The organism is Amycolatopsis albispora, from assembly GCF_003312875.1.
GTDB lineage: Bacteria > Actinomycetota > Actinomycetes > Mycobacteriales > Pseudonocardiaceae > Amycolatopsis > Amycolatopsis albispora.
Genome location: NZ_CP015163.1, coordinates 5,977,465 through 6,034,141, shown reverse-complemented (window position 1 = coordinate 6,034,141; position 56,677 = coordinate 5,977,465). Strand labels below are relative to the sequence as shown.

Annotated in this window: 54 protein-coding genes, 1 tRNA gene and 1 pseudogene (2 of these 56 running past the window's edge); 35 read left to right on the top strand and 21 right to left on the bottom strand. The window is 70.3% G+C overall.

The genetic code is table 11. The features are described 5' to 3' along the window. Positions 1-1,057, bottom strand: the 5' portion of a protein-coding gene (locus A4R43_RS28530; RefSeq protein ID WP_236808339.1) for a DUF6541 family protein. It extends 884 nt beyond the left edge of the window; the window shows 1,057 of its 1,941 coding nt (coding positions 1-1,057); its start codon is at positions 1,055-1,057; its stop codon lies beyond the left edge, outside the window. A 220-nt stretch (positions 1,058-1,277) separates the two neighbouring features. On the opposite strand from A4R43_RS28530, the gene A4R43_RS28525 reads away from it, so the two are divergent. Beyond that, positions 1,278-2,933, top strand: coding sequence for a glycosyltransferase family protein (locus A4R43_RS28525; protein WP_113695112.1), 1,656 nt, complete (start codon positions 1,278-1,280; stop codon positions 2,931-2,933). A gap of 43 nt (positions 2,934-2,976) precedes the next feature. After that, entirely contained in the window at positions 2,977-3,711 is a 735-nt protein-coding gene (locus tag A4R43_RS28520) for a lysophospholipid acyltransferase family protein (protein WP_113695111.1), read from the top strand. 69 nt (positions 3,712-3,780) lie between these two features. Here the strand turns inward: A4R43_RS28520 and A4R43_RS28515 are convergent, their stop codons facing one another. Next, complete coding sequence (locus tag A4R43_RS28515) at positions 3,781-4,596, bottom strand: HAD family hydrolase (protein WP_113695110.1); 816 nt, start codon at positions 4,594-4,596, stop codon at positions 3,781-3,783. 79 nt (positions 4,597-4,675) lie between these two features. Between A4R43_RS28515 and A4R43_RS28510 the strand changes: the two genes are divergently transcribed. Continuing rightward, on the top strand, positions 4,676-5,563 hold the full coding sequence (locus tag A4R43_RS28510) for an LLM class flavin-dependent oxidoreductase (RefSeq protein WP_113695109.1): 888 nt from the start codon (positions 4,676-4,678) through the stop codon (positions 5,561-5,563). Between the two features lie 218 nt (positions 5,564-5,781). On the opposite strand, the gene A4R43_RS28505 is transcribed toward A4R43_RS28510, so the two are convergent. Next, a complete protein-coding gene (locus tag A4R43_RS28505) occupies positions 5,782-7,746 on the bottom strand; it encodes a DUF6541 family protein (RefSeq protein ID WP_113695108.1) in 1,965 nt (654 codons plus the stop codon). A gap of 79 nt (positions 7,747-7,825) precedes the next feature. On the opposite strand from A4R43_RS28505, the gene glf reads away from it, so the two are divergent. The 5 genes from glf (at position 7,826) to A4R43_RS28480 (ending at position 13,821) form a co-directional block, all read left to right on the top strand. Next, a complete protein-coding gene (glf, locus tag A4R43_RS28500; RefSeq protein ID WP_113695107.1) occupies positions 7,826-9,052 on the top strand; it encodes a UDP-galactopyranose mutase in 1,227 nt (408 codons plus the stop codon). Further along, complete coding sequence (locus A4R43_RS28495; protein WP_113695106.1) at positions 9,045-9,560, top strand: phosphatase PAP2 family protein; 516 nt, start codon at positions 9,045-9,047, stop codon at positions 9,558-9,560. The genes glf and A4R43_RS28495 overlap by 8 nt, the downstream gene beginning before the upstream one ends. Beyond that, a complete protein-coding gene (locus A4R43_RS28490; protein WP_113695105.1) occupies positions 9,557-10,558 on the top strand; it encodes a decaprenyl-phosphate phosphoribosyltransferase in 1,002 nt (333 codons plus the stop codon). The genes A4R43_RS28495 and A4R43_RS28490 overlap by 4 nt, the downstream gene beginning before the upstream one ends. 71 nt (positions 10,559-10,629) lie before the next feature. Continuing rightward, positions 10,630-12,150 (top strand): hypothetical protein, encoded by a 1,521-nt coding sequence (locus A4R43_RS28485; RefSeq protein ID WP_236808337.1) that lies wholly within the window; start codon positions 10,630-10,632, stop codon positions 12,148-12,150. 108 nt (positions 12,151-12,258) lie between these two features. Beyond that, complete coding sequence (locus A4R43_RS28480; protein WP_236808335.1) at positions 12,259-13,821, top strand: hypothetical protein; 1,563 nt, start codon at positions 12,259-12,261, stop codon at positions 13,819-13,821. A 9-nt stretch (positions 13,822-13,830) separates the two neighbouring features. Here the strand turns inward: A4R43_RS28480 and A4R43_RS28475 are convergent, their stop codons facing one another. Beyond that, positions 13,831-14,355 (bottom strand): YceI family protein, encoded by a 525-nt coding sequence (locus tag A4R43_RS28475; protein WP_162788631.1) that lies wholly within the window; start codon positions 14,353-14,355, stop codon positions 13,831-13,833. 166 nt (positions 14,356-14,521) lie between these two features. Here A4R43_RS28475 and A4R43_RS28470 point away from each other — a divergent pair, with 166 nt between their 5' ends. Next, on the top strand, positions 14,522-15,436 hold the full coding sequence (locus A4R43_RS28470) for a WXG100 family type VII secretion target (RefSeq protein WP_113695103.1): 915 nt from the start codon (positions 14,522-14,524) through the stop codon (positions 15,434-15,436). A gap of 73 nt (positions 15,437-15,509) precedes the next feature. On the opposite strand, the gene A4R43_RS28465 is transcribed toward A4R43_RS28470, so the two are convergent. Both A4R43_RS28465 and A4R43_RS28460 read right to left on the bottom strand, forming a co-directional pair. Next, on the bottom strand, positions 15,510-16,268 hold the full coding sequence (locus A4R43_RS28465) for a decaprenylphospho-beta-D-erythro-pentofuranosid-2-ulose 2-reductase (protein ID WP_113695102.1): 759 nt from the start codon (positions 16,266-16,268) through the stop codon (positions 15,510-15,512). Then, the gene (locus A4R43_RS28460) at positions 16,265-17,647 is read right to left on the bottom strand and encodes an FAD-binding oxidoreductase (protein WP_236808334.1); all 1,383 of its coding nucleotides are present in this window, start codon (positions 17,645-17,647) and stop codon (positions 16,265-16,267) included. The genes A4R43_RS28465 and A4R43_RS28460 overlap by 4 nt, the downstream gene beginning before the upstream one ends. Positions 17,648-17,750: 103 nt before the next feature. Here A4R43_RS28460 and A4R43_RS28455 point away from each other — a divergent pair, with 103 nt between their 5' ends. From A4R43_RS28455 to A4R43_RS28445, 3 genes are all read left to right on the top strand, one after another. After that, entirely contained in the window at positions 17,751-18,188 is a 438-nt protein-coding gene (locus A4R43_RS28455) for a GtrA family protein (RefSeq protein WP_113695101.1), read from the top strand. A 137-nt stretch (positions 18,189-18,325) separates the two neighbouring features. Then, positions 18,326-20,233, top strand: a complete 1,908-nt coding sequence (locus A4R43_RS28450; RefSeq protein ID WP_113697951.1) for a glycosyltransferase — start codon at positions 18,326-18,328, stop codon at positions 20,231-20,233. A 41-nt stretch (positions 20,234-20,274) separates the two neighbouring features. Further along, positions 20,275-21,285: an acyl-CoA dehydrogenase family protein gene (locus A4R43_RS28445; protein ID WP_113695100.1), complete on the top strand. Its 1,011-nt coding sequence runs from the start codon at positions 20,275-20,277 to the stop codon at positions 21,283-21,285. Here the strand turns inward: A4R43_RS28445 and A4R43_RS28440 are convergent. After that, a complete protein-coding gene (locus A4R43_RS28440) occupies positions 21,282-21,527 on the bottom strand; it encodes a hypothetical protein (protein ID WP_113695099.1) in 246 nt (81 codons plus the stop codon). The two genes, A4R43_RS28445 and A4R43_RS28440, sit on opposite strands and share 4 nt — an antisense overlap. A 119-nt stretch (positions 21,528-21,646) precedes the next feature. On the opposite strand from A4R43_RS28440, the gene A4R43_RS28435 reads away from it, so the two are divergent. The 5 genes from A4R43_RS28435 (at position 21,647) to A4R43_RS28415 (ending at position 25,145) form a co-directional block, all read left to right on the top strand. Then, positions 21,647-22,429 (top strand): ESX secretion-associated protein EspG, encoded by a 783-nt coding sequence (locus A4R43_RS28435; RefSeq protein WP_113695098.1) that lies wholly within the window; start codon positions 21,647-21,649, stop codon positions 22,427-22,429. Between the two features lie 110 nt (positions 22,430-22,539). After that, the gene (locus A4R43_RS28430; protein WP_113695097.1) at positions 22,540-22,974 is read left to right on the top strand and encodes a hypothetical protein; all 435 of its coding nucleotides are present in this window, start codon (positions 22,540-22,542) and stop codon (positions 22,972-22,974) included. An 11-nt stretch (positions 22,975-22,985) separates the two neighbouring features. After that, complete coding sequence (locus A4R43_RS28425; RefSeq protein WP_113695096.1) at positions 22,986-24,452, top strand: hypothetical protein; 1,467 nt, start codon at positions 22,986-22,988, stop codon at positions 24,450-24,452. Positions 24,453-24,504: 52 nt separating this feature from the next. Next, a complete protein-coding gene (locus A4R43_RS28420) occupies positions 24,505-24,792 on the top strand; it encodes a hypothetical protein (RefSeq protein WP_162788630.1) in 288 nt (95 codons plus the stop codon). A 65-nt stretch (positions 24,793-24,857) separates the two neighbouring features. After that, positions 24,858-25,145, top strand: coding sequence for a hypothetical protein (locus tag A4R43_RS28415; RefSeq protein WP_162788629.1), 288 nt, complete (start codon positions 24,858-24,860; stop codon positions 25,143-25,145). A gap of 7 nt (positions 25,146-25,152) precedes the next feature. Here A4R43_RS28415 and glfT1 read toward each other — a convergent pair whose 3' ends face one another. From glfT1 to A4R43_RS28385, 6 genes are all read right to left on the bottom strand, one after another. Continuing rightward, the gene (glfT1, locus tag A4R43_RS28410) at positions 25,153-26,052 is read right to left on the bottom strand and encodes a galactofuranosyltransferase GlfT1 (RefSeq protein ID WP_113695093.1); all 900 of its coding nucleotides are present in this window, start codon (positions 26,050-26,052) and stop codon (positions 25,153-25,155) included. Between the two features lie 2 nt (positions 26,053-26,054). Then, a complete protein-coding gene (gene wzt, locus A4R43_RS28405; protein ID WP_113695092.1) occupies positions 26,055-26,870 on the bottom strand; it encodes a galactan export ABC transporter ATP-binding subunit Wzt/RfbE in 816 nt (271 codons plus the stop codon). A gap of 10 nt (positions 26,871-26,880) precedes the next feature. Further along, positions 26,881-27,831, bottom strand: coding sequence for a galactan export ABC transporter permease subunit Wzm/RfbD (gene wzm, locus A4R43_RS28400; protein WP_113695091.1), 951 nt, complete (start codon positions 27,829-27,831; stop codon positions 26,881-26,883). 45 nt (positions 27,832-27,876) lie between these two features. Beyond that, a complete protein-coding gene (locus A4R43_RS28395; RefSeq protein ID WP_113697950.1) occupies positions 27,877-28,644 on the bottom strand; it encodes a class I SAM-dependent methyltransferase in 768 nt (255 codons plus the stop codon). Between the two features lie 229 nt (positions 28,645-28,873). Continuing rightward, on the bottom strand, positions 28,874-29,437 hold the full coding sequence (locus A4R43_RS28390) for a bacterial proteasome activator family protein (protein ID WP_113695090.1): 564 nt from the start codon (positions 29,435-29,437) through the stop codon (positions 28,874-28,876). A 34-nt stretch (positions 29,438-29,471) separates the two neighbouring features. Further along, positions 29,472-30,365, bottom strand: coding sequence for an IS982 family transposase (locus A4R43_RS28385; protein WP_113692748.1), 894 nt, complete (start codon positions 30,363-30,365; stop codon positions 29,472-29,474). 143 nt (positions 30,366-30,508) lie between these two features. Between A4R43_RS28385 and A4R43_RS28380 the strand changes: the two genes are divergently transcribed. Then, positions 30,509-31,708 (top strand): cysteine desulfurase-like protein, encoded by a 1,200-nt coding sequence (locus tag A4R43_RS28380; RefSeq protein WP_113695089.1) that lies wholly within the window; start codon positions 30,509-30,511, stop codon positions 31,706-31,708. Here A4R43_RS28380 and A4R43_RS28375 read toward each other — a convergent pair. Beyond that, positions 31,705-32,682: an NAD(P)H-quinone oxidoreductase gene (locus tag A4R43_RS28375; protein WP_113695088.1), complete on the bottom strand. Its 978-nt coding sequence runs from the start codon at positions 32,680-32,682 to the stop codon at positions 31,705-31,707. The two genes, A4R43_RS28380 and A4R43_RS28375, sit on opposite strands and share 4 nt — an antisense overlap. 202 nt (positions 32,683-32,884) lie before the next feature. Here A4R43_RS28375 and A4R43_RS28370 point away from each other — a divergent pair. Beyond that, positions 32,885-34,419: pseudogene (locus tag A4R43_RS28370) on the top strand (M28 family metallopeptidase). 71 nt (positions 34,420-34,490) lie between these two features. Here the strand turns inward: A4R43_RS28370 and ypfJ are convergent. Further along, on the bottom strand, positions 34,491-35,396 hold the full coding sequence (gene ypfJ / locus A4R43_RS28365; protein ID WP_113697949.1) for a KPN_02809 family neutral zinc metallopeptidase: 906 nt from the start codon (positions 35,394-35,396) through the stop codon (positions 34,491-34,493). 529 nt (positions 35,397-35,925) lie between these two features. Between ypfJ and A4R43_RS28360 the strand changes: the two genes are divergently transcribed. Further along, complete coding sequence (locus A4R43_RS28360; protein WP_113695087.1) at positions 35,926-36,393, top strand: MarR family winged helix-turn-helix transcriptional regulator; 468 nt, start codon at positions 35,926-35,928, stop codon at positions 36,391-36,393. A 26-nt stretch (positions 36,394-36,419) separates the two neighbouring features. After that, positions 36,420-36,507 (top strand) — tRNA-Ser (locus A4R43_RS28355). On the opposite strand, the gene A4R43_RS28350 is transcribed toward A4R43_RS28355, so the two are convergent. Continuing rightward, positions 36,486-36,734: a hypothetical protein gene (locus tag A4R43_RS28350; protein ID WP_113695086.1), complete on the bottom strand. Its 249-nt coding sequence runs from the start codon at positions 36,732-36,734 to the stop codon at positions 36,486-36,488. The two genes, A4R43_RS28355 and A4R43_RS28350, sit on opposite strands and share 22 nt — an antisense overlap. A 140-nt stretch (positions 36,735-36,874) precedes the next feature. On the opposite strand from A4R43_RS28350, the gene A4R43_RS28345 reads away from it, so the two are divergent. Continuing rightward, positions 36,875-38,104 carry a helix-turn-helix domain-containing protein gene (locus A4R43_RS28345; RefSeq protein ID WP_113695085.1) on the top strand — a complete coding sequence of 410 codons (1,230 nt, stop codon included), beginning with the start codon at positions 36,875-36,877 and terminating at the stop codon, positions 38,102-38,104. 10 nt (positions 38,105-38,114) lie between these two features. Continuing rightward, positions 38,115-38,612: a GNAT family N-acetyltransferase gene (locus tag A4R43_RS28340; protein WP_113695084.1), complete on the top strand. Its 498-nt coding sequence runs from the start codon at positions 38,115-38,117 to the stop codon at positions 38,610-38,612. 9 nt (positions 38,613-38,621) lie between these two features. On the opposite strand, the gene A4R43_RS28335 is transcribed toward A4R43_RS28340, so the two are convergent. Continuing rightward, complete coding sequence (locus tag A4R43_RS28335) at positions 38,622-38,915, bottom strand: DUF2277 domain-containing protein (RefSeq protein WP_113695083.1); 294 nt, start codon at positions 38,913-38,915, stop codon at positions 38,622-38,624. 120 nt (positions 38,916-39,035) lie between these two features. On the opposite strand from A4R43_RS28335, the gene A4R43_RS28330 reads away from it, so the two are divergent. From A4R43_RS28330 to A4R43_RS28315, 5 genes are all read left to right on the top strand, one after another. Further along, positions 39,036-39,224 (top strand): DUF1918 domain-containing protein, encoded by a 189-nt coding sequence (locus A4R43_RS28330; RefSeq protein WP_113695082.1) that lies wholly within the window; start codon positions 39,036-39,038, stop codon positions 39,222-39,224. 55 nt (positions 39,225-39,279) lie between these two features. Continuing rightward, positions 39,280-39,993 (top strand): Crp/Fnr family transcriptional regulator, encoded by a 714-nt coding sequence (locus A4R43_RS28325; RefSeq protein WP_236808333.1) that lies wholly within the window; start codon positions 39,280-39,282, stop codon positions 39,991-39,993. Between the two features lie 96 nt (positions 39,994-40,089). Beyond that, entirely contained in the window at positions 40,090-40,266 is a 177-nt protein-coding gene (locus A4R43_RS42935; RefSeq protein WP_162788628.1) for a hypothetical protein, read from the top strand. Positions 40,267-40,447: 181 nt separating this feature from the next. Next, entirely contained in the window at positions 40,448-41,239 is a 792-nt protein-coding gene (locus A4R43_RS28320) for a hypothetical protein (RefSeq protein ID WP_113695081.1), read from the top strand. Positions 41,240-41,455: 216 nt separating this feature from the next. Continuing rightward, positions 41,456-42,028 (top strand): hypothetical protein, encoded by a 573-nt coding sequence (locus A4R43_RS28315; protein WP_113695080.1) that lies wholly within the window; start codon positions 41,456-41,458, stop codon positions 42,026-42,028. 65 nt (positions 42,029-42,093) lie between these two features. On the opposite strand, the gene A4R43_RS28310 is transcribed toward A4R43_RS28315, so the two are convergent. Both A4R43_RS28310 and A4R43_RS28305 read right to left on the bottom strand, forming a co-directional pair. Beyond that, complete coding sequence (locus A4R43_RS28310) at positions 42,094-43,275, bottom strand: S8 family peptidase (RefSeq protein WP_113695079.1); 1,182 nt, start codon at positions 43,273-43,275, stop codon at positions 42,094-42,096. An 86-nt stretch (positions 43,276-43,361) separates the two neighbouring features. Further along, positions 43,362-46,265, bottom strand: coding sequence for an ATP-binding protein (locus A4R43_RS28305; protein ID WP_113697947.1), 2,904 nt, complete (start codon positions 46,263-46,265; stop codon positions 43,362-43,364). A gap of 391 nt (positions 46,266-46,656) precedes the next feature. Between A4R43_RS28305 and A4R43_RS28300 the strand changes: the two genes are divergently transcribed. The 7 genes from A4R43_RS28300 to A4R43_RS28270 all read left to right on the top strand — a co-directional run bounded on the left by A4R43_RS28300 (position 46,657) and on the right by A4R43_RS28270 (position 54,758). Continuing rightward, a complete protein-coding gene (locus A4R43_RS28300; RefSeq protein WP_113697946.1) occupies positions 46,657-47,460 on the top strand; it encodes an alpha/beta hydrolase in 804 nt (267 codons plus the stop codon). 100 nt (positions 47,461-47,560) lie between these two features. Further along, complete coding sequence (locus tag A4R43_RS28295) at positions 47,561-48,727, top strand: acyl-CoA dehydrogenase family protein (RefSeq protein WP_113695078.1); 1,167 nt, start codon at positions 47,561-47,563, stop codon at positions 48,725-48,727. After that, the gene (locus A4R43_RS28290; protein ID WP_113695077.1) at positions 48,724-50,754 is read left to right on the top strand and encodes an acetate--CoA ligase family protein; all 2,031 of its coding nucleotides are present in this window, start codon (positions 48,724-48,726) and stop codon (positions 50,752-50,754) included. Before A4R43_RS28295 ends, A4R43_RS28290 begins: the two co-directional genes overlap by 4 nt. Continuing rightward, complete coding sequence (locus tag A4R43_RS28285) at positions 50,751-52,325, top strand: thiamine pyrophosphate-binding protein (protein WP_113695076.1); 1,575 nt, start codon at positions 50,751-50,753, stop codon at positions 52,323-52,325. Before A4R43_RS28290 ends, A4R43_RS28285 begins: the two co-directional genes overlap by 4 nt. Positions 52,326-52,343: 18 nt before the next feature. Then, entirely contained in the window at positions 52,344-53,438 is a 1,095-nt protein-coding gene (locus A4R43_RS28280) for a winged helix DNA-binding domain-containing protein (protein ID WP_113695075.1), read from the top strand. 9 nt (positions 53,439-53,447) lie between these two features. Further along, positions 53,448-54,047 (top strand): TetR/AcrR family transcriptional regulator, encoded by a 600-nt coding sequence (locus tag A4R43_RS28275; RefSeq protein WP_113695074.1) that lies wholly within the window; start codon positions 53,448-53,450, stop codon positions 54,045-54,047. An 81-nt stretch (positions 54,048-54,128) separates the two neighbouring features. After that, on the top strand, positions 54,129-54,758 hold the full coding sequence (locus A4R43_RS28270) for an NAD(P)-dependent oxidoreductase (protein WP_113695073.1): 630 nt from the start codon (positions 54,129-54,131) through the stop codon (positions 54,756-54,758). Here the strand turns inward: A4R43_RS28270 and A4R43_RS28265 are convergent. Continuing rightward, the gene (locus tag A4R43_RS28265) at positions 54,748-55,113 is read right to left on the bottom strand and encodes a hypothetical protein (RefSeq protein ID WP_236808332.1); all 366 of its coding nucleotides are present in this window, start codon (positions 55,111-55,113) and stop codon (positions 54,748-54,750) included. The genes A4R43_RS28270 and A4R43_RS28265 overlap by 11 nt on opposite strands. Positions 55,114-55,678: 565 nt before the next feature. Next, positions 55,679-56,677: the 3' portion of a nitrilase-related carbon-nitrogen hydrolase gene (locus A4R43_RS44205; RefSeq protein ID WP_236808331.1), read on the bottom strand. It continues 468 nt past the right edge of the window; the window shows 999 of its 1,467 coding nt (coding positions 469-1,467); the start codon falls outside the window, past its right edge; it ends in the stop codon at positions 55,679-55,681.

The window sequence follows — 56,677 nt, the reverse complement described above, 5'->3', positions numbered from 1 at the left end:
CCTGCGACGGCGTGGTGTTGGCGACCCAGCCGGTGTAGGTGAAGCTGCTCGCCAGCTGCAGCGCGCCGAGCAGGTGGGGCAGCGCGAGCACCGCACCACCGAGCAGGACCGGCAGCAGCACCACCAGGTCACGCGCCCGCCGTCGCCACACCAGCAGCGGCACCACGAACAGCAGGCCGCCGAACAACGCGCTGGAATGCACGGCGAGCAGCGCGACCGCGCCCGCGGCCAGCACCAGCCCGGTGTCGGCCGCCGGGCGTTGCAGGTACCGGTGCCCGGCGACGACGATCAACGGCGTCAGCGCGACCGCCAGCGTGTACGGCAGCAGCGGGCTGCTCCACGCGCCGTAGGTGACCATCGTGGCGCCGACGGTGGTGAGCGCGCACGCGCCCGCCAGCACCGCGCGCCCGCCGAAGTGCCGGACCATGGTCACCGTGGACAGCGCCAGCAGGCCACCGGAAAGCATGGTGTGCGCGTTCAGCACGGCGGGCACGGTGGCGCCGGTGAGCTGGAAGACCAGCGCGGCGGGCAGGTGGTAACCGTTGGGGTAGAAGAGGCCGTCGTCGTACCAGTGCAGCGAGCCCAGCCCGAACAGCCCGCTGTCCCCGCTTTCCGCGATGTACCGGATGCCGTTGGCGTGGAACGGCGCGTCGAAACCCTGCGAAATCGCGTCGATGCCGCCGAGCCCGCTGTACACCGCGTACGCGCCGATTCCGGCGGCGAGCAGTACGCAGGCGACGACCCCGGCGTGTGCCCGCGGCGCCCACACCCGATCGTGGACCACGCCCGCCTGGCGGAAACGCCGCGTGGCCGCGGCCAGCGCGGTGAGCAGCAAGGTGCCCGCGACGAACGAGTATCCGTTGAACGGAAGGCCGACCAGTGGCAACAACGGGCCGAAAATGCCACCGACGGCGTACCCGAGCAGCGGGGCCAGCCCGGCCAGGCGCCACCCGCGCAGCCCGGCGGCGGCGCCGACGAGCACCCCCGGCGCGCCCAGCACCAGCAGGAAAGCGCCGACCGGCCACAACGCGGACCAGCCGGAAGTCGAAATGGGCACAACGCACCCGCACGTGGTGAGGCCGCCGGCGGCGCCGGCGGGAAACGGAATTCGAGTGTCGCCGAAACTCCCCGGTTTCCCCGGCGATACGTCGAGTTCACGCCCTGCCGGGTGGCACGGTTGCCTCGAAAGGGTGGAATGAAACGTTCCAGGGCGAATTTCGATACCTTCACGTGACCACCGGACTGGGGGCGGTGCGGCGGCGGAGGGTGAGGGTCAGGTGGTTTTTGCCGTGCTGGGCGCGTGGCTCGCGCTCACCGTCGGGGTGCTCGCGGCCTGGCGGCAGATCAACTCGGTGCGGGCGTGGCGAGTGGCCGCGTTGTTGCTCACGCTCGCGCTGTCGTTGATTCACCAACTGTTGTTCGCCACCGTCGCCGAAGACGCGTTCATCAGTTTCCGCTATTCGCAGAACATCGCCGAAGGCCACGGCGCGGTGTTCAACGCGGGGGAACGCGTCGAGGGATATTCGAACTTCCTCTGGGTGGTACTGGTGGCCATCCCGAAGACGTTGTTCGGTTTCGACATCGTGCGCACGGCGTCGGTGCTCGGGGTGCTCTGCGCGCTGGCCTGCGTGCTCGCCGCGTATTTCACGGTGAACCGCGTCGTCACCGAAACGCCCGGCCTCGGCGTCGCCGCCGCGATCCTGACCGCGGGCGCGACCGGGCTGGCCGCCTACGGCCCGTCCGGCCTGGAGACCCCGCTTTTTGTGCTGCTCGCGCTGCTCATGTGCCACGCGCTCGCGGCGGGCCGCGCGGTGGTGGCCGGGGTGGTGGTCGCGCTGGCCACGATGACCAGGCCCGACGGGGTGGTGCTGGCGGTGGTCGCCGGGCTGTGGCTGGTCAACGCGGCCGCGCGCGGGCGGGTCACCTGGTGGTGGCCGGGCGGGTTCACGCTGGGCGCGCTGGTGCTGGTGGTGCCGTGGACGGCCTGGCGGGTCACCTACTACGGGCACCTGGTGCCGAACGCCGTCGCGGCGAAGCTCGGCGGTTCGCTGGGCTGGCAACTGGAGCAGGGCTGGACGTACCTGTCGTCGTTCGCGTTGGTGCACCAGGGTTATCTGCTGATCGCCGTCGCCGGGGTGACCGCGCTGCTGCGACGGCGGCGTGAGCTGACCGCCGAAGAGAAGCGCGGCCGGTCCGCGGGGTGGCTGGTCTTCGCGCTCGGGTTCGCCTACCTGCTGTTCATGACCTACGCGGGCGGCGACTGGATGCCGGCGTGGCGGCTGCTGGCGCCGGTGCCGGTGTTGTTCGCGGTGGGCGCGGTGGCCGCGTACGGCGTGGTGACCGGGGCGGTGCCGTCGCCGCGGCCGCGCACGCAGCCGGTCGGCGGGAAACTGGTGCCCGCGGTGGCGCTGGGCCTGTGCCTGCTGTCGTTCCTGGTGTCGGCGATGAGCCCGTCGGCGCTGCCGCTGATGCACGAATGGCGCGGCAAGATCGCGCAGATGGAAGAGGTCGGCTCGTGGCTCGGTGAGCGGCTGCCGCCGGGCACGGTGATCAGCACCTACGCCAACGGCGCGCTGTCCTACCGCGCGGGCACGCAGCTCGTGGTGGTCGACGTGCTGGGGCTGACCGACGAGCACATCGCCCGCGAAGGCCACCGCGACGAGACGCTCGGCCCGGTCGGGCACATCGCCAACGACTACGACTACGTGGTCAACGGCAGGCGGCCCGCGCTCGCGGTGACCACCGGCAGCGGGTATTCCGACCGTCAGCGCTGCGGCGCGGACCCGGTGTACGCGGCGCTGTACTCGGTGGCCACCTTCCGCCGCGAGGGCACCGACCACTGGATCGCGGTCTATCCGCGGGCCGAGCACGCGCCCCGGCTGATCGAGCGGCTGGACGCCGATCCGCGGTTCACCTACGTGCCCTGCCCGTAACGGCGAACTGGACAGTAACCTACGGTCGCGTAACCTGGCGGGTATGGCTGAACTGGTGTACCCGCCCGTCGTGCTGGCGGCCAAGTTGATGTTCCGCGTGCTCGACAACAAGCTTCGGGTGGACGGGGCGGAGCACATCCCGGCCACCGGTGGGGCGGTGATCGCCTGCAACCACGTGAGCTACCTGGACTTCATCTTCTGCGGGCTGGGCGCGCAGCCGGCCAAGCGGCTGGTCCGGTTCATGGCGAAGCAGGAGATCTTCACGAACAAGGTCGCCGGGCCGCTGATGCGTGGCATGCACCACATCCCGGTGGACCGCTCGGCCGGTGCCGCCTCCTACCGGGAGGCGGTGGCGCGCCTGCGGGCGGGCGAGGTGGTCGGCGTGTTCCCGGAGGCGACGATCAGCCGGTCGTTCACCGTGAAGGAGATCAAGTCGGGCGCGGTGCGGATGGCGGCGGAGGCCGGGGTGCCGGTGGTGCCGATGGCGCTGTGGGGCACGCACCGCCTGTGGACGAAGGGCCGCCCGCGCACGCTGACGAAGCGGCACGTGCCGATCCTGATCCGGGCCGGCGAGCCGTTCCAGCCGAAGCCGGAGGAGGACGCGGAGGTGCTCACCAAGGACCTGCGGGCGCGGATGAGCGCGCTGCTGGAACGGGTGCAGGCCGACTACCCCGAACAACCGGCCGCGGAGGACGACCGCTGGTGGCTGCCCGCCCACCTCGGCGGCACCGCCCCCACCCCGGAAGCCGCCGCCGCCATGGACGCCCGCCGCGAATAGGCCATGTCACGAATGTGGCTTTCGAGACATCTGGCGTCTCGAAAGCCACATTCGTGACATCGGCGCGGCTCAAAACCAGCGTTCCAGGACCTGGGCGACTCCGTCCTCCGAGTTCGGTGCGGTGGTTTCGTCGGCGACGTCGAGCAGGGCGGGGTGCGCGTTCGCCATGGCCACGCCGTGCCCCGCCCACTTCAGCATGTCGATGTCGTTCGGCATGTCCCCGAAGGCGACCACCCGCTCGGCGGGCACGTTCAGCCGCTCGGTCACCCAGCCCAGCCCGCTGCCTTTCGTCATGCCCGGCGCGGCCAGCTCGATCAGCCCCGAGTTCGACGAGTACGTGATGTCCACCGCCTCCCCGAGCACGGTACGCGCGGCTTCGGCCATCTCGTCCGAGGTCATGTCCTGCTGCCGCACCAGCAGCTTCACCGCCGGGTGCCCGAGCGTCTCGGCACGCGGCACCGAGAAGCCCTCACCGTCGCCCCACGGGTTCCGGTAGCCGGTCTCGTAGACGTAGTTGTGGATCTCCGGGTCGACCGCGCGCCTGCCGACGCGTTCCGCGGCGAACCGGCAGTCCGGGATGGCGCGTTCGAGTTCCTTCGCGTAGTCGATCAGCTGGACCGGCTCGAGCCGCCCGCGGACCTCGACCACCTCGTCCTTGCCGATGTCGTAGATGACCGCGCCGTTCGAGCACACAGCGTAACCGGTTAACCCGGCTGGGCGAGCGACAGGCGGGATCCAGCGGGGCGGGCGGCCGCTCGCCAGCACCACCGGCACGCCGTCCGCGGCCGCCCGCCGGAGCGCGGCGAGCGTGCGCGCGGTCAGCTCGGCCAGCGGTGAGAGCAGGGTGCCATCGATGTCGGACGCGATCAGCAGGGGTTTCTCCACCCCGCCAGTTTTCCAGAGCGCACCTGATCCGGGCTCGACCCGGCATGGTCACCCACCGCTTCGCCCCTACGCTGAGCTGGTGCGAGTAGGCATTGTGATCCTTCCCGAAGATCGTTGGTGGGCGGCCGAGCCGAAGTGGCGGGCGGCCGAGGAGTATGGCTTCGACCACGCCTGGACCTATGACCACCTCGGCTGGCGCGACCTCGTCGACGGCCCGTGGTTCAGCGCCATCCCGACGCTCACCGCCGCCGCCACGGTCACCGAGCGGATCCGGCTGGGCACGCTGGTCGCCTCCCCGGTGGCCCGGCACCCGGTGCCGTTCATGCGGGAGCTGATCACGCTCGACGACATCTCCGACGGCCGCGCCCTGCTCGGCGTGGGTGCCGGGGTCTCCAGCGCACACTACGACGCGGTAGCCATCGGCGAGCCGGAGCTGACCGACCGCCAGCGAGCCGACCGGTTCACCGAGTTCGTCGAGGCGCTGGACGGCCTGCTGTCCCAGGACAAGTTCGACTACCCCGGCGAGTACTACACCGCACGCGGGGTGCGGAACCTGCCGGGTTGCGTGCAGCGGCCGCGGCTGCCGTTCCTGGTCGCCGCGAACGGGCCCCGGACCATGCGGCTGGCCGCCCGGTTCGGCTCCGGCTGGGTGACCACCGGCCGCAAGACCGACGACCTCGAGCAGTGGTGGCAGGGCGTCGGCGAGGCGGTCGCCAGGTTCGACGAGATCCTCGCCGCGGCGGGCCGTGAGCACGACGGCATCGACCGCTACCTGAGCCTGGACGCGGCGCCGGTTTTCTCGCTGAGCAGCGTGGGCGCCTTCACCGACGCCGCCGGGCGCGCGCGGGAGCTGGGCTTCACCGACGTGGTTTCGCACTGGCCGCGGTCGAGCAGCTGGTACGAGGGCCGCGAGGCGGTGCTCGAAGAGGTGGCGGCGGATGTACTCCCCGCGCTGCAAGCCAGCTGAGATTCACCCTATCGAGTGACACTTGGTCGAGATGGAAACCGATTACTGGTCTCGGGAGTCATCGTTCTAGTAGCGCGAACCAGACTGAGCCGGGTGACGCCCGGACTCGAAGGATCACCCCGGGGGTGATTGGGGGCGAGACGGCCTCCGCGTGGCCACACACGGGCAGGGGCGGCCCGGCCACGCGGAGGTCTCTCCGTTTTCGCGGCGGAGAATCCTCAGCGCAGGATGCGGTAGATCATCGCGTCCGGGTTCGCGTAGATCTTCTCCAGGAACGGCAGCCCGTCCAGGTCGCGCAGCCCCGGCGCCCGGAGCACGTCCGGCTTGATCGAGCCCGAACCCAGCAGCACGTGGTGCACGTTCAGCCGCTCCACGGCCGCGCGCACCTCCGGGTTCGTGTCGTACTCGCGGAAGTGGTTCGACAGGTAGGTGGCGTCCGGCGGGGCCACGCCGGGGTCGTAGTGCCCGGCCACCGGCCGCACGCCGGAGATGGCGAACAACCACGCCGTGCCGTCCAGCCGGTCGTTGAGCACCTTCTCACCCGGCACGGCGAACTTGCCCATCTCCCGCATGGCGTCGACTTCGAAGTCGGTCACCGGCACCGGACGGCCCACCGATTCCGGGCCGTTGTGGTAGGCGTAGGCCACCGCCGTCGCGTTCGCCGTGGTGTAGAAGCCGTTGGTGCCCACGGCCAGCACGCTGACCAGCAGCACCGCGCTGGCCACGCCGATCCGGGCTGGCAGGCGCGGGCGTGCCTTGACCCAGTCCCAGCCCGCGGCCACCTTGGCCAGCAGCCGTTGCAGTTCGGCGAGGCCGTGCGCGGCGAGCAGGCAGAGCGGGATGGCGGCCAGCGACATCAGCCGGTATCGGTCGTTCCACCACGGCCGGGAGAACGAGATCACCCACGGCAGCGCGCCGTAGCAGGCGACCAGCACGAAGATGCCGGACAGCAGCAGCGCGGAGAAGGCCACCCAGCGCATCGAGCCGAGCGCCCGCGCGGTCAGGATGCCCGCGACCAGCAGCACGCACAGCACCATCTGCGGTTCCTGCAGCACCTGCCGGAAGGTCAGCAGCTGGGCCAGCGCCGAGGAGACCGGGATGTCCGACGCCCACGGGATGTAGGGGTAGGAGCTGGAGGTGAAGGCGATCGCGCCGAGGATCTGCGGTGCCGCCAGCACCAGGGCGGCGACCCCGGCCGGGACCATGCGCAGCAGGTCCCGCCACCACACCCCCTCGCGTCTGAACCAGCGCTGGAGCAGCAGCGGCACGGTGAACAGGATGGCGCCGAACAACGCGCTCGAATGCGCCAGCAGCAGGCCGACGATGGTCAGCGTGAACACCATGCCGGACTCCACGTCCGGCCGGGTGAGGAAGCGCTGCAGGGCGACCGCGGCCAGCGGGGTCAGCACGATGCCCAGCGCGAACGGCAGCAGCCCGCTCGACACCGATTCGTAGGCGCCGGTGGTGGCCGCCCCGGCCACGATGGCGGCGCTGCCCGCGAAGGCCGCGCGGCCGCCGAACTGGCGGATGGCGGCGACCAGTGACAGCGCGAAGATGCCGGCGATCGGCACCGTGATGCCGTTCAGCGCGGCCGGGATGCTGGCCCCGGAGATCGAGTACACCAGCGCGCCGACCAGGTGGTAGGCGTTCGGGTAGAAGGAGCCGTCCGGGTACCAGTTGATGGTCGACATGCCGACCAGCGAGCCGTCGCCGGTCTCGGCGATGTAGCGGATGCCGTTCGCGTGGTAGACGGTGTCCCAGCGCTGGAAGACCGAGCTGGCGCCGTCGGCGGCCGAGAGCACCACGATCATCGACAGCGCGGTGGCCAGCAGCACGCAGCCGATCACCGCCGCGTGTGCCCGCCTGCTCCAGGTGGGGCCCTTCGGCTCGGGCACCTTCGACACCCAGCCACGCGAGCGCGCCAGCATCCGCACGCCGAAGGCCAGCCCGGCGATCAGCAGCGAGAAGGCGGCGGCGGTGGCCGTGTTGTACGGCAGGCCGGCCATGGACAGCCACGGCCCGGCCGAACCCAGTGAAAAGTAGGTGAACAGCGGGGCGAGCCCGGCGAGGGCCCAGCCCCGCAGGCCGGCGCCGATCCCGATCAATCCGCCCGGCACCGCCAGCACGACCAGGTAGACACTGATCGTGCTCAGGGAGGTCCAGAACGTATCCGGTGTTGGCACGGCTTCCTACGGTGTATTCCAGGGGTTGGCAATGGGCGGCGCGCAGTCCGTCCGGGGTACGTGAGTACCCTGGGCGCCCGTGAGCGCGCAGACGAACCCCGTCAAGATTACTGAACACGAATTCGCCGGGTACGACCTGATCGTGGTTGGGTCGGGTTTCTTCGGCCTGACCGTCGCCGAGCGGGCCGCCACCCAGCTGAACAAGCGGGTGCTGGTGCTCGAGCGCCGCAGCCACATCGGCGGGAACGCCTACTCGGAGGCCGAGCCCGAAACCGGGATCGAGGTGCACAAGTACGGCGCGCACCTGTTCCACACCTCCAACAAGCGGGTGTGGGAGTACGTGAACCAGTTCACCGAGTTCACCAACTACCAGCACCGGGTGTTCGGCAAGTACCAGGGGCAGGTCTACCCGCTGCCGATGAACCTCGCGCTGATCAACCAGTTCTTCGGCAAGTCGCACACGCCGGACGAGGCGCGCGAACTGATCGCCAAGCAGGCGTCGGAGTTCAACACCGAGGACGCGAAGAACCTCGAGGAAAAGGCCATTTCGCTGATCGGACGCCCGCTCTACGAGGCGTTCATCCGCGGTTACACGGCCAAGCAGTGGGAGAACGACCCGAAGAACCTCGGCGCCAACATCATCACCCGGCTGCCGGTGCGCTACACCTTCGACAACCGCTACTTCAACGACACCTACGAGGGCCTGCCGGTCAACGGCTACACCGCGTGGCTGGAGAAGATGGCCGAGCACGAGAACATCGAGGTGCGGCTGAACGTCGACTACTTCGACGTGCGCGACCAGATCCCCGCGGGCACCCCGACGGTGTACACCGGGCCGCTGGACCGCTACTTCGACTACTCCGCCGGCCGGTTCACCTGGCGCACGGTCGACTTCGAGTCCGAGGTCGTCGAAACGGGTGACTTCCAGGGCACCTCGGTGGTCAACTACAACGACGAGGACGTGCCCTACACCCGGATCATCGAGTTCCGGCACTTCCACCCGGAGCGCAAGCACTACCCGAACGACAAGACGGTGGTGTTCCGCGAGTTCTCCCGGTTCGCCGACGAGAAGGACGAGCCGTACTACCCGATCAACACCCCGGAGAACCGCGACAAGCTGGAGAAGTACCGGGAGCTGGCCAAGGTCGAGGCCAAGGAGCGCAACGTGCTCTTCGGCGGCCGTCTCGGCACCTACAAGTACCTCGACATGCACATGGCGATCGGCTCCGCGCTGACCGCCTTCGACAACAAGATCGCCCCGCACCTGACCGACGGTGCCCCGCTCGACGGGTCGCTCGATGCTTGAGAAGAACGAGCCCGCGCCCGAAGTGAAGGTGCTCGCCAAGGTCCAGGGCGCGATCAAGCGCCCGGCCACAGTGAAGGCCGCGCGTGGCCTGAGCCACTTCGGTGAGCACAGTGCGGGCTGGTTCGCGCTGGGGCTCCTCGGCGCCGCCGTGGACCAGAAGCGGCGCAAGGACTGGCTGGTCGCGGCGGCCGGGGTGGTCGGCGCGCACGCCGCGTCGATCGCGGTCAAGCGGGTGGTCCGCCGCCCCCGGCCGGAGCACCCGAGCGTCGAGGTGCTGGTCGGCACCCCGAGCAAGCTGAGCTTCCCGTCTTCGCACGCCACGTCCACCACGGCGGCGGCGGTGCTCTACTCCGGGCTGACCGGGCGTAACCTCGTGCCTGCACTCGTGCCGCCGATGCTGGCCTCACGCCTCGTGCTCGGCGTGCACTACCCGACGGACGTGCTCGCCGGAGCGGCACTGGGCGGGGTCGTCGGCGGTCTCATCCGACGGAAGCTGAAGCAAAGATGAGTGAAGCAACCGAGCGAACCGACGAGAAGGACAAGACCGAGCAGGAGCCGGTCCTGTCCGACGAACTGGAGACGGCGGAAGACGCGCCGGAACCGGAGCCGGTCGCGCCCGCGAAGGGCAAGGGCCCGTTCGGAACCGCGATGGGGGTGCTGAAGACCGCGCGCCCGCGTCAGTGGGTGAAGAACGTGCTGGTCTTCGCCGCCCCCTTCACCGCGGCGCAGTTCGGCAACGGTGGCGTGCTGCTGGACGCCGCCATCGCCTTCGTGGCGTTTTCGCTGGTGGCGTCCTCGATCTACCTGATCAACGACGCGATCGACGTGGAAGCCGACCGGGCGCACCCGACCAAGCGGAACCGGCCGATCGCGGCGGGCATCGTGCCCGTCCCGGTGGCCTACGCCGCGGCCGTGGTGTTCTTCGGCGTCGGGCTGGGCATCTCGTTCCTGGCCAGCCCGCAGTTGTCGATCGTGCTGGTGGTCTACGAGGCCGTGCAGCTCGGTTACTGCTTCGGGCTCAAGCACCAGCCGGTGATCGACCTGGCGATCGTCGGCTCGGGCTTCCTGATGCGCTCGATCGCCGGTGGCGTGGCGGCCGGTATCGCGCTTTCGCAGTGGTTCCTGCTGGTCACCGCGTTCGGCTCGCTGTTCATGGTGGCCGGCAAGCGGTACGCCGAGGTGATGCTGTTCGAGCGCACCGGGGCGAAGATCCGCAGCTCGCTGAAGAAGTACTCGGCGAGCTACCTGCGGTTCGTCTGGGCGACCTCGGCCGCCATCCTGATCATGTCGTACAGCCTGTGGGCCTTCGAGCTGCGTGAGCGCGCCGACGGTTCGGTGTGGCCGGTGGTCTCGATGGTGCCGTTCGTGGTCGCGGTGCTGCGGTACGCCGTCGACGTCGACGGCGGCAAGGCGGGCGAGCCGGAGGAGATCGCGCTCAGCGACCGGATCCTGCAGATCCTCGGCGTGACGTGGGTCGTCACGCTGGGCTTGGCCTACTACTTGTAAACGGAAGACTCACGCACATGTCGATAGGGCAGACGGTGGAGCCGATCTCGGCGGGTTCTCAAGAAGCTGAGGTGACCACCTCCGTCCGCGACCACGTGCGCGCGGCGTGGTGGCTGCCGGTGTTCGCGGTGGTCGCCACGGCGGCGCTGTTCCTGGTGGTCAAGGACAGCCTGACCGACGACGCCTACATCACCCTGGCGTACGCGAAGAACCTCGCGGTGCACGGCGAGTGGGGCCTGATCGCCGGGGAGCACGCCAACTCGGCGACCTCCCCGCTGAACATCCTGCTGCTGGCGCTGGCCACGCTGCTCACCCGGATCTTCGGCGACGCGCACCCGGTGATCGCGCTGGGCCTGGTCACCGTGGCGGCCGGCGGGGTGATCGGCTGGGCGTGGATGCGACTGGTGGCCGCGCTGCGGCTGCCGTCGTTCGCCGGGGTGCTCGGCATCGCGGTGGTGCTGCTCAACCCGTTCGTGCTCTCCGCGATCGGGCTCGAGGTCCTGCTCATCCCGGCGGCGCTGATCCTGCTCACGGTTTTTGCCGTCGAAGGCCGCCCGGTGTGGTTCGGCGCGATCGCCGGCCTGGCCGTGATGATCCGGCTCGACCTGGTCGTTTTTGTGCTCATCCTGGCGTTCTCCGCGGCCGCGATCCGGCGGAAGCTGGTCAGGGCGGTGCTGGCGGCGGTGGCCGTGGCCGGGCCCTGGTACCTGTTCAGCTGGATCGCCTTCGGCTCGGCGGTGCCGGACACGCTGGTGATCAAGCAGCTGCAGGGCGGGCTGTTCGGCGAGTGGAGCTTCTTCACCGGCCCGGTGATGTACTTCACCGGCCGCAAGATCGTCACCGCGATCGCCTTCGCGCCCGCGCTCGCCGGGTTGTTCGTGCTGGTCAGCTGGTTCCTGGTGCGGTTTGCGGTGCGCTGGGAGAAGGTGGTGAAGATCGGTCCGCTGGCCGCGCTCGGCGCCGGTGGCGTGGTCTACTACGGCGTTTACACGCTGATGGGCGTCGGCCCGTACCACTGGTACTTCGTCGCGCCGATCGTCTCGCTGAGCATGTCCGGGGTGGCCATCGTGGCCTTCTGGCTGGCCCGCTCGCGTGAGCAGGAGCGGCTCGAGTCGCGGCCGCCCGCGCTGGTGCTCGGCCTAGTCGGGCTGGCGCTGCTGGGCAACATCGCGGTGATCGCCAAGCCGGGGGTGCCGTGGGAGTCGCCGCTGATCTTCGGCAACTGGGCGAGCGCGCCGGACTACGCGCGCGTCGGCAAGGCGCTCGGTGAACGGCTCAACGGCGCCACCGTGTCCAGCCCGGGTGAGATCGGCACGCTGGCCTACTACTGCGAATGCAAGATCGTCGACGAGTTCTCCGACCGCGGGCGCGTGGTGGACAAGGTGGAGAAGCGGATCGCCGAGGCCAACCCGATCACCAGCTTCGCGCTGCGGGTGAACTACTTCTTCTTCGACCGGTCGATCAAGCCGGAGCCGATCCAGTACGAGCTGAAGTACGCGGCGGGCCCGGCCACCGGACCGGACAGCTGGACGGTGCACTCGGCGGCCAAGGGCGTGGGGCACTTTTCGCTGGTACCGGCCTCTCGGCCCTAAGCAGTTCGGGGGTCCGGGGGTCGTCCCCCGTGCAGGCAAGCACAGCAATGGGAACTTAATATCGCGCAGATAACGGACGGATCACAGTAGCGGTTACACTCTTCAGCGATGCGTAGCGCCTTACCCGAAGCCACCGAGTCCGTCACGTCGCCGGACTCGGGCGCCAGACCGGGTCCGCGCACCGCGAGGTTCTGGTACTTCCCGGCCGGGGTGGCCGCGGTGTCCACCGTGGTCTTCGCGCTGGCCAAGCCGCACCTGATCGACGACACCTACATCACGCTGTCGTACGCGAAGAACCTCGCCCTGCACGGGCACTGGGGGCTGATCGCGGACGGCGTGGCCAACACCGCCACCTCGCCGGCGAACGTGCTGTGCCTGGCCGCGCTGACCGTGGTGCTGCGGGACGCGGTGTTCGCCGCGGCGGTGCTCTTCGTGCTGGCGCAGGTGCTGCTGGCGCTCGGGCTGCGGCGGCTCGGCGAGCGGATCGGGCTGCCCGCCTGGTTCGCGCCGCTGGCGGTGGCGCTGACCACGATCAACCCGCTGTTGATCTCGTCGATCGGGCTGGAGATCGCGCTCGGCGCGGCCGGGGTGGTCTGGGCGCTGGTCTTCGCCACCGAACGCCGTCCGGTGGCGCTCGGGCTGGTGGTCGGCGCGCTCGCGCTGGTCCGGTTCGACCTGCTGGTGATGGCGCTGGTCATCTTCGTCGCGCGGCGGTCGTTCTGGACCGGGATCTGGCGCACCTTCTTCGCCGCGCTGGCGGTGGCCGGGCCCTGGTTCACCATCAGCTGGGTCGGGCTCGGCTCGGCCGTGCCGGACACGGTGATCATCAAGACGCTGCAGCGGTCGTGGGGTGAGTGGAGCTTCACGAACGGGCCGCTGCTGTACCTCCGCGACTACCCGGCGCAGACCGTGCTGTCGTTCCTGCCGGTGGTGCTGGCCGGGTTGCTGTGCCTGCTGTGGCTGGCGCTGCTGGCGCGCGGGAGCGAGACCGCGCGGCGGATCCAGCCGTTCGGGGTGCTCGCGATGGCGGGTTTCGCGCACTACCTGGCGTATTCGTGGCTGAACGTGCCGCCGTACCACTGGTACTACGGGCCCAGCATCGCCGCTACGACGGTGTTCCTGGCGGCCGCGGTGGCCTCGGTGGACGGCGTGGCCTTCCGGCAGCGGGTCCTGGCCGGCGCGGGTCTGGCGGGCACGGCGGTGGTGGCCGCGGTGGCCGTCGCGGTCTACCTGGCGCCCGGGTTGCCGCGTCAGTACGCGCCGCTGACCAGCAACCACGCCGCGTCCGAGCAGTACCTGGCGATCGGGGAGCAGCTGGCGCAGGTCGCGCAGGGGCGCAAGGTGCACAGCGCGGGCGAGATCGGCGCGCTGGCCTACGCCTGTGACTGCCCGATCGTGGACCTGTTCTCCGACCGGGGCGCGGTGGCGCCCGCGATCGCGGAGAGCGAGAGCCGGGCGAGCGCGCTCGGCAAGGCGCTGATCGACCTGAACTTCCGGTTCTTCGACCACTCGATCGCCCCGGCGGACACCGACCTGGTGCTCGAGGTCACGCACGAGGCACCGCCGCCGACCGCGCTGGCGAGCTGGACGATCAGCTCACCCTGGTCCGGCACGCAGCAGCTGTACCTGGTCACCGCCGACAACGCCCGCCCCACCGGCCAGCCCTGGTGACTCGTGCCGTCAGGCCGGGTGGGGGGCGGTGACGGCGGTGACCTCCAGGGTGAGTTCGAAAACGCTGCCGCCCAGCCCGCGCAGCGTGGTGACGCCGAAATCGGTGCGGTTCACCTTCGTGCGGGCGCGCACGGTGAAGCCGTCGTCCGCGCGCGAGGCGGATTCGATGTCGAGCGTGACCTCGCGCGTGGTGTCCCGGACGGTCAGTTCGCCGGTGAGCTTCCACGCGCCGTCCTCCCGCGCCACCCGGCCGGAGATGAACTCGATCAGCGGGTACCGCCCGGCGTCGAGATAACGCGGCGAGCGCACCTCGTTGTCGCGCTGGCTGTTGCCGGTGTCGAAGCTGGCCACGTCGATCGACGCCTCGGCGAGCGAGTCGGTGATCGGGTCGGCGACCTGGATGGTGCCCGCCCGGACGGCGAACCGGCCACGCACCGGCGCCAGCCCGAACAGGTGCCGCCCCGAAAGCGCGACCAGCGAACTGGCGGGATCGATGCGGTAGGTGCCGGGCGCGGGCAGTTCGACGGTCGTCATGCCGCCATGATTTCCCAGCTCGGACCGGAAAACCATTAGGGAGCCGGTGGAATCGCCGTCAGCCGATCGGTGGATGTGCCGCCGCTCCGGTGGGTAATTCGGCCGTGGAGGCCCGCCTCGATTTGGTGAATTCTCGACCTGCCAAGCCGGATCGAGAGGAGTCGCCGTGGCCGGAGAGTACCGAATCGAGCCAGCCGAGGTCCGCAGCATCACCAGCACGGTGCGCGAGCTGGGGTCCACCGCCATGGAGACCACCAGGGACCTCGATCGGCTGGTGCTCGACGGGCTGGCGTTCGCGCAGATCGGCGGTTCGGTCGCCGGGGCGAACGCGAACCTGCAGCAGCAGCTGGTCAGCGGGCTGAGCCGGTTCGTCAACCTGGTGGAGGACCTGACCGAGAAGCTGAAGTCCGCTGTGGACGGTTACGACGACGCCGACCGCGCCACCGCGCGGGGGTACGGTGGCAACGGCGAGGTCCAGCAGGCACAGGCCCAAGGTGGCGGAGCCGCGGCGGGCGGCAACCCGGACCAGCTCGACCCGCGCGTGGTCGAGTCGATCATGCGGTCCGAGGGCGCCTCCGGCGAGCAGGGCGGCCGCCAGGAGGCGTACGGCTTCCGCGAGGGCAACGGCACCGCGTACCGCGAGATCATGGAGGCGCGGCGCCTGCACGGCCAGGGCAGCGCGGAGGAGATCGCCGTGGTCACCCGGCACATGTCGGACAGCGCGCGGCAGGCGGGGGCGCTGAACTTCACCGACGCCGGCGTGCAGGCGGCGATCATGTCCGGCGCGCACATGCGCGGGGTCGGCGGGGTGCAGGCGATCCTGAACTCCATGGCGGGCGCCGAAATCCAGCAGAGCGGCAGGCTGAGCCAGGACACCATCCAGTACATCCAGGGGCTGTCCCCGGAGGAGTTCCAGCAGCAGTTCCGCGACACGCGCCTGGAGTACGACCGCGAGATCTACGGCAACACCACCACCCGCCAGGGCGGCCAGGTGCAGAACTGGTGGGACCGCTACGGCAACGGGCTGACCCAGCGGTACGACCGCGAGCAGCAGGAGTTCCTCGGACTGGCGCGCGAATGACGCCGGTCCCCGGACCGTCCACAAGGGACAGCCGGGCGCGGGCAGGCGTGCCCGCGCCCGGGCAGCTGGTCGCTCAGACCGGCAGCTTGCGGAAGATCGGCCGCGGCACGTGCCGCAGCGCCGACATGACGAACCGGAACGGCGCGGGCGACCACACCAGGTCCTTGCCGCGACGGGCCGCGTCCACCGCGGTGGTGGCGACCTGCTCGGCGTCCGTGGTCAGCGGGGCGTCCTTCATGCCCTCGGTCATCTTCGTCCGCACCTGGCCGGAGCGGACCACGGTGACCTTCACGCCGTACGGCGCGAGCGCCTCGCCGAGGCCCAGGAAGAAGCCGTCGAACCCGGCCTTGGACGAGCCGTAGAGGAAGTTGGACCGGCGCACGCGCTCACCGGCCACCGACGACATGGCGATGATCGTGCCGTGGCCCTGCTGCTTCAGCTTCTCCGAGAGCGCGACGCCCACCGAGACGGCCGAGCTGTAGTTCACCGTGGCCAGCTCGACGGCCTTGGCGTGGTCCTGCCAGACCTCCTCGGCGTCACCGAGCAGCCCGAACGCGACCACCGTGACGTCGATGTCCCCGTCGGCGAAGGCCTGCTCGATGACCGCCGGGTGCGAGCCGGTGTCCTTGGCGTCGAACGGCACCGTGGACACCTCGGCCCCGGCGTTCTTCAGCCGCTGCGCGGCCGCCTCCAGCCGCTCGGACGGCCGGGCCGCCAGCACCACGCGCAGCGGGCCACCGTCGGCGAGGTACTTCTCGGCGATCGCCAGCGCGATGTCCGAGGTGCCGCCGAGCAGCAGCAGCGATTGCGGGTTTCCCACGGCGTCGATCAAAGTCCCAGCCTCCGGCTCATGTCGGACGCGAACACGCCCTCGGGGTCAACGGAATTGCGGATCTTGCGCCATTCGTCCAGGCGCGGGTACATCTTCGCGAAGGTCTCCGGCGCGGTGCGCGAGTCCTTCGCCGTGTAGAGCCTGCCGCCCGCGGCGAGCACGTGCTCGTCCAGTTCGGTGCAGAACCGGCCGAGATCACCCCGGATGGGGAAGTCCACGCTGAGCATGAAGCCGGGCGACGGCCAGGACAGCGGCGCCGGATTGGCGTCACCCATCCGCTTGAACACGTTGAGGAACGAGTAGTGGCCCGACTCGGCGATCCGCCGGCACAGCCCCTTGAGCTGGTCCTCGGCCCCGAACGGCACGGAGAACTGGTACTGCAGGAAGCCCTTCGAACCGTAGCCGCGGTTCCACTCGCTGAGCATGTCCAGCGGGTGGTAGAACTGCGTCAGGTTCTGGATCTTGCCGCGCATGCCCTTCTTCGGCACCGTGCGGAGCCAGACGTTGCCCGCCAGCGTGGTGGTCAGCTTGTTGACCAGGCCGCTCGGGAACACGTCCGGCAGGGTGAGCAGCTGCGGCGCGTCGAACTTCAGCGGGTCGGCCCGCAGCTTCGGCGGCAGGTCGTCCAGCTTGGCCAGCGAGCCGCGGGAGAAGGTGGCCCGGCCGAGCCGCTCGTCACGGCTGATCAGGTCCGGCACCGACATCGAGTAGTCGTAGTTGCGGTCCGAGCCGTTGGTGAGCAGCTCCAGCGTCTCGTCCAGGTTGTCCGTGCGGTCCGCGTCGACCACGAAGTACGCGGTCTCGGTCTTCTTCATCGCGATCTTCGCGCGCAGGATGATGCCGGTCAGGCCGATGCCGGCCACGGTCGCCCAGAACAGCTCGGCCTCGGGGCCGTCCGGGGTCAGCGTGCGCACCTGGCCGTCCGCGGTGAGCAGTTCCATCGACAGCACGTGGTTGCCGAAGCTGCCCGCGGAGTGGTGGTTCTTGCCGTGGATGTCGTTGGCGATGGCACCGCCGATGGTCACCTGCCGGGTGCCGGGCAGCACCGGGACCCACAGCCCGTGCGGTAGCGCCGCGCGCATCAGCTGGTCGAGGTTCACCCCGGCGTCCACGTCGACCACCGCGCCGTCGGGATCGATCGAGTGGATCCGGTTCAGCGCGGTCATGTCGACCACCAGGCCACCGGCGTTCTGCGCCGGGTCGCCGTAGGAGCGGCCGAGGCCACGCGCGATCACACCGCGGCCACCCGCCTGGGCCACCGCCTTCGCGATCAGGTCGGCGTCCGGCGTGCTCAGCACTTCGGCGACGGTCGGCGCAGTGCGCCCCCACCCGGTCAGTGTCCGCCGCTCGGTCTGGAGTTTCGGGCTCGGTTGGCTCACCCTGACCAGGGTAGCCAGGGAAGTCACCGCCCCATCACGGCCCTTTAACCACGCGCTTCTACACTGGCTGCCGTCAATGACCCCAGGTCGATGAGGTAGCGCGGTGGTGGCAACCGAGCCAGAGGCGGTCCCGGCCCGATCGGCCTCGCCCGGATTACTGGGCCAGCTGGTCCGCTTCGTGCTGATCGGCGGCTTCTGCGCGCTGGTCGACTCCGGGCTGTACTGGCTGCTGCTGCAGGCCGGGACCTGGGTGCACCTGGCGAAGGCCGTGAGCTTCATCGCGGGCACCACCACCGCGTACTTCCTGAACCGCCGATTCACCTTCACCGCCGCCACCACCGGCGGTGCCGGCCAGCTCGGCGGCTTCGTGCTGCTCTACACGGTCACGTTCTTCGTCAACGTCGGCGCGAACGCGCTGGCGTTGAGCCTGCTCCCCGATTTCCGCTGGCGGGTCGCGCTGGCCTGGGTGATCGCCCAGGGCATGGCGACGACCATCAACTTCGTGATGCTCAAGTGGGTCGTGTTTCGCGAGAAGTCGTGACTCAGTGACCGTCTGTGAACTCTTCACAGACTCAACCTGTACTTTGTGACCGCGTGTTGGAATCCCCCTTGGAGGACTGAGGATTAATGCCCGGTAAAGCAGTGACCGGACAGCCTGGCGGCGCCGCGGTCAAGGACATGGCGTCGAACGGCACCCTTCCGGACGCTTCCGGTGAGGAGCAGACGGTGTTCTCCGAGCGCACCCCTTCCGAACGGCTGCTCGCGCAGCGCGGCCTGTTCGCCGGCCCGTCCGAGGTGGTGTCGAAGGACCTGTACGCGGAGGTGACGCTGGGCGTGGCCGCCCGTCGCCGCACGGGGGTCACCCTCGAGCCGTCGGCGAAGGTCTCCGGCAACACCTACTTCGGCCGGTTCCCGGCCAGCTACTGGCAGCGCTGGACCACCGTGGACAAGGTGCGGGTGGAGGCCACCGTCACCGGTGACGGCCTGCTCACCATCGGTGCCTCCGACTTCGAGGGCGAGCACCGCACGGTCACCGCGCGGGAGATCACCGGCGCGAACGCCACCCAGGTCAGCCTGGAAGCGAAGATCGACAAGTTCTACGACGGCGGCGCGCTCTGGCTGGACCTGTCCACCGAGGCCGGGCAGCAGCTGACCGTGGAGCGCGTGCGCTGGACGGTCGACTCGCCGGAGCGGATCCGCCCGACCGCGGTCACCATCTGCACGATGAACCGCGCCGACGACTGCCTGTCGAACCTGCAGGCGCTGGCGGGCGACCTGAACTCGCTGGAGACCCTCGACGCGATCTACGTCGCCGACCAGGGCACCGACCGGGTGGAGAGCCGCGAGGGCTTCGCCCAGGTGGTCAAGGACCTCGGCGACAAGCTGCACTACATCACCCAGCCGAACCTCGGCGGTGCCGGTGGCTTCACCCGCGGCCTGTACGAGGTCGCCGGGCACACCGAGACCGAGCACGCGAACGTGCTGTTCATGGACGACGACGTGCTGCTCGAGCCGGACCTGGTGATCCGGCTGACCGCGTTCTCCAACCGCGCCGCCAATCCGATCATCGTCGGCGGCCAGATGCTCAACCTGCTGCACCCGGACCAGCTGCACGTCGGCGCCGAGTACGCGCGGCTGAACACGCTGGAGCCCGGCCAGCCGGTGGAGCACTCCCTGAACACCGCCGACCTGCTCGGCGTGGACGAGGAGACCGGCAAGCCGAACCGGCAGGAGCGCCGCCTCGACGCCGGGTACAACGGCTGGTGGTCGTGCCTGATCCCGTACGAGGTGGTCAAGGAGATCGGCTACCCGCTGCCGTTCTTCTTCCAGTGGGACGACGCGGAGTACAGCTACCGCGCCCGCGGCAAGGGCTTCCCGACGGTCACCCTGCCCGGGGCCGGCGTCTGGCACGCCGACTTCGGCTGGAAGGACTGGGACGAGTGGCACCGGTACTTCAACCTGCGCAACTCGATCATCACCGCCGCGCTGCACAGCCCGTTCAACCTGAACCTGCTCACGCGCGTGCTGGTGGCGCAGCTGGTCCGGTACCTGCTGGGCATGCAGTACGGCCTGTCGGCCACGCTGATCAAGGCGGTCGAGGACTTTCTCGAGGGCCCGGAGATCCTGCGTGACGGCGGCGTCGCGGCGATGAAGGAGATCCGGAAGATCCGCGAGGAGTACCCGGAGACCAAGCGCCACAAGGCGACCGAGGTGCCGGGCATCGCGTCCTCGGACATCGGCATCATCAACGCGGCGCCGCGGCCGAGCCTGCAGCGGGTCATCCTGCTCAAGCGCATCATCGACCGGCTGCTCGGCAAGCACCGGTTCAGCCTGGGCGCGGTGCCGAACGACGAGGCCACCTGGTGGCACATCTCGCTGTTCGACACCGCCGTGGTGACCGACGCCTCGCAGGAGGGCGTGCGGGTCCGCAAGTACGACCGGGACCGCATGTTCGAACTGGGCAAGCGCGGCATCAAGGTGCTGCAGCGGCTGCGGAAGGAGGGTGCCGCGGTGCAGGAGCAGTACAAGCGCGCGATGCCCGAGCTGACCAGTCGCGAGAACTGGACGCGCCTCTACGAGCTGTGAGCTAGTGCTTTCCGCCCATGGACTTAGGTTAGCCTAAGTCCATGGGCGTTTTCCTTGATCGGGCCCGGCGCATCGCCGACGAGGTGTTCTTCCCGGCCGCCAACGCGGTCGACGCGCGCGGTGTGGTGCCGGGCAGCCACTTCGACCTGCTGGCCGAGGAGGGTTTCTACGCCCTCGCCGCGCCCGCCGAGATCGGTGGTCCCGGCCTCGAACTGCCCGAGATCGTCGCCGTGCTGGAGACGCTCGTCGGCGGCTGCCTGAGCACGACGTTCACCTGGATGCAGCACCACGGCGTGGTGCTCGCGCTCAGCTCGACGCCCAGCGCCGACCTCCGCGAACAGCACCTCGCGGCGGCCCTCAAGGGTGAGACCCGCTTCGGGGTCGCGTTCGCCGGGGCCATTCCGCCGGTGCCGCGGCTGCGTGCCGAGCGGGTGGACGGCGGGTTCCGGCTGCACGGTGAAGCCCCGTTCGTCAGCGGCTGGGGCAACATCGACTTCCTGCAGGTTTCCGCCCGCGACGGCGACCAGGTGATCAACGGCCTGGTCGAACCGGCCGCCGGGCGCACGCTGCGGGTCGAGGGCCTCGACCTGGTCGCCGCGCAGGCCACCAGCACCGTCCGCCTCGAATTCGACGGTTACGAACTGCCCGCGGACCAGGTGGTCGGCGAGACCACGCACGCCGAGATGCCGGCCGGGCAGGTGGTCGGCTCCCGGCTCAACGGCTGCCTCGCCTGCGGCCTGACCGGGCGGATCATCCGGCTGCTCGAAGAACTCGGCGACACCGGGCGCGCGGCGAAGCTGCGTGCCGAGCTCGACGAGGTCCGCCGCCGCCTCGACGCCGGGCTGGCGGACGCGGACCTGCTGTACCCGGCGCGCGCGGCCGCGTCCGAACTGGCCCACCGCGCCGCCGGTGTGCTGGTCGCCGCCACCGGCAGTGCCAGCGTGCTCCGCGCGAACCACCCCCAGCGGCTCGCCCGCGAGGCCGTGTTCACCCTGATCGCGGCCGGACGGCCGCAGACGAAGGCCGCGCTGCTCGACCTGCTCGTCCCTTAGTGGAGCCCGAACACCTTGCCCTTGCGCTGGAGGTCTTCGACGTAGGCGGCGGCCACCTTGCCGTAGTGCACGAAGACCGTGGTGCCCTCCTTGGTCTTCACCGCGTCCACCGAGCCGTGCTCCAGTTGCAGGCGCAGCCGCTTCTGGAACTCGACCAGGTCGGTTTCGGGTTCGAGGGCGAAGACCAGCGGCTCGCCACCGGTGGCCAGATGTACGACGAGTGCGGGCCTGGATTCGGTCATGGTCCCAGCACAGCAGCGTTGATCTCCCGCGGACAAGGCGGTTCGCTGACAGCGGAGCCGTCCGGTGGGCTAACGTGCTGTGGCGACCGGGTTTCGCGCGTTCAACGGGGGAAGAGGAAATGGCCCACTCGTTCTCGCTGTCGCTGGCGGCGGTGGACATCCTGCTCGAGCACACCCGCCTCGGCCGGGCGCCCTTTCCCTTCCAGATACCGCACATCGGCACCACGCGCACCCAGCGCATGCAGGTGCGCGACGCCGTTTTCCGCGACCTGGAATCCCGCGGCATGCTGCACCGCGGCCGCCTCGACGGTGACGTCGAAATCGCGCTCGGCGCCTTCGTCCGCGCGCCGGTGGCGATCACCGCGGCCGCGCAGCTCGAAGGCGGCAAGCGGTTGTTCGCCAGGTCCGCCGCGGACGGCCAGTTCGGCGTGGTGGTCCGGCAGGACGAGAACCTGCTGGTCTTCGAGGAGGCGCGGCCGACCGGCGTGGTGCCCGCCATCGTCGACCTGCTGCCGATGACCCCGGCGGGTCCCGGCCAGTCGGTGACCATCGCCAAGCCCGCGCCGCGCCCGAAGCGCCCGCGTCACGCCGACGACAGCTACGACCCGTTCGCCGGTGTCGCCGCACCGCGGACGCACTCGTCGTCACCACCGCAGCTGCGTGCGGTCGAGCGCATCTTCGAGAAGCCGAAGAAGCGGATCGGCCAGTTCACCGCGTTCGTCCGCGGCCAGGACGGCACCCCGGTGAACCTGGCGCCGATCGCCTGGTTCGACAACGAGGACGGCCGCTACTTCAGCACCATGCGCCAGGCCGCCGACGGCCAGCAGTGGCTGACCTACGCCCCGGCCGACAACGCGCGCATCGCCCAGCAGCTGTTCCAGCAGCTCGAGGGGTATCTGTAGCGCTGTGAGCGCCCTCATTTGCCAATGGAACCGTTTGTGATTCACCGGCGTCGGAGTGCTGAGTAGAATCCGGGTGGGACAGCTGACGGTACTGAGGAGTTGGGGCAAGGATGATTCCCGCTGAAGGCTCGTTCTCCAGCCTGAAGCCGCTCGCGGGCTCGATGAACGCCGACGCCATCGCTTCGACGAAGGCCGAGACCCACAAGCTGGTCGAGGCCGCGAAGTCGGGCGGGTTCAAGATCGAAGAGGGCGCCGTCCACGGGATGATCGACTCGATCACCAAGATGCGCGACCGCCTCAAGGCGCAGATGGCCTTCAACGACGCACTCCGGCAGGTCCCGCAGCTCGGCAGCCACGACTACGGCTACACCGTGGCCGCGCACGACCAGAAGGGCGCGGACAACGAGGCCGGCTCGGCGAACGTGGTGCTCCAGCAGTTCGACCAGGTGCTCGTGCAGGCCACCGAGGCGCTGCAGCGGGCCGCCGGGATCTACGACGAGACCGAAGCGACGGCTCAGTCCGACGTGGCCACCTACAACGTCTGAGGGGAACCGAGATGACCACGCCGCCCCCCGCAGCGCCGAAGACGCCGCAGGAACTGCAGGAGATGTCGCCTTCGCAGCGCGACGCCTACCTGCAGGAACAGGCTGCCAACGGGGTGCCGCAGGACAGCTGGCTGCTCGGCCCGATCCTGGAGATGCAGGCCCGCCTGAAGGCGCAGGGCGAGGCCGACAAGATGGGCGAGAACAACGTCCGGACGCTGACCGCCAACAGTGACGTCCAGTACGTCGAGGGGCTCAAGCCGTCCGACGCCGACTACCTCGGCCACGACCACTCGCAGATCAGCTCGTACGTCAACAGCAATCTCAAGCCGGAGCAGGTCGTCCAGGTTTCGGACGCCTACCACCAGCTGCACAAGGACTTCAAGGACTTCGCCACCTCGCTCAGCGACGCGGTGAACAAGTCGATGGGGGCCTGGGAGGGCGAGGGCGCGAGTTCCGCGCGCAAGTACTTCAGCAGCCTGGCCACCTGGTCCGAGGGCAACTCCGAGAACGCGAAGCTGGCGTCGGAGGTGATGTTCCAGCAGGCGGACGCGGCCACCAGGGCGAAGAACAAGATGCCCGAGGAGGTTCCGTTCGACTGGAACACCGAGATGGAGAAGTGGGGCAGCAACCCGCTCGACCTGATGTCGAACATCAACGAGTCCATCGACACCTATCACAAGAGCCAGCAGGCGCACACCGAAGCCGCGGGCGTGATGGCGGACTACGACAAGGAGTTGTACGAGGCCGCTTCGAAGCAGCCGGTGTTCGCCGAGCCCCCGAAGTACGACGACGGTGGCGGCGGATCGGTGACCCCGCCGGGCGGCAACGGCAACGACGGCACCGGTGGCTCCGGCTCCAACGGCGGCTCGGCGGGCAACATCCCCGGCGGCGGCTCCGGTTCGGGCGGCGGCTCGGGCTCGGGTGGCATCGGCGGCGGTGGTTCCGTGGGCACCCCACCGCAGCTGCAGGACGGTTCGAAGATCGGCACCGGCTCGCTGCCGTCGAACACCAATCCGCAGGGGTACCAGCCGCCGAACTTCAGCAATCCCGGCGGGCAGAACATCAACCCCACCAACCCGAGCCCGTACGCGCCGATGCCGATGGGCGGCATGGGGCAGTTCGGTCCCGGTGGTGGCGCCGGTGACTACAACAGCAAGATCGGCCGCGGTGGCGGCGGCGCGGGCACCCCGGGCTTCGGTCCGGGCGGTGGTGGCGCCGGCGCGGGTTCGGCGTCCGGTGCCGGCATGGCAAAGCCGGGCGGCGTCGGCGCGGCCGAAGCCGCCGGTCGCGGCATGGGCGGCCCCGGTGCGGCCGCCGGCCGCGGCGCGGGCATGGGCGGCGGCATGGGCGCCGGCGGCGCCCGCGGCCAGGGCGGCGAGGACGAAGAGCACACGCGCCCCAACTACCTCCTCGAAGGCGACCCGGACGAGATCTTCGGCACCGACCAGCGCACCGCACCCCCGGTAATCGGCGAATAGCCTGCCTTCGCGCTGTTTGGGTGGAGGTCGTTTGCCTCCGTTCCAGCACAAGGTGACCAAGTACGGTGACGCTGGCGCCTACGACCCGCGCGAGGAGTACGAGCGGGTCGAGGCCCTGTACCTGCGGGCGGCGATCAGCGAGGGGCAGTGTCACGAATGTGGCTTTCGAGACGCGGAACGTCTCGAAAGCCACATTCGTGACACGTGGTGCGACGATCCGGGGGAGAATTCGGCCGAACTTCGGCGCCTTCGGGAAGGCGACCTGATGGGCCTGCTCGGCCACCTCGACAAGCTGTGGGGTGCCGGAGTGCTCCCGCAAACCGTGCGCAGTCGGCGATGAGGGTTGTGGTTCGTAAAGAGGGCGAAGCCGGGTTGGTTGAGTTCGACTCGCCCTATGGTGCCGCGGTGGCCAAGTGGGCTGGGCCCGTTTCGACCGGCGAAGTCGAGTTGGAGATCGCCGAGTTGCTCACCTGGGGCCCAACCCCGGAGCGGGCACCCCGCCTGGCCTGGCGCGAAGGCCGGATCGAACTGGTCGGGCTGGTGGAATCCGCCCTCGGGGACGACCTCTTTGCCGTCCGGCTGGGCAGTTCCGTGGTGACCATGGAAATACCGACCGGAGAAGAAATCCACGGGAAGTGGATTCTGGTCACCATCGAGCCGGGCCAGCTGACCCTGTACCCCTACACCAGCTAAAACAAGATCAGTACCGGAAGAAGTGTTCCCGCCGCCCCTGGCGCACCAGTTTCAGCCACTGCAGGAACGCCTTCGGATCCCGCTTCACACCCACGAAGTACAGGCCGAACCGGACGATCTCCAGCGCGCCGATCTTCCGCATCCCCGGCTGCGACAGCAAATATCCCCGGTTCCGGTACGTGTAGTACCGCTTCACCTCGTTCGACGGGTCCTGCGCGTGGAACCGCCCGCCCAGCATCGGCTTGAACTCGTCCGAGCCGTCCGGGTGCAGGTACGTGGTGCGCAGCGAGGTCCCGAACGGCAGCCCCGAACGCACCAGCCGCCGGTGCAGCTCGACCTCGTCACCGCGGAAGAACAGCCTCAGGTCCGGCACGCCGACGACGTCCAAAGTGGACGAACGGAACAGCGCCCCGTTCATCAGCGAAGCGATGCCGGGCAGGAAGTCGTCGCCCAGTTCGGCGGCCGAGCGCTTCCAGGTCAGCCCGCGCCGCAACGGGAACGCCAGCTTGTCCGGGTTTTCGATGTTCGACACCACCGGCGAAACCTCGGCCAGGTTCCGCCGTTCGGCGACTTCCAGCAGCACCGACAGCACGTTCTCGTCCGCTGGCCTGCCGTCGTCGTCGGCCAGCCACACCCAGTCCGCGCCCAGCGAGAGCGCGTGCAGCATGCCCAGCGCGAAACCACCGGCCCCGCCGAGGTTCCGGTGCGAGGGCAGGTAGGTGTAGGGCAGTGGGAACGCGGCGACCACGTCTTCGGCGGACTGGTCCGGCCCGTTGTCCACCACCACCAGGTGGTCCACCGGCCGCGTCTGCGCGGCGATGACCTTCAGTGAGTCCGCGAGCAGTTCACGCCGGTGGCGCGTGACCACCACGGCCACCACCGAACCCGCCGCCAGCGCTTGCTCCACGTCTACTCGCCGCCGTTCCCGCTCAGGACCGGGGCCTGCCCGATCCGTTCCAGCGCCTCGGGGCTCAGGTTCTGGAAGGGGTCCCGGCCCTTGTAGGCGGTGAGCACCTCCCGCAGCGAGCCCTGCTGCTTGACCTCACCCTCGTCCATCCAGATCGCCGAATCGCAGAACTCGGCGAGGAACTCGTCGGAGTGGTTGGCGAAGACCAGCAGCCCGGACCGGCGCACCAGGTCCTTGAGCCGGTCGCGCGCCTTGGCCATGAACGCCGCGTCCACCGCGCCGATGCCCTCGTCCAGGATCAGGATCTCCGGGTCGATCGAGGTGACGATGCCCAGCGCCAGGCGCACCCGCATGCCGGTGGAGTAGGTGCGCAGCGGCATCTGGAGGAAGTCGCCGAGCTCGGTGAACTCGGTGATGTCGTCGACCCGCTTCTCCATCTCCTTGCGGGTCATGCCGAGGAACAGGCCCCGGATCATGATGTTCTCCAGGCCGGAGATCTCCGGGTCCATGCCGACGCCGAGGTCGAACACCGGCGCCACCTTGCCGACCACCCGCGCCGAGCCGCGCGTGGGCTCGTAGATGCCGGACAGCAACCGCAGCAGGGTCGACTTGCCCGCGCCGTTGTGCCCGACCAGGCCGACGCGGTCGCCTTCCTTCAGCGAGATCGTCACGTCGCGAAGCGCCTCGATGATCGGGATCCGGCTGCCGGTGCCGATCTTGCCGCCGACCTTCCCGATGACCTTCTTCTTCAGCGAACGCGTTTTCGCGTCGAAGATCGGGAAGTCGACGTAGGCGTTGCGAACATCAATGCTGACCATTGGTTTCCTGTCACACCCAGTAGGAGACGCGGGCACGGTAGTTGCGCATGGCGACCAGGGCCAGGCCCCAGCCGACGATCGCCATCCCGGCGACCGCGAGCCAGCTGTAGATGCTGAGGTGCTGGCCCAGCAGCGGCGCGCGGACCACCTGCACCAGATGGTAGATCGGGTTGAGCTGGATGATCGGCAGCACGGTCTCGGCCAGCTGGTGGCGGTTGCCGCCGACGGCGCTGACCTGGTCCAGCGGCCAGACGATCGGGGTCAGGTAGAACAGCAGCTGGACCAGCGCGTTGATCACCTGGGGGATGTCGCGGAAGCGGGTGGAGATGATGCCGAGCAGCATCGTCACCCAGCCGGCGTTCAGCGCGACCATGACGAACCCGGGAATGGCGAGCAGGATGTCCAGCCCGATGCCGGGGTGGCAGGTCCACGCGGCGTTCGCGCCACCGCAGGTGCCGTCGCCGGTCAGCGTGTACGGCCCGGTCAGCGTCGCCACGTAGATCAGCATGATGATCACGTAGACGATGATGTTGTGGGCGAACATCAGCATCTGGCGCCACACCGTGCGCAGCGCGTACACCGACAGCGGCGAGGGCAGCTGCTTGATCAGCCCCTCGTTGGCGATGAAGCACTCCATGCCCTCGGTGAGGCAGCCGCTGATGAAGGTCCAGACGATCAGGCCGGTGGCCACGTACGGCAGGAAGGTCGCCACCGGCGCGCCGAACAGCACCGCGTACAGGACACCGAGGCCGAGCGCGATGACGCCCTGGCTGATGGTGATCCAGAACGGGCCGAGCACGGAGCGGCGGTAGCGCTGCTTGATGTCCTGCCAGCCGAGGTGGCTCCAGAGCTCACGATTGGCGTAACCCTGGCGCAGATCGCGGATGGCGCGCTTGAACGTGCGGCTGTCGGAGACCGCGGGGGGCGCGGGAACCTGTTCGATGGTGCTGGTGGCGTGCACGAGATACGAGGGTACCGACGAGCTTGACCTGACCGAGACCAGCCCTCACCGCCCGCCGATGCGGACGATGACCTGCTCGTCGGAGTAGGTGTAACCCTCATAGGTGAATTCCACGCCGGTCTCGCCGACGTACTCCATCCACGCCCGGTACTCGTGCCGCTGCCAGCCCGGATAGTTGAAGAACTCGTCGAAGACCACGATGCTGCCCTCGACCAGCCGCGGCCCGCACAGGTCGAGCACGGTCTTCGCGGAGCTGTACAGGTCGCCGTCGACGTGCAGGAAGGCGATCGGGCCGGGGTGCTCGTCGAGGAACTTCGGCAGCGTCTCGTCGAACCAGCCGGGGACCAGTTCCGCGCCGGAGACGTCCGGCAGCCCGTCCACGGTGAAGGTGCCCGCCGGGAACCCGTTGCGCCAGTCCTCGGGCAGGCCCTGGAACGAGTCGAAGCCGTAGACCTCGCCGGCCCGCGCGGCCGCGATGATCTTCAGCGTGGTGCCGGTGTAGACGCCGAACTCCAGCGCCATGCCCTCGGCGGGCGCCAGTGACAGCGCGTGCTCCAGCGTGGCGTGCGGGTCACCGAAGTGCGGCGCGGTCGGCATGTGGTTGCGCACGAAGCGGTTCGCCTCGATCGCCGCCTCCTGGTCGGCCGCGTAGACGATGTCCCGCCGGCTGCGGACCTCGAACTCGACGAGCCGGTCGAAGGCGTGCTTGGCGTCCTGCCGCAGCTCGTGTTCCAGGCGGTCGAGACGTTCTCGCTGCTCGTTCTGGAACGGTTCCATCACCTCGGCCATGGCGCGGATGAACTTCTCGCGCATCGACCGGCGCACTGCTTCGCCTCTGAGCAGCTGATGGATTCTGTCGAGCACCGCAGGGGCCTCCCTCGTTCGCAGGCTCGGCTGGTGGGGCCCCCAATCGCCCCGATGCCTGGCCGCGCCGAAAGCCAGGAGTGTACGCACGCGCCGACTCGCCGTGAACCGGTAGTTGCGTTATAGGGCGCCCGTTTTCGGGTGCACTAGTACATCCGGCGGAGTGCGGCGCGGTGCCCTACAAGTATTGGCCAGTGCCGCTGATCCCGGGGCCGTGGTGCTCGTTCGCGCCCGCCGACGCGCCGGGCGGCAGGCCGCGCCGCATCTGCTCGAGCTGCACGCGCGCGGCCATCTGCTGGGCGAACAGGGCCGTCTGGATGCCGTGGAACAGCCCTTCCAGCCAGCCGACCAGCTGCGCCTGCGCGATCCGCAGTTCGGCGTCGGTGGGCGTGGTGTCCTCGGTGAACGGCGCGACCAGGCGCTCCAGCTCGTCGCGCAACTCCGGCGCGAGCGCCTGCTCCAGCTCCTTGATCGAGGTCTCGTGGATCTCGCGGAGCCGGTTGCGGCTGGCGTCGTCCAGCGGTGCCGCGCGGACCTCTTCGAGCAGCTGCTTGATCATCGTGCCGATGCGCATCACCTTGGCCGGCTCTTCGACCAGGTCGCCGACGGTTTCGTTCTGCTCGGCCTCCTCGCTCGGCGCGATCCTGGCCGTGCCGACCGGGGACCCGTCCGGCCCGACCACCACGACGTGCTGGGCGGACTCGCCGTTCGTGTCTGCTTTCGGATGATTCGGCTCGGTCATGCCCCCGAGCCTAGACGAGTAATGCGTAAGTCGGTCAGTGGTCGTAGGCGGTAAGGGATCGGGTGACGGGTTGGCCGGTGGCGCGGTTGTGCCAGATGGCGGCGGTCAGCGCGAGTAGTCGTTGGGCGATGCGGACGCCGACGCCCTCGATGGTGCGCCCACCGTGTTGTTCGAGGTTTAGTTGACCTTTGAGTGTGTCGTTGACCGACTCGATGAGCTGGCGGATGGACTTGAGCAGCGGTTCGCCGGGATGTGGTGTGCGGTTGCGGTAGGACGGGCGGATCAGCCGGATCCCACGCTCGTGCAGGAACCGGTCCAGCTCACGGGAGACGTAGCCCTTATCGGCGATGATCAGCAGGCCGGGACGTTCGCCGAGTAGGTGGGGTTCATGGTCGCACAGGGCCATGAGCACCTGCCGCTCGTCGATCTTCGGATCGGCCAGTGCCCAGGTGACCGGAAGCCCGGCCGGGGTGCAGACCAGGTGCAGGCGCAGGCCCCAGAACCAGCGGGAGTGCGAACGGCAGAAGCCGTATTTCGCCCAGCCCGCCAGGTCCGAACGCTTGGCCGTTGGCCGGGAGCGGCCGCACTCCACCGGGGTGGAGTCGACGATCCAGGTCGTGTCGGTCCACAGGTCGGTGTCCGCCGCCAGCCAGCGCATCACCTGCTTGATCAGTGGCAACGCGGCACGCAGGCGGCGGTTGTAGCCGGGCTGTCCAGGCAGGAACGGAAAGGCGCCGGGCATACGGGCGGGTACGAACCGCAGCCAGCGGGCTTCGGAGGTGAACCCGAGCAATGCCTGGCCCACCGCGAGGGTGACCAGCTCGGCGTCGGTCAGCCTGGGCGGTCTGCCCAGGCGGCGCCTGCTCGCGAGGTGGTCGTCGATCCTGACGTAGAGTGCGGTCAGAAGGGTGTTCAGGTCTGTCGTCACAAACGGATCTTGAACACCCTTCGTCCTTCCCCGGCTACCACCCCGACTTACGCATTACTCGTCTAGCGGTCCGTGGCTGGTCACGCGGTTCCCAGGCCAACCCCGGAGCACACGGTGATTCGCAGGCTCCGTACCGTGTGCCCATGGCCTTCGACGTCGCTCGGATTCGCGGGTTGTTCCCCGCGCTGGGTGACGGCTGGATTCACTTCGACGGCGCCGCCGGCATGCTGGTCCCCGAACAGGTGGCCTCGGCGGTGTCGACCGCGATGCGGGCCCCGGTTTCCGGTCCGGGGGGTGCGTTTCCGGCCTCACAGCGTGCGGAGAGCATCGTGTCGGCGGCCCGGCGGGCGGTGGCCGACCTGGTTGGCGGGGACCCGGCCGGGGTGGTGCTCGGCGCGAGCGCCTCGGTGCTGATCCAGCGCCTGGTGGACGTGCTGTCCGAGCGGTGGACCATCGGGGACGAAGTGGTGGTCTCCCGGCTCGACGAGCAGGCGAACCTGGCGCCGTGGCGCCGCGCGGCCAAGCGGGTCGGCGCGGTGGTGCGCTGGGGTGAGATCGACATCGAGACCTGCGAACTGCCCGCGTGGCAGTACGAGAACCTGGTGTCCGCGCGCACCAAAGTGGTCACGGTGACGCTGGCCTCGGGCTCGGTGGGCACCCGCCCCGACGTGCCGACGATCATCGAGTTCGCCAAGCGGGTCGGTGCGCTGGTGGTGGTCGACGCCACCTACGCGGCCCCTTTTGTGCCGCTGGACCTGCAGGCGCTCGGCGCGGACATCATGGTGCTCTCGGCGCAGGCCTGGGGCGGTCCGGCGGTCGGCGCACTGGCCTTCCGCGATCCGGAACTGCTGGAGCGGCTGCCGTCGGTGTCGCTGGAGGCCGCGGCCCGCGGCGCGGCCCGGCTGGAGCTGGGCCCGCACGCCCACCCGCTGCTGGCCGGCCTGGTCGCCTCGGTGGACTACCTGTCCGGTTTGGACGATGCCGCGATCGGCTCGCGGCGGGAGAAACTGGTCACCTCGCTCGGTTCGGCGAAGTCGTACCACGCGGGCCTGCTCGCCCAGCTGAGCACCGAGCTGCGCTCGCTGCGGCACGTGATGGTGATCGGTGACGCGATGCGCCGGATCCCGTCGCTGGCCTTCACGGTGGCGGGCAAGAAAGCGCCCGAAGTGGCCGAATATCTTGCCTCGCAAGGACTTTGCGCGTTCGCCGACGATGGCACCGGTGGCGTGTTCGCGTCGCTGGGCGTGGGCGAGGTCGGCGGTGCGGTCCGCATCGGCCTCGCCCACTACTCCAACGTCTTCGAGATCAACCAGCTGGTGCGCGTGCTGGAAGAGCTGCGTTAGGACCGCGCGGCCAGCAGGATCTTGCCGAACACCCCGCCGTCGTCGAGCGCCTGGTGCGCGGCACCGGCGTCGGACATCGGCAGCACCTGGTCCACCACCGGCATCACCTCACCGCGCTCGACCAGCGGCCACAGGTGCTCGCGGACCGCGCTGACGATGCGTGCCTTGTTCTCCAGCGGCCGCCCGCGCAGGCCGAGCCCGGTCACGCTGGCGCGCTTGCCGATCAGCGCGCCGAGGTTCAGCTCGCCCTTCACGCCGCCCTGCATGCCGATCACCATCAGCCTGCCGTCCGGCTTGAGCGCGTCGACGTTGCGGCCGAGGTAGGCCGCGCCCATGTTGTCCAGGATGACGTCGGCGCCCCCGGTTTCCGCGCGCAGCACCTCGACGAAGTCCTGGTCGCGGTAGTTGATGGTGACGTCGGCGCCGAGCTGGCGGCAGCGGTCGAGCCGGTCCGCCGAGCCCGCGGTGACCGCCACCGTCGCGCCGAGCGCCTTGCCGACCTGGATCGCGTGCGTGCCGATGCCGCCCGCGCCGCCGTGCACCAGCAGCACCTCGCCCTCGGCCAGGCCCGCGTGCATCACCACGTTCGACCAGACCGTGCAGGCCACCTCAGGCAGCCCGGCGGCGGCGATCAGCTTGACCTCACCCGGCACCGGCAGCAGCTGCCCGGCGGGCACCACCACCTTCTCGGCGTAACCACCGCCCGCGAGCAGCGCGCACACCTCGTCGCCGACCGACCAGCCCTCGACGCCCTCGCCGAGTTCGGTGATCACGCCGGAGCACTCGAGCCCCATGATCTCGCTGGCCCCCTTCGGCGGCGGGTAGAGGCCGCGGCGTTGCAGCAGGTCCGCGCGGTTCACCGCGCTGGCGGCCACCTCCACCAGCACCTCGCCGTGGCCGGGTACCGGGTCGGGGACCTCGCTCCAGCGAAGGTTCTCGGGTCCGCCTGGTTCGCTGATCGTGATCGCGTGCATACCGTCGACGATAAACCCACAATGTCAATTCGTTACCGGCGGTGGTAAACGGCGGTTAAACGGTTACTGTCCCCGAATCCAACGAATGCCTCTTGACCAGGACCGGAAAAGAGCTGAAGGTGATGCGCATCGCGGCAACCGGCGGTGTCGGGGGACATGCGTGGCCGGGTGCCGATTCCACGTGAGATTGGGGAACCGCTCGATGTCATCCGTGAGAAAAAAGCTCGCGCCCGCGGTCGCTCTGGCGGCCTGCGCGGGCTTGGCGCTGGGCACCGCCCCGGCCGCAGGCGCGCAGGCGCAGGCGGTGCCGGACGGGCCTGCACTGGCCAAGCAGCTGGTGAAGAAGGTCGACGTAGGTGGCGTGAACCGGCACCTGATCGCCCTCCAGCGCATTTCCGACCAGAACGGCCGCACCAGGGCCGCCGGCACGCCGGGTTACGACAAGTCCGCCGAGTACGTCGCCACCAAGCTGGAGGCCGCGGGCTTCACCGTGACCCGCCAGCACTTCCCGTTCACCTACTCCGAGACGCTCGCCGAGAGCCTCAAGGTGGCCGGGCCGACGTGCCGATCATCGTGATGACCTACAGCCCGTCCACGCCGGTCGGGGGCATCACCGCGCCGCTGGCCGTGGTGCCGTCGGATGCCACGCCGGGCTGCGAGGCGACCGACTACAGCGGCGTGACCGGCAAGATCGTGCTGGTGTCGCGCGGTGCCTGCTCGTTCGCGCAGAAGCAGCAGGCCGCCGCGGAGGCCGGTGCGGTCGGCGCGGTCATCTACAACAACACCGACGGTGACCTCAACGGCACGCTCGGCGACCCGGCGTCGGCGAAGATCCCGACCGGTGGCATCACCAAGGCCGCCGGCGAGTCGCTGGCCACGCAGAACGGCGCTTCGGTCACCCTGGAACTGCGCACCATCCAGGAGGAGCGCAGCACCTACAACGTGATCGCCGAGACCAAGACCGGCCGCAAGGACAACGTGGTGATGGCCGGTGCCCACCTGGACAGCGTGCCGGGCGGCGCCGGGATCAACGACAACGGCACCGGCTCGGCCGGGCTGCTGGAGACCGCGCTGCAGCTGGGCGGCAGCCCGAAGGTGAACAACGCGGTGCGCTTCGCCTGGTGGGGTGCCGAGGAGTTCGGCCTGGTCGGCTCGGACTACTACACCGCCCAGCTCAGCTTCGAGCAGCAGCTGGACATCGCGCTGTACCTCAACTTCGACATGATCGGCTCGCCGAACGCCGCGTACTTCGCCTACGACGGCGACGACTCGGCCGGTGAGGGCGCGGGCCCCGGCCCGTACGGTTCGGCGCAGATCGAGCAGCAGTTCGTCGGTTACCTCGGCTCGCAGGGCATCGCGGTGGAGGACACCGACTTCAGCGGCCGTTCCGACTACGGCGGCTTCATCGCGCTGGGCATCCCGGCCGGTGGGCTGTTCACCGGTGCCGAGGGCATCAAGACCGAGGCGCAGGCCGCGAAGTGGGGCGGCACGGCAGGGGTGGCCTACGACCCGTGCTACCACCAGCCGTGCGACAACCTGGGCAACGTCGACCGCAAGGCGCTCGACCGCAACTCCGACGCGCTGGCCTGGGTGACCGCCACCTACGGCATCAGCACCGAAGAGGTCAACGGGGTCAGCTCGCAGGGTGCGGTGAACAAGCAGGCGACCGCGGCGAAGCGGCAGTCGCAGCGCGCGTTCTCGGCACACGCCGAGCACACGCACGACGTCGCCGCCTGATCACCTGGCAATGAACACGAATGTGGCTTTCGGGGCGGATTTCGCTCCGAAAGCCACCTTCGTGTCCGGGGTCAGCCGAGGTCGCGGGTGCTGAAGGTGTCGCAGCGGGCGGGGTCACCGGTGCTGATGCCGGTGGTGAACCACTTCTCGCGCTGCTTCGAGCTGCCGTGGCTGAACTTCGACTGGTCCACCTGGCCGCCGCCCAGTTCGCGCTGGATGTAGTCGTCGCCGATGCGGGCGGCGGTGTCCAGCGCCCGGTTGATGTCGTCCTGGGTGATGTCGGTGACCAGCGGCCTGCCGTTCTCCGTCGGCGTGGTGGTCGCGTGGTTCGCCCAGACGCCCGCGTAGCAGTCGGCCTGCAGTTCCAGGCGCACCGAGTCGGACGCCGGGCCGCTGCGGGTGCGGACGCGGTCCGAGGTGCCGTTGAGGTTCTGCACGTGGTGGCCGTATTCGTGGGCGAGCACGTAGGCCTCGGCGAACGGGCCGCCCTGCGCGCCGAAGCGCGAGCGCAGTTCCTGGAAGAACGCGAGATCGATGTAGACCTCGGAGTCGGCGGGGCAGTAGAACGGGCCGACGTCGGAGCTGGCGTTGCCGCAGCCGGTGCGCACGCCGCCGCTGAAGAAGTTCGTGGTGGCCTTGCGATAGGTCTGCCCGGAGCGGGCGAACTCGGCGGCCCAGTAGTCCTGGATGGAGTTGATCACCGCGACGGTGGCGCAGTCGCGGTTGCGGTTGGCGTCGGCGCCGGTCCGGCATTCCGAGGAGAGCGACGAGTTGTCGGTCTGCTCGCCGGAGCCGAGGCCGGACAGCCCGCTGCCGCTGGGCGCGACCCCGCCGAACTGGGACAGCAGGAAGTACACCACCAGCCCGAGCACACCGAGCCCGCCACCGCCGATGGCGACCCGGCCGCCGATCCCACCGCCGCCGCGCTGATCGGAAACCTCGGACAGGTCGAGGCCCGCACCTTCGTCGAATCGCACGGCCAAAGCCTAACCGCGGTCGGGAAACCCTGCGCGGGCAAGAAAAAGCCTGGGTGTGCGTCCCGCTGCGGGACGCACACCCAGGACTACCGAGGTTGTCATGGAAACTACCGCGGTCGGCCGCATTGCCGGGCCGGCGATGAGCGCTGGCGGTGAGGTCACCGAGGCCACACCGATAACACAGGCTCGAAAGACGCCGAAATGCGCGTTTCAAGACCCGAGCGCACGTGGAATACCCGCGCTCGCGCTGTTCACAATCACGACCTGGTCGCCTGTGAGGTCGCCCCGGTCGTGGGGACACAGCCGGCGGTCAACCGCGAGGAATCATTCGTCACTGCACCACCTAACCCTCTCCCGGGTGGAGGCCCGTCCCGGCGCGCCTGGCCGGTGTGCCGCGGTGCGGGTCGTGCCATCCGCTTGACAACCAAGGATGCGCCTCGGGCGGCGGTCAGACAACCGTTTCGGCGACCACTTTCGGCGGAAGATCCCCGCTGCGGAGGAGGTGGGCGCGGGTTCTACTCTGCGTAGCATGAGCGAGGAAGAACCGCGGTGGCTGAGCGAGCGGGAAATGCTCGCCTGGCGGTCGTACATCGTCGCCACGCTGCACCTGCGGCAGCGGCTGCACCGCGAGCTCGCGGAGGAGCACGACCTCTCGCTCATCGACTACGAGGTGCTGGTCGCGCTGTCGGCCTGCGAGGACGGCCGGGTCCGGATGTCGGAGCTGGCGGCCATGCTGGGTTCGACGAAGAGCAGGCTGTCGCACCAGGTGGGCAGGCTGGAGCACGAGGGTCACGTGCAGCGCGAGCGCGACCCGGCCGACCGGCGCGGGGTGATCACGGTGCTCACGGACAGTGGCCGCGCCCTGCTGGAGCGGGCCGCGCCCACGCACGTGAAGGGCGTGCGGGAGCACCTGATCGACCTGCTCACCGAAGAGGAGCAGGTCGTACTGGGGCAGGCGTTCACGCGCGTCAACGACCACCTGGGGGGCGCCTGGTGACCAGCGGGGCGCTAGGCTCGGGGCAGGGAAGCGTGGCAGAGCGGCCGAATGCACTCGCCTTGAAAGCGAGCGTTGGGAAACCAACCGGGGGTTCAAATCCCTCCGCTTCCGCCATCGCCACCGCCTCGGAACGCGGCGAGTATTTCGCGGGTTCGCCGTAGGTCGTCGAGGGTGAGGACTTCGGTCTCGGCGCTTTCGAGCCGGGCGAGCATTGTGTTCTGCAGCAGGGTGTTCGCGGCCAGGTGCCGCAGGGACGGCGTGAGCACGTAGCGCGCGCCGATCGTGGCCAGTTCGTCGAAGGCGTCGTGCGAGCCTGTGGTGAACTCGTAATAGATGCTCACGATCGGTATCCCTTCTCCTTCGGCGAAGGAGCGCAGTCTTCGTTCCCAGCAGCGAACCCGGCGATCGGGCCAGGTACCGGTGTGGCACCGGCGAGACGCGGTCGTTGCACCCAAAGTACGAGCCTGATTACAGTCCGGTGATGACGATCGTGCGGACCTGGACCGGCCGCGAAGCCAAGTTGTTGCGCACGGCCATGCGCGCCAGCGTCCGCGACTTCGCCGCCCACCTCGGCGTGGGCACCCGGACGGTCTCCAAGTGGGAGGCGCGGGGCGCGGACATCCGGCCCACGCCCGAGATGCAGGCGGTGCTCGACACCGCGCTCGCTCGCGCCACCGACGACGTCCGGACGCGCTTCTCCGGCCTCCTCGACGAGGTACCGTCCGATCCCATGAGGCGCCGCACGCTCGTCAAGTGGGGGCTCGCCGCCACCGCCACCGCGGGACTGGGGGCGGGCAAGCTCGGCTCCGCCGAGGTCGCCACGATCCGGCGAGCGACGGCGCGCCTGTGCGGCCTCGACCACCGCCACGGCGGTGAGACCCTGTGGCGCGCCGGGGTGAACTGGTCGCAGCAGGCGCACCTCATGCTGGAGCGCGGCACCTACGGCGGCCGGATCGGCGACCAGCTGCTCGCGGCCACCGGGAACCTGCAGATCCGCACCGGCTGGCTGGCCTGCGACGCCGGTCAGCACGACGTGGCGCAGGCCAGCTTCACGGACGCGCTCGCGGTAGCCAGGCAGGCCGCCGACGCTGAGATCGAGACCCGCGCGCTGGCCGGTCTCGGGTTCCACAGCAATCTGTTCGGCCGCCCGCGTGAGGGCCTGCGCTACTCCAAGGCAGCCGCGGCCGCGGCGGCGCGGCTGCCCCGGACGCCACGGGCGACCGCCGCGTCGTTGCTGTCCGCGGCCGTGGGAGGTGCGCGTAGCGGTGACGCGGCGGAGGCCGGAAAGGCGATCGCGGGAGCGCGTCGCGCGCTCGACGCCGATCGTGGTGACGTGGCTGCCGATTGGGCGGCCTTCCTGAGCCCGCTCGAAATCGACGCGGTCGAAGCGACCTGCGCGGTGGAAACCGGTCACCACGCCCGGGCGGAGTTGCTGTTCGAGCGGGCCATCGCCGGGTACGGCGGCGCTTTCGCCCGCAACGTCGCGCTCTACCGGGTCCGGCTCGCCCAGGCGCGACTGCGAGCGGGCGCTGTCGATGGCGCGGTCGAAGCGGTGGACGCCGTGCTCGACGAACTCGACGGCGAACTGGAGAGCTGGCGGGTGAGCACGGAACTCGGCCGGGTGCGGCGGGAGATCGCTCGGCATCGCGGGGCTCCCGGCGTCGAGCGGTTCCTCGACCGCGTGAGGGGGATCAGTGCTCAGCCGACATGACGCGGCCGGTATGCGAGCCCAGCGCGAAGCACTGCTGGCGGTGTACCAGGAGGTTTACGCGGATCAGCTGGATGATCCCTTTTTCGCGCCCGATCGGTTCTGGGAGCGGCTGGAGAGTTACGCCAAGTGGCCTGGCTTCTCGCTCGTGACGCTGCACCACGGAGGCTTGGTCGGGTACTCGCTCGGTTACCGGTTGCCGCCGCGGTCCGCGTGGTGGCGCGGGTTCCTGGGCGACGTCGAGCCGGAACTGCTGGTGGAGGACGGCGAACGCACGTTCGCGGTGACCCAGCTGATGGTGCGCCCCGTCTTCCGGCGGCGCGGGCACGCTTGCGAACTGCACGACGCGCTGCTCAGCGACCGCCCGGAGCAGCGCGCCACCTTGCTGGTGAAGCCCACCAACACACCCGCGCGGACCGCGTACCTCTCCTGGGGCTGGGAGGTGTTCGGGCAGGTGCGGCCGTTCGAGGACGCGCCGGTCTACGACGCGCTCCTGCGGCAGCTGCGCTGAAGACCCCGGTCAGGCCTCGGCGGCGGCTTTCGCGGCCTCTCGGGCGGCGATCCTCGCCTGGACCTCCGGGCGGCGCAGCGGCGGCACCACGGCCGGCGGCTTGCGACGCGCGGGCAGGGCGTTGATCAGCTTCTCGGTCGCGGCGGCGATCTCGGCGACCGCGGTCTCGTAGGCCTCGCGGTTGTTCTTCGAAACCGAACTGACCCCGCCGACCTTCCGGACGTACTGCTCGGCCGCGGCCTGGATCTCCTCGTCGGTGGCGACCGGCTCGAGCCCGCGCAGGTTGGTGATGTTGCGGCACATGGCACCACCATACGTCGGCCGGCTCGAAATCGGCTCGAAATCGTGGTTCACCCTGGCGCACCCTGTGCTCGCGCGCGCGTACGGGGCATCCTGGAAACACGGCGAAGATGGGAGGAAACCATGCAGGCAAGCGTCGGCGACAAGCTGCTGACCCACGGCCGGGTGGTCGGCCAGCAGGACCGGTTCGCCGAGATCGTCGAAGTGCTCGGCGAGGACGGCACCCCGCCGTACCGGGTGCGGTTCCCCGACGGCCACGAGGCGCTGGTCAGCCCCGGAGCGGATTCCGTGGTGCGCAACCGGGACGCCTGAGCCACCGGGCGGGGGAGGGGGATTTTGTCATGCCGTCCTGCGCACCGTGCGCGTTGTGCGCCACCCGCCCCTGGCGCGGCCCGTGACCTGGCGTGACCCACTACCGCAGGCGGACCCCGCCACCTTCTGGGGTGCGCTCGAACAGCCGGACCGGCAAGCGCTCGCGGTCGCCGGTGCGCTGTGCTCCTACCCCCGCCCGGCCACGCTCTGCCGCGAAGGCGAGGGCGCCGACGGCGTTTTTGTGCTCTACGGCGGCCTGGTCGAGGTGTTCCGCGCCGACTCGAGCGGCAACCGGACGGTCATCGCGCGCCGCGGGCCCGGCGAGATCGTCGGTGACATGGCCGCGGTCGACGGCGGCCCGGTGTCGGCCACCGTCCAGGTGCTGCGCCAGGTGCGCGCGCTGGTGGTGCCCGCGGTCCGGTTCGCCGCGCTGTGCCGCGAGCGCCCGCGCATCGCCTGGCCGGTGCTGACCAACGCGGTGGCCCGCCTGCGCGACAGCGACCTGCACCGCCACCAGCACCGCTTCGACACCCGCCGCCGCACCGTGCAGTGCTTGCTCGACCTCGCCCGCGTGGAGAGCCGTTCCGGGGAACTCGTGACGATTCGCTTGACGCAGCGCGAACTGGCGGACATGGTGCTCGCGTCACTGGTTTCGGTGACCAGGGTGCTCGAAGAGCTCCGGCGCCGGGAAGTGGTGACCACCGGCCGCGGCCGGATCAGCGTGCGCGTGCCGGCCCTGCGCGCGCTGCTCGACGAGGCCGAAGGCTGAGTTCGGCGTTGCACGTCATTTGACGCAGAAGGTTCCCGGTGGCCGGGATACCGTGATCTTGCGACGGTAAATGGCTACCGGAAAAGGTGATTCCCGATGCGAATGCTGTGCGCTCCAGCGCTGATGATCAGGATTGTCGCCACCGCGCTGCTGGTCGGGTTGATCAGTGGTTTTGTGCTTGGTGTCCAGCTCAACCCGGTTTTCGGCGAACCGGTTTCGGCTGGCTACACCCCGGTGGCGCCGACCGTTTACGAGCAGGCCGACGGCCGCTGAACCGCCGGGTTTCCACTCGACGGCAGCCGTCCCGGAAATGTCATCTTTTCACCGGTGGTACGGACTTGTTTTTTCCAGCTGCTTCCTTTGAGACTGGCGGCGTACGGCATTCAGCGCAGGACCGGAGATTCTTTTTCCGGTCCGCCTGGAACGTTGGCGCTTTTCCGAGAATGGAGTTCTGGTGGCGGATCCGACCTTCGACCCGATCCTGGAAGTGCGCCGCCCCCGTGCGGTCCGGTTGTTCGCGCCGATCCCGCCACCGCGCCGCGGCACCGCGCTGGTGCTCGAACCCCGTGAGGGCGAACCGGTGGTGGTGGACGCGGACGGCCGCGTGCCGGACGCCTGGCTGGGCAACTACCTGCGGTCGTGGCTGGTGGACCTGGCCGACCACGAACTCGCCTTCACCGAGTCCCTGCCCGCCGAGGACCCGGACCTGGCCTTCGACGCCGAGGTGCGCTGCACCTGCCGCGTGGACAGCCCCGGTCAGGTGGTGCGGCGCCGGGTGCGGGACGTGGCCGCCACCGTCCGGCCCGCGCTGGCCGCGTTCCTGCGTGACATCACCGCCGCCTACGACATCGACGCCTACGCCGACGCAGAAGCGGATCTCAACGCACAGCTGGAGTTCTTCACCGCCGACCCGGCGCTCCACATTGGACCGTGCTCGGTGCGGCTGCACGTCGATCCGGCGGTGCGCGGCCGGGCCGGGCACCCCGGCGGCCGCCTCCGGCTGGGGCAGATGCACCGCGGCGCGCTGGGCAGGCTGGTCACCAGCGGCGACCCGGCGCTGGCCGCGCGCCTGCTCGCCGGGGTCGACGTGACGCACGAGCGGATCCCGACCATTTCGCCGCCACCGCCGCCGAGCCGGTCCGTGCACGCGATGGGCATGGTCGATCCCGAGCCGTCCGGGGCGGCGCTGCGGGAACGGCTGATCGCCCATCTGCGTCAGAACCACACCAAGCCAGGGGGTCACTGATCGAGCAAGGCCGGTGGTCCGTTCGCTGAAGGGGGGCGAACGGCCCGCCGGCCCGCCGTTTTCGGTGTCACCCGATCGAGTTGTTCTCGGCGCACCGGCCAGGTGAGTGGCGCGGGTGCGGTTCCGCCGGGGCTGAACGCGCTGGTAGCTTCCCCTCACTCGCGTGGTCACTGTCGGCGCAAAGCCGGTGACACCAAGCATCGGAGGTTTGGTCTGGTGACGCGGACTTTTCGGCATCGGCGGCGTCGACTGCCCAGTGGTACGCCCGCACCCGCGAACCTGTACGACCGCACCGGGATCATCGGGGCGAGCGAAGTCGGGCGTCGTGCCGGGGATCCGCTGGAGCCCGCCGAGCGCGGTGGCCTGCGCCACGCGGCGCTGGTGATGGGTGCGGCCGCGGCGTTGTTCTTCGTCGGCTGGCTCGGCACGCACGGTGTGCCGCAGGTGCCGACCCCGCTGGAAACCGCGCAGGCGCCCGTGCAGGCGCCGCCGCGGGTGCTCGCCGAGCCGGAACCGGTGGTGGAAAAGCCCGCTGTGCCACCGGAAACGCCGAAGGAGGAGGCGCCGAAGCCGGCCACCGCGGTGGTCGCCGCTTCGGAGACCAAGGCCAAGAAGAAGCCCGAGCCGAAGAAGAAGCCCGCCGCGACCGCCGAGGCACGCAGCGACCTGCCGGTCCAAACCACCCAGCCCAAGCCGAAGAACCCCGTCGAGCAGTTCGAGGAACAGTTCGAGCAACTCGTCGGCCCGGTCTTCGACCAGATGGTGTCCCAGGCCAGAGGCGGCCGCTAGGCACGAGAGAACGAGAAACCGGCCCGCCGCTGGGAAAGCGGCGGGCCGGTTTGCTTGCTACCGGGTCAGCTGACGTAGAGCAGCTTGTTCGGCGAACCGGAACCCGGGTTCTTCACCACGCCGTTGGTCGCGGCGTTCTTCAGCGCGGTCTGCACCTGGGCCGGGGTGGCCGAGGGGTTGGCCGACAGGTAGATCGCCGCGGCACCGGCCACGTGCGGCGAGGCCATCGAGGTGCCGGACATCGAAGTGGTGCCACCACCGTTCCGCGTGGAGGTCACGCTGACCCCGGGCGCGAAGATGTCCGAGCAGGTGCCGTAGTTCGAGAAGCTCGCGCGGTTGTCGCTGGAGTCGGTGGCGTTCACCGTGATCGCCTCCGGCGCGCGGGCCGGGCTGTAGTTGCAGGCGTTCGCGTTGGAATTGCCGGACGCCACGACCACCGTCACACCGGCGTTGCTGGCGTTGCGCACCGCGGTGTCCACACTGGACGCCGCGCCCCCGCCGAGGCTCATGTTCAGCACCGCGGGCTTCTTCGCGTTCTTGGCCACCCAGTCGATGCCCGCCACGATCTGGGCGTAGGACCCGGAACCGGAGCAGTTCAGCACGCGCACCGCGACCAGGCTGGTCGACTTGGCCACGCCGTAGGTGGTGCTGCCGACGGTGCCCGCCACGTGCGTGCCGTGGCCCTGGCAGTCGGAGGCGTTGGTGTCGTTGTCGATGAAGTCGTACCCGCTGGTCGCCCGGCCGCCGAAGTCCGGGTGCTGCATGTAGATCCCGGTGTCGGCGATGTAGGAGGTGACGCCCTCACCGCCGTTGGGATAGGTGTAGGTCTTGCTCAGCGGCAGGTTGCGCTGGTCGATCCGGTCCAGGCCCCACACCGGGTTGTTCTGCGTGCCCTGGATGGTCAGCACGGCGTTCTGCTCGACGTACTCCACCCGCGGGTCGGCGGCCAGCCGCTTCGCCTGCTTCTCGCTCATGTTCGCCGAAAAGCCCTGCATCGCCGCGGTGTAGGTGAGCCCGACCGAGCCACCGTGTCTCGCGGTCAGTTCCGCCGCGGTGTCCCCGACCGAGCTGATGCCGAGCTGGTCCTTCAGCTTGACGACGTAGCTGCCGGGGATCGCGGCGCCCTCGCCCGCGCCCCTGATCTGGCCCTCTTCCGGCTGCGCCGCGGCGGTCCCGCCGACGGCGACGCTCAGTCCGGTCACCGCGGCCAGCAGGCCCGCGTACAACGGCTTGCGGATGTTCACCATGGGTACTCCCGTCGAATCCGGTGGCTGGGGTCCTCACGAAAAATCGTCGCCCCGGGCCACCGGGCGAACAATCCGCAAATATTTCACTAGGGGTACGTATTTAAAGAAGTTTTCCGACCGACCTCGGTGCGTGAGCGCGCGCCGAGTTTCCGCAGCACATTCGCCACGTGCTGCTCGACCGTCCGGGGCGAAAGGAACAGGCCGTTCGCGATTTCCCGGTTGGTCCGGCCGGCCGCGAGCATTTCCGCGACCTCCTTCTCACGCGGTGACAATTGCTGACCGTAACCGCGCCTGCCTCGCTGTGACGGCGCCCAGGCACCGTGCTCACGCAGCCGGTGACGGCACCGGCCCGCGTCACGGGCGGCGCCGAGCGCTTCGTACCCGTCGGCGGCGGCGCCCAGTTCGGCGAGCGCGGTGGCGGTGTCGCCGGTTTCCAGCCGTGACAACGCGCCGCGTTCTCGCGCCCAGTGCGCCAGGTACGGCATCGGCATCGCGTCCGCCAGTTCGCGCGCGCTCGCGAAGCGTTCCGTGGCGTCCGCGTGCTTCCCTTGTGCGGCAAGCAAAACCGCCTGGGCGGAGGCGAGTCCCGCCGAGGCCGCCGGGGCGTCACGCCCGGCGATGCCGCTCTCGAAGTCCTGGATCGCCAGCTCGGCGTCGTCGAACCGGCCCGCGTGCACGTAGGCGTCCACCGCCGACGGCACGAGTTCCGCCGCCCACACCCAGATCTCCTTGCGCCGCGCGGTGGTCATGCCGTGGTCGGCCGCCGCGCACGCGCCCGGCACGTCCCCGGCGGCCAGGCGCACCCGCGCGAGCATGCCCGCCGCGCTCAGCACCACGGTCATCACGCCCTGGTCCGGGTTGAGCAGATTCGTTGCGGCCAGGTGCTTTTCGGCTTCCTCGAACTCGCCGCGCACACACGCGAGCCCGGCCAGCACGAGCGCCGACTCCGAGGTGATCGCCGAGAGGTCGCGGTACTTCTCACGCAGCGCCTCGGCGGACTCGGCGAGCCCGGACCAGTTGCCGGTGAGCCAGTCGAGCCGCGCCCTGGTCGACTGGCCGTTGCCGGTGACGAAGAGCGCGCCGGCGCAGTTCGCGATCCGCAGGCCGTCCTTGAGGATGCGCGCGGCGCGGTCGAAGTGGCCGACCCAGGCGCCCGCGTCGGCGAGGTTGCACCAGAACCGCGCCTGCTGCACGCGTTCGGCCACGGTCACCGCGACCTCACCGGCTTCGGACTTGAACCGCTCGAACTCGTCCCACGCCGAGCCGTCGCCGATGTGCGCGCGCCCGGCGATGCGGTCGGCGGTCAGCGCCAGCCGCAGTTCGGGGTCGTCGAGCTGGTCGTGGACCTGGCGCGCGCGGTCCATCCAGTGCTGGTGCCACGACAGCGGGGTGGTGCCGTCGATCGGCTGCGCCAGCAGGTTGATGCCGCGCGCGGCGAGTTCCGGGTCACCGGCGAGTTCGTCGATGGCCTTCTGCACGGCGGCGCGCCCGCGGGACAGCTCACCGCTCTTGCGCACCAGCAGCAGGCCGGTGTTCATCCGGATGGTGCCGCGGGTGACCGCCGACAGCTCGTACTCGCCGATCACCTTCTCCAGCGTCCTGGTGACGTCGGGGCGGAGCCCGCGCAACGCCACGCGGCTGAGCTTCTCGGCCATCCGGCCCGCGTCCTCGGCCGCGGGCTTGGTGCCGTCGAGCACCGCCTGCAGCGCGTCGATGGCCAGTGAGGTTTCGCCGAGTTCGATGGCCTGGTCCGCCGCCGCTTCGGCGTACCGCTGCCATTCCCCGATGCGACCGGCCGCTTTCGCGTGCCCGGCCAGCTGCACCAGTGGCGGGGGTTCGATGGCTGCCAGCGCCCGCATCGCGCGCGCGTGCAGCAACTGTCTTTCCGGGCCGCTGATCGCGTCGTAGACCGACTTCATCGCCAGCGCGTGCCGGAAGCCGTAGCGGTCGCGGGTCACCTCGCGCAGCACCCCGGCGTCCAGCGCCTGCGCCAGCGCGGTGGACAGCGGGCGCCCGCGCAGCCCGGCCAGCGCGCCGAGCAGCGAGATCTCGGCTGGTACCCCGAGCACGGCCGCCGAGCGCGCCACGCGCACCGCGGTGTCGGACAGCGTGCTCATCCGCTCGGTCATCGCTTCACGCAGCAGGACCGGCACCTCGAGGCTGTCCAGCAGCCGGTGCCCGGTCGCGCGGTCGACCTCGACGGCTCCGGCCGGGCCACGCAGCGCGCGCAGCGTTTCCTCCACCACGAACGGGATGCCGGCGGTGCTCTCGTGCAGTTTGGCGGCGAACTCCTCGGCCACGCGCGGCGCGTCGAGAATGGTCGATGCCAGCGTGCGCACCGCGGGCACGTCCAGCGGGCCGAGCTGCACGCGGGCCGCGCGCACACCCTCGGCCGGTCGGTACGGCACACCGAGCGGACCACCGGTGCGCAGGTCCTCGCTGCGGTAGGTGACCACCACGCCGAGCTGCTCCGGCGGCCGCGACAACACGAACCACAGCAGGTCGCGCGTGCGCTCGTCGGCCCAGTGCAGGTCGTCGATGACCAGCAGCGCGGGCCCGCAGGCGCCGAGCAGCTCGCGGATGGCGCGGAATTCGCGGTGCCGTTCGGCGGCGGTGTCGGCCAGCGGCTGCGGGCGCGGCGGCAGCAGGTCGGCGATCTCCGGCAGCAGCGGCCGGAGCACACCGGCCACCGGGCTCAGCGGCCCGATCGGGAAATCGGCGACCCCGCGCAGCGCTTCCAGCACCGGGCCGTAGGGGAAGGGCTCTCGCAGCGGCTGGCACGAGCCGGTGAGCACGCGCGTGCCGGCGAGTTCGGGCCGTCGCAGCAGTTCCTGCACCAGCCGGGTCTTGCCCATGCCCGCCTCGCCTTCGAGCAGGACGGCGGACGGGCGCTCGGCGACCAGCTCGACGAGCGTGGTCAGCTCGGTGTCCCGGCCGACGAGCACGGGTGAACTCGTCCGCACGGACAGCACCGAGGACAACGGTGGCATCAGTGGCACCGTCGGCACGGCGGTTGCAGGGCGTTGGGCCATCCACATCATGGCTCGCTCCTCGACAACGGGTGACTGGGGCAGGTCACCGCGCTGAGCGGAGCCTAGGCAGTCGGGCACCCGCTGGTAAACCTTGTGCAACCCGGCGAATCGCCTGGTGAAAAGGTCGATTCGGAACGGAATGTCACCGTTTTGCCGACTTCTGGTGGACCCCGGATGACACTGAGTAGTCAACTCGTGTTCTTCACCTGTTCCGGCGGTAACTCCCTCGGACGTGTGAGCCGAGATGTCACGTCCAGTAAGCAACGAAAATTCCTACGTACGGACCCACACGTTCGGGTGAATATCGAATAACACTCTTGCCACGCGGGCCGCGTGGCACACTGTGCGGATGTGGCGGTCGTGGCTGATCGGACTGGGCTGGCTGGCCGCGGTGGCGCTGCTCCTGGTCTCCCTGTTGTACGCCTTCCAGCGCAAGGTGATCTACCTGCCGACGGCCGACGTGGTCCCCGCCGCGGCGACCGTGCTGCCGGGGGCGCGTGACGTCGCCTTCGACACCGCCGACGGCCTCCGGCTCGGCGGCTGGTTCGTGCCCGCCCGCGGTCAGGACACCGGGTTCACCGTGCTGGTCGCCCCCGGCAACGCCGGTGACCGGTCGCTGCGGGCGCCGCTAGCCCGCGCGCTGGCCGCTCGCGGGCTGAGCGTGCTGCTGTTCGACTACCGCGGTTTCGGCGGGAACCCCGGGTCGCCGAGCGAAGAGGGGCTGACGCAGGACATCCGCGCGGCGCACCGGTTCCTCGTCGGCGAACTCGGGGTGCCGCCGGACCGGCTGCGGTACTACGGCGAGAGCCTCGGGTGCTCGCTGGTCGCGAAGCTGGCGACCGAGCAGCCGCCCGCCGCGTTGATCCTGCGGTCGCCGTTCGTGGACCTGCCGTCGATCGGCGAATTGCAGTACCCGTTCCTGCCGGTGCGCTCGATGATGTGGGACCGCTACCCGGTCGCCGACGACGTCCGGCGCGTCACCGCGCCCATCGTCGTGGTCTACGGCGACGCCGATTCGATCGTGCCGCCGGAGCAGAGCATCGAGGTGGCCGCCGCCGGCCGGGCCCGCGCGGTGCCCGTGCACGGCGCCGACCACAACGACCGCTCCCTGTTGGACGGTCCGCAGCTGATCGACACCGTCGTCACGCCGTGACCGGCGGGGTTGACAGCGGACCGGGCGGCGGGCGACCCTCGGAATAACTGATCCGTCAGTCAACTATCCTCTCGCCGCCGTCGCCGACAGGAGAACGCCCATGCCCCACGCCCTTCGCGACGCACTGGAGCTGACCGCGGAGCAACGCCAGTTCCGCGCGCTGGCGGCGGAGTTCGCGGCCAGGGAGATCCGCCCGATCGCCAGGGCGGTGGACGACGCGCAGACCGAGTCACCGCTGGAGTTGTGGCGCCGCGCGGCGGCGGTCGGGCTGACCGGGTTCATGCTGCCGGAGTCGGTCGGCGGTGGCGGGGTGACCGACCTGCTCACCCAGTCGCTGGTGCAGGAAGCCTTGTGCCACGGGGACATCGGCATCGGCAACCTGATCACCTCGAACGGCTTCTTCGCCGCGCCGATCCTCGAACTCGGCACGCCGGAGCAGCACGACCGCTGGCTCGCGCCGCTCACCGGCGACGACCCGCCGCTGACCGCGCTCGCCGTCACCGAGCCCGACGCCGGGTCGGACGCGGCCTCGCTGCGCACGCGCGCCGTCCGCGACGGCGACAGTTATGTCCTCAATGGACAGAAGGCGTGGACCTCCAACGCGCCCTACGCCCGGTGGTTCGTGTTGTTCGCCACGGTCGACCCGGAGCGCGGCGCCCGCGGGGTGACCGCGTTCGTGGTCGACCGCGACACGCCGGGGCTGACCGTCGGCAAGCCCGTGCGCAAGCTCGGCCAGCGTGCCATCGTCAACGCGGAGGTGTTCCTCGACGACGTCCGCGTGCCCGTGGCGAACCGGCTCGGCGAGGAAGGCCAGGGCTTCTACGGCCTGATGCGCACCTTCGACGCGTCACGCGTGCTGATCGGCGCGTCCACCACCGGGCTCGCGCGTGCCGCACTGGACCTCGCGCTCGACTACGCCCGCCGCCGGATCCAGTTCGGGGTGCCGATCATCGAGCACCAGGCGGTAGCCTTCCGGCTCGCCGACATGGCGGTCAAGGTGGACACCTCGCACCTGCTCACGCAGCGCGCGGCCCGGCTGTTCGACGCCGGGGAGGCGGTCACCGCCGAAGCCGCCGCGGCCAAGCTGGTTGGTTCGGAGAACGCGATGTGGTGCACTTGGGCGGCGGTCCAGACGCTCGGCGGCTGGGGCTACTCACAGGAATTCCTGGTGGAGAAGTGGATGCGGGACGCCAAGCTGGAAGAGATCGAGGAAGGGACCTCGGACATCCAGCGGCTGGTCATCGCCAGAAGGCTGGCCAGGGCATGAGCACCGAACCCGGCCCGTTCACCGATCCGGCGTCGGTCGCCGTGGTCGGCGCGAGCGCGGATCCGGCCAAGTGGGGGCACTGGCTGGCCAGGGGCGCGCTCGCCGGTGAGGACCGCCGCCGCGTCTACCTGGTCAACTCCCGCGGTGGCGCGGTGGCCGGCCGCGTGCCCTACGCCAGCCTCGACGACCTGCCCGAACCACCCGAGCTGGTGGTGTTCAGCGTGCCCGCGTCCGCCGTGCCCGAGGTGGTCGACAAGGCGCTGGAACTGGGCGCCCGCGGGCTGGTCGGGATCAGCGCCGGGATCGAAGACGACTACGAACTCGCGCGCCGGGTGCGCGCGGGCGGGGCGCGGCTGCTCGGCCCGGCCTGCCTCGGCCTGTTCGACGCCGAAACGCAGCTGGAGCTGGCGTGGGGCCAGTTCGAACCGGGCGCGCTCGGCATCGTGTCGCAGAGCGGCCAGGTCGGGCTGGAGCTGGCCGGGCTGGCCGCCTCGGCGGGCATTGGCGTTTCGCGGTTCGTGTCGGTGGGGCGCCAAGCGGACCTGACGCTGGAGGAGATGGTCGGCGAGCTGGTCGAGCACGAGTCCACGCGGGTGGTGGCGATCTACGCGGAGAGCTTCGGCGACGGCCGCGAGCTGGTCCGCACGATCACCCGGCTGACCGAGGCGGGCAAGCCGGTGGTGGTGCTGACCGTCGGCGAGAGCGATGCCGGGCGGACGGCCGCGCGCTCGCACACCGGCGCGCTGACCTCCTCGCTCGACGTGGTCGACGCGGCCTGCCGCGCGTCCGGCTCGGTCCGCGTGCGGACGCCGGCGGAAGTGATCGACCTGGCGCGGTACCTGCTGCTCACCACGCGGCCGAAGGGCAAGCGCGTGGCGATCGTCGGGGACAGCGGCGGGCAGGGCGCGGTCGCCGCCGACGTGACCGCGCGTGCCGGGCTGCGGGTGACGCCGCTGCCCGCGGTGCTCGCCGCCCGGATCGAAGCGGGCCTGCCGGACGCGGCGAACTCGGTCAACCCGATCGACCTGGCCGGTGGCGGGGAGCAGGACCTGCGCAGCTACGCCCGCGTCGTGCGCGAGCTGACCGGCAGCGGCGAGGTGGACGCGGTGCTGCTCACCGGCTACTTCGGCAGCTACGGCGAGGACACGCCGACGCTGCGCGAAACCGAGCTCGGTGTGGTCGCCGAACTCGGTTTCGCGGTGCACCGCACCGGGATTCCGGTGGTGGTGCACAGCATGTCGGCCGATTCCGACGCGGTGCGCGCGCTGCGGGACTGCGGTGTGCCGACCTATCACACCGTCGAGGCGGCGGCGGGTGCGCTCGGCACGGCCGCGCAGTTCGCGCCGCCCTGCCCGCTGCCGCTCGTGTGGGGCAGTGCGGCACCGGTCGGCGAGGGCTATCTCGCCGCGCGTGACCTGGTGGCTTCGGCGGGCGTGCGGTTCCCCGCGGGTGCGGCGGTGACCGATCGCGAAAGCCTGCTCGCCGCCGCGGAACGGTTGCGGCCACCGTACGCGGTCAAGGCGGATTTCCTCGCGCACAAGAGCGAAGCCGGCGGCGTGGTGCTCGGGCTGACGGACGCGATGTCGGCGGTGTGGACGCTGGAGGACATGCTGCACGAACTGGGCCCCGGCCGGTACGTGCTGGAGGAGATGGACACCCGCGAGCACACCGTGGAGATCATCATCGGCGCGCGGCGCGACCCCGCGTTCGGCCCGCTGGTCATGGTCGGCGCCGGCGGCACCGACGCCGAGCTGCAGCGCGACACCACGATCGAACTCGGCCCGGTCGACACCGAGCGGGCGATGACCATGCTGCGTAGGCTCCGGTGCTATCCGCTGCTGGACGGCTGGCGCGGGCGCGAGCCGCTGGACGTGAAGGCACTGGCCGAAACGGTCGCGGCGGTGTCCTCGGTGCTGGCCGGCTGCGCGGCGGTGGCCGAGATCGAACTGAACCCGGTGCGGGTCGGCGCCGACGGCGTGATCGCCGTCGACGCGCTGCTCACCAGGGCCGGAGAGGAACGCACGTGAAGCTCAGCGGTGGGGCCGCACTGGTGGAGTCGCTGGCCGCGCACGGGGTCGAGGTGGTGTTCGGCATTCCCGGCACGCACAACCTCGGCATCTACGCCGAACTCGGCCGGTGCGGCATCCGCCACGTGCTGACCAGGCACGAGCAGGGCGCCGGTTTCGCCGCCGACGGGTACGCGCGCGTCACCGGCAGGCCCGGCGTGTGCCTGACCACGAGCGGTCCGGCGATTCTCAACGCGGCCACCGCGGCCGCGCAGGCGTACTCCGATTCGGTGCCGATGCTGTTGATCTCGCCGGGCCCGCCGGTGCGGCATCCCGGGCGCGGCAACGGAATCCTGCACGAGGTGCGCGACCAGACTGGCGCGATGGCCGCGGTCACCGCGGGCAGCCACCGGGTGACCAGCGTGGCCGAGATCCCGGCCGCCGTCGCGCAGGCGTTCGCGCAGCTGCGGTCCGGGCGGCCGCGTCCAGTCCACTTGGAACTCCCGCTCGACCTGATCGACGAGGCGGACGACGTGGACCCGGTGCCGCCGATCCCGGTGGCGCGCCCGGTGCCCGCGCCCGACGCGCTGGCCAGGGCACTCGAGCTGCTGAACACGGCGGACCGGCCGGGCGTGCTGGTCGGCGGTGGGGCGCGGGGTGCTGCGGAACCGCTCGCCGAACTCGCCGCGCGGCTGGGCGCGCCGGTGCTGTCCACGGCCAACGGCAAGGGGATCCTGCCCGAGGACCACGCCTGCGCGCTGGGCGCCGGGCTGCACCACTTGTCCGCTGCGGACTTCACCGCCGACTGCGACGTGGTGCTCGCCGTCGGCACCGAGCTGGCACCCGCCGACCTGTGGAACGGCCCACTGCGGTTCACCGGCCGCCTGATCCGCATCGACATCGACCCGGCCGCCGTGGTGACCAACGCCAATCCGGACGTGCCGCTGGTCGGCGACGCCGCGGCCACGCTGCGCGCCCTGCTCGACGGCCTCACCCGGGTGTCCATTTCGGACTCTTTCGGCCGGGTGGCGCGCTGGCGGCAGCAGCTCTTCGCCGAGGCCACCCGGCAGGGCGGGCCGTGGCTGCCGATCCTCGCCGCGCTCGACGAAACGCTGGGCCGCGACGGCATTCTCGCCGCCGACAGCGCGATGGTCTGCTACTACGGCGCGTTGTCGAACCTGCCGCGCTACACCCCCGGCTCGTTCCTGTACCCGACCGGGCTCGGCACCCTCGGCTACGGCCTGCCCGCCGCCATCGGCGCCCGGCTCGGCCGCCCGTCGTCGCGGGTCGCCGCCCTGCACGGCGACGGCGGCATCATGTTCACCGTGGCGGAACTGGCCGCGGCCGCCGCGCTCGACCTCCCGCTGCCGGTGCTCGTGGTGGACAACGGCGGTTACGGCGAGATCCGCGACGAGATGGCCGAACGCGGCGACCTCCCGCTCGCCGTCGACCTGCCCAGCCCCGATTTCGCCGAACTGGGGCGGTCGATGGGCTGCCACGGCGTCACGCTGCCCGACTACGACGGGCTGGTGGAGGTGCTCGGCGACGCCTTCGACGCGGATCGCCCGACCGTGATCCACCTGCGTGGCTAGAAGACCTAGGCTCGGCGCATGCCTGGGGACGTACTGACCACGCGCGCGCTGAACCGCGCCACGCTGAGCCGTCAGCTGCTGTTGGCGCGGGCGCGCATGTCCGCCTTTGACGCGGTGGCGCACCTCGCCGGTTTGCAGGCGCAGGCCCCGTTTCCGCCGTACTACGCGCTGTGGACGCGGCTGGTGGACTTCCAGCCGGACGAACTGGCGCGGCTGCTGCTGGACCGCGAGGTGGTCCGGATCGTCACCATGCGCGGCACCGTGCACCTGCTCACCGCGCGCGACGCCCTCGACTGGCGTCCGCTGACCCAGCCGTTGCTGGACAACTACCTGCGCACCGATCCGCAGTGGCGCGGGCTGGACCACGCCGGGGTGGCGGCGGACGTGCGCAAGCTGCTCGCCGAACGCCCGATGACCGGCAAGGAGCTGGGGCTCGCGCTGGTCGAACGCTGGCCCGGGTACACGCCGTCCGCGCTGGGGCAGGCCGCCAGGAATCTGCTGCCGCTGGTCCAGATCCCGCCGCGCGGGGTGTGGGGCAAGTCGGGGCAGCCTACCTACGTCACGCTGGACGAATGGGTGGGCGAGCCGGTCGCGGTGAGCCCGTCGCCGGAGGATTTTGTGCTGCGCTACCTGCGGGCGTTCGGACCGGCGAGCGTGCTGGACGTGCAGGCGTGGTGCGGGCTGACCAGGCTCGGCGAGGTGGTCGAGCGGCTGCGGCCGCGGCTGCGCTCGTTCCGCAACGAGGCCGGGCGCGAACTGTTCGACCTGCCCGACGCGCCCCGCCCGGACCCGGATACTCCGGCCCCGGCACGCTTCCTCGGCGGCTTCGACCAGAACCTGCTTTCGTTCGCCGACCGCACGCGCGTGCTCAGCGACGAGTACCGCAAGCGGATCTTCACCAAGAACGGGCTGATCCCGCAGGTGGTGCTGACCGACGGTTTCGTGCGCGGCCGCTGGGACCTCACGCGCGCCGCGGGCGTCGCCACGTTGACCGTGGAACCGTTCGAGAAGCTTTCCAAAAAGGACACCGCCGCGCTGGAAAAGGCTGGTGCGGAGCTGCTTTCGTTCGCCGAACCGGCCGCGAAGAGCCACGATTTCCGGGTCGATTGGTAGCGTCTGAACATGCCCCGTCCCAGCGTGGAAGCCGAGCGCCGCGCGCAGATCCTGCGGGCGGCGTGCGCGGTGATCGCGGACAAGGGCTTCGCCCGGTTGCGGGTGTCCGATGTGGCCGCCGCGGCCGGGGTCAGCGGCGGCACGGTGCACTACTACTTCGACACCAAGCAGGATCTGGTGCACGCCGCGTTCGAGGACAACTACACGCGCTCGCTGCAGCGGCGCCGCTGGCTGCTGGACACCACCGACGACCCGGTGAAGAAGCTCCGCCTGGTGGTGGATTCCTACCTGCCCGACGGCGAGGAGACCACCGAGGCGTGGAAGGTCTGGGCGGAGCTGTGGTCGCAGGGCATGCACCAGCCGGCGCTGCGTGACCTGCACGACCGCATGTACGGCGACTGGCGTCGCATCGTGGCGGGCGTCATCCGCGACGGCCAGCGCGGCGGGCAGCTGCGGCCGGGCAACGCGGTGCACCTGGCGAACATGCTGATCTCGATGATCGACGGCCTGGCTTATCAGGTGCTGCTCGGTTCGAAGGCGATGCCGGTGAGCCGCATGCGGGCCACCTGCCTGGCGTTCCTGGATGATTTGAAGGTTTCCTCGGGGTAACTCGCTTTCGTTGCGGTAACGGATTTTTCCTGAATACGTTCGGTGCGGTCCGGTGGTCGGCAGTGAACGAAGGGATTTCCGATGAGCGCGATCGTGGTTTTCGGGGCGGGCGGCCGGGCGGGCCGCGCCGTGGTGGCCGAGGCAGCCGGGCGGGGTCACCGGGTCACGGCGGTGGTGCGTGACCCGGCCAAGTACCCGGACCTGGCCGCCGACGTGGTGACCGGGGACGTCGGCAACGCGGACAGCGTCGCCAAGGTGGCCGCCGGTCACGACGCCGCCGTCCACGCGGCGGCGTCATTGGACCGGCCCGCTGACCTGGTTTTCGCCGAGGCCGCCCTGGCCCTGCTCGACGGCCTGCCCCGGGCGGGCGTGCACCGCCTGGTGGCCATCGGCGTGGGGGCGAACCTGGAGGTCGAGCCCGGGGTAAGGCTGATGGACAAGCCGGACTTCCCGGCCGAGTACCTGCCGTTCGCCCTCGGCCACACCGCCGGCCTGCACGTCCTGCGAGCCGCCCCGCCGGACCTGGACTGGGTCATGCTCTCGCCTCCCATGATGCTCGATGAAGGCCCGCGGACCGGCCACTACCGCACCGGCGGCGACCAGCCCCTCGGCGAGCCGAACCACCTTTCCTACGCGGACCTGGCCACCGCCATCGTCGACGAGATCGAAACGCCTGCACACCACCGCACACGCATCGCCATCAGCGACTGACCCCGCTGCGTTCCCTGGGCACTGGCCCACCGCCGGGCTGGGCAGCCCAAGCCCAGCCGCGGCGGGCCGTACGCCCACCGCGCCAGCCCACTTCGGCGATGAAGCCACGTACGTAGGCCAGCCAGGCCAGGCACAGTTCGCACGCCGCGGTGGCACCGGCCCGCAGACCACCCGCGCCCAGGCCGAACTCGGTTCGCCAGTCGCCGTCGGTCGGCCTGGCCAGGCCGTGTGCGAGTCGTGTTGCCGTGTGCGGGTAGCGCGCCGCCACGTCGTCGGCGCCCGGTGCCCCGTCGAGCGCGGCGCCTTCATCTTGCGGGCAGTGGGGAGCGCGTTGCCGCATTGGAATAGGCGGCATGAGTGCTCGTCCGGTCGGCGAGGCCCGGGCCTCCGAACGGGTGTCGGTTGGGCATGGTGCTTGCGGCGTGAGCCCCGCGGCACCGGCGATCTGGTTGACGGTGGCGGCCTGGAGCCCGCCCTCGGCGAACACCCGCCGGCCGGCACCCAGGATCAGAGCGCTGCTCGTCCACCGGCAGCCCGCACAGTCGGGTTGGGGCAGTGATCGAGGACGCGTGTGCCGTGGTTGTGGGCTGGTGGGGCGGCGATTGTGGGCGCGGGTGCGGTGGTTGGGCTTGGGGGTGTTTGAGGGCGTGAGTGCCTCAGTTGGGCCGGGTGGTGTGGCGCGGTCGGTTGGGGGCGTGAGTGTTGTTGTTGGGCCGGGCACGTAGTGGTCGGGGGCGGGGGTGCCGTGGCTGGTTGGGGTGCGGGTGCCGTAGTTGACTCGGGGAGGTGGTGATCGAGGGGTGCGAGTACCGCAGTTGGGCCAGGTGGGGTGGTGGTTGAGGTTGCGGGTGTCGTGGGTGGGTAGCGCGGGCGGTGGTTGAGGGCGCGTGTGTGCGGCAGTCGGGGCGGCTGGTGGGCGCCTAGGGGAGCGTCGTGGCTGGTGACTGTTGGTGTGCGGGCGGTGGCGAGGGTTGGTGGCGGTTGCGGCGGCGAGGGCGGTGGCGGTGGCGCGGGCGGCGTCGGTGGGGGCGGTGAGGGGGTGGTGTCGGGCGTAGAACGTCGCGATGCTCGGCGGCAGGCCCCCATCGGGTCCCGGCCGGGGTCATAGTGCGGCCCTTCTTCCCCTTGCGCCGCCGACGTCCTGGGCGTGTCGGTGTCGGGTGTGAGGTCGCTCCCTCGGCGCGCATAGCGAGGCTGCCGCCCTTGAACACTTTCCCGCTGACCTCCTTGAGTGGCGCGCAGATTCGGATCCGGCTGCCTTCGGGGTCGTATTCGTGGCGTTGCTGCCCGACGAGTTCTCTCCAGCGGGCGCCGGTGTAGGCGTCCAGCAAGCACATGGTGAACCCGCCGAGTCCGAGCCCTCGTCGTCGAACTTGGGGAGCGGGAGGCCGAATTCGGCCGCGAACTCCGGGCGGGCGGGCTGTCCCACGAGGTTCAGCCACTCGAGCGAAGCACCCATCGGCTGCATCCCGCCGGCGACGGCTTCGTCCTCGGTCATGTCCGGCGCGGACAACGGCGTTTCCCAAGCATCGGACAGGATTTCGGCGATCCGCTTCATCGGCAGGTAGTCGCCCGCCAGCTCCAGCTCGACCTGGTGGAAGCGCCCCGGCTCGGTGATCGCCGCGGCGGCCGCGGCGCCGTTGGTACAGGCGCACCGCGGCTCGCAGGACCTGCACGGGGCTGGCGACGAGACGTTCCTCTTCGTACTCGCCTGACCCGACCCGCACACCTCGGCACGGGTTGCCCGGAATGATCTTCGTCCGGTCGGCTGCGACGCCCATGATGGTGGAGAACAGCGCGAAGTAGGGCGGTGAAGGGTTGGGGTCGGTGGAGAGGTGACGGGCGTGGGTGGTCCGGCGCAGGCTGCTCGACCGCTCCGAGGTCCGTCGTGCTTCCGCCGCCGTCCCGCCCGGCCGGTG

Bases quoted from the DNA above. Each gene is read 5' to 3' on its own strand.
- A4R43_RS28305 (WP_113697947.1), bottom strand. From the start codon at position 46,265: ATGCCACCGTTGTCCTCGGTGCTGTCCGTGCGGACGAGTTCACCCGTG.
- A4R43_RS28270 (WP_113695073.1), top strand. From the start codon at position 54,129: ATGAGCGCGATCGTGGTTTTCGGGGCGGGCGGCCGGGCGGGCCGCGCC.
- A4R43_RS28490 (WP_113695105.1), top strand. From the start codon at position 9,557: ATGAGTGAAGCAACCGAGCGAACCGACGAGAAGGACAAGACCGAGCAG.
- A4R43_RS28475 (WP_162788631.1), bottom strand. From the start codon at position 14,355: ATGACGACCGTCGAACTGCCCGCGCCCGGCACCTACCGCATCGATCCC.
- A4R43_RS28390 (WP_113695090.1), bottom strand. From the start codon at position 29,437: ATGACCGAGCCGAATCATCCGAAAGCAGACACGAACGGCGAGTCCGCC.
- A4R43_RS28335 (WP_113695083.1), bottom strand. From the start codon at position 38,915: ATGTGCCGCAACATCACCAACCTGCGCGGGCTCGAGCCGGTCGCCACC.
- A4R43_RS28280 (WP_113695075.1), top strand. From the start codon at position 52,344: ATGCCTGGGGACGTACTGACCACGCGCGCGCTGAACCGCGCCACGCTG.
- A4R43_RS28495 (WP_113695106.1), top strand. From the start codon at position 9,045: ATGCTTGAGAAGAACGAGCCCGCGCCCGAAGTGAAGGTGCTCGCCAAG.
- A4R43_RS28375 (WP_113695088.1), bottom strand. From the start codon at position 32,682: ATGCACGCGATCACGATCAGCGAACCAGGCGGACCCGAGAACCTTCGC.
- A4R43_RS28380 (WP_113695089.1), top strand. From the start codon at position 30,509: ATGGCCTTCGACGTCGCTCGGATTCGCGGGTTGTTCCCCGCGCTGGGT.
- A4R43_RS28450 (WP_113697951.1), top strand. From the start codon at position 18,326: ATGGCGTCGAACGGCACCCTTCCGGACGCTTCCGGTGAGGAGCAGACG.
- A4R43_RS42935 (WP_162788628.1), top strand. From the start codon at position 40,090: ATGCGAATGCTGTGCGCTCCAGCGCTGATGATCAGGATTGTCGCCACC.
- A4R43_RS28340 (WP_113695084.1), top strand. From the start codon at position 38,115: ATGCGAGCCCAGCGCGAAGCACTGCTGGCGGTGTACCAGGAGGTTTAC.
- A4R43_RS28440 (WP_113695099.1), bottom strand. From the start codon at position 21,527: ATGACCGAATCCAGGCCCGCACTCGTCGTACATCTGGCCACCGGTGGC.
- A4R43_RS28310 (WP_113695079.1), bottom strand. From the start codon at position 43,275: ATGGTGAACATCCGCAAGCCGTTGTACGCGGGCCTGCTGGCCGCGGTG.
- A4R43_RS28360 (WP_113695087.1), top strand. From the start codon at position 35,926: ATGAGCGAGGAAGAACCGCGGTGGCTGAGCGAGCGGGAAATGCTCGCC.
- A4R43_RS28425 (WP_113695096.1), top strand. From the start codon at position 22,986: ATGACCACGCCGCCCCCCGCAGCGCCGAAGACGCCGCAGGAACTGCAG.
- A4R43_RS28330 (WP_113695082.1), top strand. From the start codon at position 39,036: ATGCAGGCAAGCGTCGGCGACAAGCTGCTGACCCACGGCCGGGTGGTC.
- A4R43_RS28295 (WP_113695078.1), top strand. From the start codon at position 47,561: ATGCCCCACGCCCTTCGCGACGCACTGGAGCTGACCGCGGAGCAACGC.
- A4R43_RS28480 (WP_236808335.1), top strand. From the start codon at position 12,259: ATGCGTAGCGCCTTACCCGAAGCCACCGAGTCCGTCACGTCGCCGGAC.
- A4R43_RS28520 (WP_113695111.1), top strand. From the start codon at position 2,977: ATGGCTGAACTGGTGTACCCGCCCGTCGTGCTGGCGGCCAAGTTGATG.
- A4R43_RS28435 (WP_113695098.1), top strand. From the start codon at position 21,647: ATGGCCCACTCGTTCTCGCTGTCGCTGGCGGCGGTGGACATCCTGCTC.
- wzt (WP_113695092.1), bottom strand. From the start codon at position 26,870: ATGGTCAGCATTGATGTTCGCAACGCCTACGTCGACTTCCCGATCTTC.
- A4R43_RS28445 (WP_113695100.1), top strand. From the start codon at position 20,275: ATGGGCGTTTTCCTTGATCGGGCCCGGCGCATCGCCGACGAGGTGTTC.
- A4R43_RS28430 (WP_113695097.1), top strand. From the start codon at position 22,540: ATGATTCCCGCTGAAGGCTCGTTCTCCAGCCTGAAGCCGCTCGCGGGC.
- A4R43_RS28345 (WP_113695085.1), top strand. From the start codon at position 36,875: ATGACGATCGTGCGGACCTGGACCGGCCGCGAAGCCAAGTTGTTGCGC.
- A4R43_RS28300 (WP_113697946.1), top strand. From the start codon at position 46,657: ATGTGGCGGTCGTGGCTGATCGGACTGGGCTGGCTGGCCGCGGTGGCG.
- A4R43_RS28265 (WP_236808332.1), bottom strand. From the start codon at position 55,113: ATGCCGCCTATTCCAATGCGGCAACGCGCTCCCCACTGCCCGCAAGAT.
- A4R43_RS28395 (WP_113697950.1), bottom strand. From the start codon at position 28,644: ATGCGCGAGAAGTTCATCCGCGCCATGGCCGAGGTGATGGAACCGTTC.
- A4R43_RS28275 (WP_113695074.1), top strand. From the start codon at position 53,448: ATGCCCCGTCCCAGCGTGGAAGCCGAGCGCCGCGCGCAGATCCTGCGG.
- A4R43_RS28290 (WP_113695077.1), top strand. From the start codon at position 48,724: ATGAGCACCGAACCCGGCCCGTTCACCGATCCGGCGTCGGTCGCCGTG.